This window comes from Tenacibaculum sp. 47A_GOM-205m, assembly GCF_000518405.1.
Lineage (GTDB): Bacteria > Bacteroidota > Bacteroidia > Flavobacteriales > Flavobacteriaceae > Polaribacter > Polaribacter lutimaris.
On sequence record NZ_JADN01000007.1, the window covers coordinates 57672 to 115342 of the forward strand.

The 57671-nt window shown below is 32.4% G+C and carries 57 protein-coding genes and 1 riboswitch (2 of these 58 cut by a window edge); of the genes, 28 read left to right on the top strand and 29 right to left on the bottom strand.

Going from position 1 to position 57671, the window contains the following annotated elements; translation table 11 throughout:
* The 6 genes from N534_RS0107230 to ilvA all read left to right on the top strand — a co-directional run.
* A protein-coding gene (locus tag N534_RS0107230; RefSeq protein ID WP_028891845.1) for a branched-chain amino acid transaminase crosses the window boundary here: on the top strand, positions 1 to 620 show its 3' portion. The gene continues 268 nt to the left of window position 1, outside the view; only the last 620 of its 888 coding nucleotides appear in the window; its start codon lies beyond the left edge, outside the window; the stop codon is at positions 618 to 620.
* 1 nt (position 621) lies between these two features.
* Positions 622 to 2298 carry a dihydroxy-acid dehydratase gene (gene ilvD, locus N534_RS0107235; protein WP_028891846.1) on the top strand — a complete coding sequence of 559 codons (1677 nt, stop codon included), beginning with the start codon at positions 622 to 624 and terminating at the stop codon, positions 2296 to 2298.
* Between the two features lie 165 nt (positions 2299 to 2463).
* A complete protein-coding gene (ilvB, locus tag N534_RS0107240; RefSeq protein ID WP_028891847.1) occupies positions 2464 to 4197 on the top strand; it encodes a biosynthetic-type acetolactate synthase large subunit in 1734 nt (577 codons plus the stop codon).
* A 6-nt stretch (positions 4198 to 4203) separates the two neighbouring features.
* Positions 4204 to 4731 (top strand): acetolactate synthase small subunit, encoded by a 528-nt coding sequence (ilvN, locus tag N534_RS0107245; RefSeq protein WP_028891848.1) that lies wholly within the window; start codon positions 4204 to 4206, stop codon positions 4729 to 4731.
* Between the two features lie 19 nt (positions 4732 to 4750).
* The gene (gene ilvC, locus N534_RS0107250; RefSeq protein WP_028891849.1) at positions 4751 to 6253 is read left to right on the top strand and encodes a ketol-acid reductoisomerase; all 1503 of its coding nucleotides are present in this window, start codon (positions 4751 to 4753) and stop codon (positions 6251 to 6253) included.
* Between the two features lie 4 nt (positions 6254 to 6257).
* Positions 6258 to 7523, top strand: coding sequence for a threonine ammonia-lyase IlvA (gene ilvA, locus N534_RS0107255; RefSeq protein ID WP_028891850.1), 1266 nt, complete (start codon positions 6258 to 6260; stop codon positions 7521 to 7523).
* Between the two features lie 142 nt (positions 7524 to 7665).
* On the opposite strand, the gene N534_RS0107260 is transcribed toward ilvA, so the two are convergent.
* Positions 7666 to 8031, bottom strand: coding sequence for a YchJ family protein (locus tag N534_RS0107260; RefSeq protein WP_028891851.1), 366 nt, complete (start codon positions 8029 to 8031; stop codon positions 7666 to 7668).
* Positions 8032 to 8044: 13 nt separating this feature from the next.
* A complete protein-coding gene (locus N534_RS0107265; RefSeq protein WP_028891852.1) occupies positions 8045 to 8404 on the bottom strand; it encodes a hypothetical protein in 360 nt (119 codons plus the stop codon).
* Positions 8405 to 8517: 113 nt separating this feature from the next.
* On the opposite strand from N534_RS0107265, the gene N534_RS0107270 reads away from it, so the two are divergent.
* Together N534_RS0107270 and N534_RS0107275 are read left to right on the top strand one after the other, a co-directional pair.
* On the top strand, positions 8518 to 9420 hold the full coding sequence (locus N534_RS0107270) for a DnaJ C-terminal domain-containing protein (RefSeq protein ID WP_028891853.1): 903 nt from the start codon (positions 8518 to 8520) through the stop codon (positions 9418 to 9420).
* Between the two features lie 2 nt (positions 9421 to 9422).
* A complete protein-coding gene (locus N534_RS0107275) occupies positions 9423 to 9713 on the top strand; it encodes a chaperone modulator CbpM (RefSeq protein ID WP_028891854.1) in 291 nt (96 codons plus the stop codon).
* A gap of 81 nt (positions 9714 to 9794) precedes the next feature.
* On the opposite strand, the gene N534_RS0107280 is transcribed toward N534_RS0107275, so the two are convergent.
* From N534_RS0107280 to N534_RS0107325, 10 genes are all read right to left on the bottom strand, one after another.
* Positions 9795 to 10646, bottom strand: a complete 852-nt coding sequence (locus N534_RS0107280; RefSeq protein ID WP_028891855.1) for a hypothetical protein — start codon at positions 10644 to 10646, stop codon at positions 9795 to 9797.
* A 104-nt stretch (positions 10647 to 10750) separates the two neighbouring features.
* Complete coding sequence (locus tag N534_RS0107285; protein ID WP_197017702.1) at positions 10751 to 11806, bottom strand: DKNYY domain-containing protein; 1056 nt, start codon at positions 11804 to 11806, stop codon at positions 10751 to 10753.
* A 413-nt stretch (positions 11807 to 12219) separates the two neighbouring features.
* Positions 12220 to 12903 (bottom strand): hypothetical protein, encoded by a 684-nt coding sequence (locus N534_RS15310; RefSeq protein ID WP_051435870.1) that lies wholly within the window; start codon positions 12901 to 12903, stop codon positions 12220 to 12222.
* A 162-nt stretch (positions 12904 to 13065) separates the two neighbouring features.
* Positions 13066 to 13887 (bottom strand): hypothetical protein, encoded by an 822-nt coding sequence (locus N534_RS0107295; RefSeq protein WP_028891857.1) that lies wholly within the window; start codon positions 13885 to 13887, stop codon positions 13066 to 13068.
* 139 nt (positions 13888 to 14026) lie between these two features.
* Entirely contained in the window at positions 14027 to 14773 is a 747-nt protein-coding gene (locus N534_RS14560; protein WP_051435871.1) for a YqjF family protein, read from the bottom strand.
* A 151-nt stretch (positions 14774 to 14924) separates the two neighbouring features.
* Positions 14925 to 15614, bottom strand: a complete 690-nt coding sequence (locus N534_RS0107305; RefSeq protein ID WP_028891858.1) for a hypothetical protein — start codon at positions 15612 to 15614, stop codon at positions 14925 to 14927.
* Positions 15615 to 15810: 196 nt separating this feature from the next.
* Positions 15811 to 16608 carry an RNA methyltransferase gene (locus N534_RS0107310; RefSeq protein ID WP_028891859.1) on the bottom strand — a complete coding sequence of 266 codons (798 nt, stop codon included), beginning with the start codon at positions 16606 to 16608 and terminating at the stop codon, positions 15811 to 15813.
* 341 nt (positions 16609 to 16949) lie between these two features.
* Positions 16950 to 18248: an amidohydrolase family protein gene (locus tag N534_RS0107315; protein ID WP_028891860.1), complete on the bottom strand. Its 1299-nt coding sequence runs from the start codon at positions 18246 to 18248 to the stop codon at positions 16950 to 16952.
* A gap of 19 nt (positions 18249 to 18267) precedes the next feature.
* Positions 18268 to 21210, bottom strand: coding sequence for an amidohydrolase family protein (locus N534_RS0107320; RefSeq protein ID WP_028891861.1), 2943 nt, complete (start codon positions 21208 to 21210; stop codon positions 18268 to 18270).
* A gap of 76 nt (positions 21211 to 21286) precedes the next feature.
* The gene (locus tag N534_RS0107325) at positions 21287 to 22336 is read right to left on the bottom strand and encodes an oxidoreductase (RefSeq protein ID WP_028891862.1); all 1050 of its coding nucleotides are present in this window, start codon (positions 22334 to 22336) and stop codon (positions 21287 to 21289) included.
* A gap of 152 nt (positions 22337 to 22488) precedes the next feature.
* Here N534_RS0107325 and N534_RS0107330 point away from each other — a divergent pair, with 152 nt between their 5' ends.
* Positions 22489 to 23442, top strand: a complete 954-nt coding sequence (locus N534_RS0107330) for a patatin family protein (RefSeq protein WP_028891863.1) — start codon at positions 22489 to 22491, stop codon at positions 23440 to 23442.
* Between the two features lie 2 nt (positions 23443 to 23444).
* Positions 23445 to 24341 carry a DUF72 domain-containing protein gene (locus tag N534_RS0107335; RefSeq protein ID WP_028891864.1) on the top strand — a complete coding sequence of 299 codons (897 nt, stop codon included), beginning with the start codon at positions 23445 to 23447 and terminating at the stop codon, positions 24339 to 24341.
* Here the strand turns inward: N534_RS0107335 and N534_RS0107340 are convergent.
* Positions 24338 to 25789 carry a S41 family peptidase gene (locus N534_RS0107340; protein WP_038005740.1) on the bottom strand — a complete coding sequence of 484 codons (1452 nt, stop codon included), beginning with the start codon at positions 25787 to 25789 and terminating at the stop codon, positions 24338 to 24340. The genes N534_RS0107335 and N534_RS0107340 overlap by 4 nt on opposite strands.
* A 157-nt stretch (positions 25790 to 25946) precedes the next feature.
* On the opposite strand from N534_RS0107340, the gene N534_RS0107345 reads away from it, so the two are divergent.
* The 7 genes from N534_RS0107345 (at position 25947) to N534_RS0107375 (ending at position 32824) form a co-directional block, all read left to right on the top strand.
* Entirely contained in the window at positions 25947 to 26456 is a 510-nt protein-coding gene (locus N534_RS0107345; RefSeq protein ID WP_028891866.1) for an RNA polymerase sigma factor, read from the top strand.
* Complete coding sequence (locus N534_RS0107350; protein ID WP_028891867.1) at positions 26443 to 26913, top strand: DUF3290 family protein; 471 nt, start codon at positions 26443 to 26445, stop codon at positions 26911 to 26913. The genes N534_RS0107345 and N534_RS0107350 overlap by 14 nt, the downstream gene beginning before the upstream one ends.
* A 40-nt stretch (positions 26914 to 26953) precedes the next feature.
* A complete protein-coding gene (locus N534_RS14565; protein WP_038005742.1) occupies positions 26954 to 27469 on the top strand; it encodes a DUF4252 domain-containing protein in 516 nt (171 codons plus the stop codon).
* Between the two features lie 58 nt (positions 27470 to 27527).
* Positions 27528 to 28088 carry a DUF4252 domain-containing protein gene (locus N534_RS14570; protein WP_081728301.1) on the top strand — a complete coding sequence of 187 codons (561 nt, stop codon included), beginning with the start codon at positions 27528 to 27530 and terminating at the stop codon, positions 28086 to 28088.
* A 116-nt stretch (positions 28089 to 28204) separates the two neighbouring features.
* A complete protein-coding gene (locus N534_RS0107365; RefSeq protein ID WP_028891868.1) occupies positions 28205 to 30652 on the top strand; it encodes a M1 family metallopeptidase in 2448 nt (815 codons plus the stop codon).
* Positions 30653 to 30759: 107 nt separating this feature from the next.
* Positions 30760 to 31959, top strand: a complete 1200-nt coding sequence (locus N534_RS0107370) for a hypothetical protein (RefSeq protein WP_369791959.1) — start codon at positions 30760 to 30762, stop codon at positions 31957 to 31959.
* Between the two features lie 256 nt (positions 31960 to 32215).
* Positions 32216 to 32824 carry an alpha-ketoglutarate-dependent dioxygenase AlkB gene (locus tag N534_RS0107375; RefSeq protein WP_028891870.1) on the top strand — a complete coding sequence of 203 codons (609 nt, stop codon included), beginning with the start codon at positions 32216 to 32218 and terminating at the stop codon, positions 32822 to 32824.
* 96 nt (positions 32825 to 32920) lie between these two features.
* Here the strand turns inward: N534_RS0107375 and N534_RS0107380 are convergent, their stop codons facing one another.
* From N534_RS0107380 to N534_RS0107405, 6 genes are all read right to left on the bottom strand, one after another.
* Entirely contained in the window at positions 32921 to 33364 is a 444-nt protein-coding gene (locus N534_RS0107380; protein ID WP_028891871.1) for a hypothetical protein, read from the bottom strand.
* Between the two features lie 157 nt (positions 33365 to 33521).
* A complete protein-coding gene (locus tag N534_RS0107385) occupies positions 33522 to 34634 on the bottom strand; it encodes an ABC transporter substrate-binding protein (protein ID WP_028891872.1) in 1113 nt (370 codons plus the stop codon).
* A gap of 12 nt (positions 34635 to 34646) precedes the next feature.
* Positions 34647 to 35174, bottom strand: a complete 528-nt coding sequence (cobC, locus tag N534_RS0107390; protein WP_028891873.1) for an alpha-ribazole phosphatase family protein — start codon at positions 35172 to 35174, stop codon at positions 34647 to 34649.
* Positions 35159 to 35929, bottom strand: a complete 771-nt coding sequence (locus N534_RS0107395; protein ID WP_156025574.1) for an adenosylcobinamide-GDP ribazoletransferase — start codon at positions 35927 to 35929, stop codon at positions 35159 to 35161. The genes cobC and N534_RS0107395 overlap by 16 nt, the downstream gene beginning before the upstream one ends.
* A gap of 2 nt (positions 35930 to 35931) precedes the next feature.
* Entirely contained in the window at positions 35932 to 36969 is a 1038-nt protein-coding gene (cobT, locus tag N534_RS0107400) for a nicotinate-nucleotide--dimethylbenzimidazole phosphoribosyltransferase (RefSeq protein ID WP_028891875.1), read from the bottom strand.
* A gap of 3 nt (positions 36970 to 36972) precedes the next feature.
* Positions 36973 to 37476, bottom strand: a complete 504-nt coding sequence (locus tag N534_RS0107405) for a bifunctional adenosylcobinamide kinase/adenosylcobinamide-phosphate guanylyltransferase (protein ID WP_028891876.1) — start codon at positions 37474 to 37476, stop codon at positions 36973 to 36975.
* 101 nt (positions 37477 to 37577) lie between these two features.
* Here N534_RS0107405 and N534_RS0107410 point away from each other — a divergent pair, with 101 nt between their 5' ends.
* The 3 genes from N534_RS0107410 (at position 37578) to N534_RS0107420 (ending at position 41696) form a co-directional block, all read left to right on the top strand.
* Positions 37578 to 38516, top strand: coding sequence for an ABC transporter substrate-binding protein (locus N534_RS0107410; protein WP_028891877.1), 939 nt, complete (start codon positions 37578 to 37580; stop codon positions 38514 to 38516).
* Between the two features lie 9 nt (positions 38517 to 38525).
* Positions 38526 to 38720, top strand: a riboswitch (cobalamin riboswitch).
* Between the two features lie 30 nt (positions 38721 to 38750).
* On the top strand, positions 38751 to 40622 hold the full coding sequence (locus N534_RS0107415; RefSeq protein WP_028891878.1) for a TonB-dependent receptor domain-containing protein: 1872 nt from the start codon (positions 38751 to 38753) through the stop codon (positions 40620 to 40622).
* 3 nt (positions 40623 to 40625) lie between these two features.
* On the top strand, positions 40626 to 41696 hold the full coding sequence (locus tag N534_RS0107420; protein WP_028891879.1) for a YncE family protein: 1071 nt from the start codon (positions 40626 to 40628) through the stop codon (positions 41694 to 41696).
* A 64-nt stretch (positions 41697 to 41760) separates the two neighbouring features.
* On the opposite strand, the gene N534_RS0107425 is transcribed toward N534_RS0107420, so the two are convergent.
* The gene (locus tag N534_RS0107425) at positions 41761 to 42174 is read right to left on the bottom strand and encodes a thiol-disulfide oxidoreductase DCC family protein (protein WP_028891880.1); all 414 of its coding nucleotides are present in this window, start codon (positions 42172 to 42174) and stop codon (positions 41761 to 41763) included.
* 147 nt (positions 42175 to 42321) lie between these two features.
* Here N534_RS0107425 and N534_RS0107430 point away from each other — a divergent pair, with 147 nt between their 5' ends.
* From N534_RS0107430 to N534_RS0107445, 4 genes are read left to right on the top strand one after another with little or no spacing between them, the layout of a single operon-like run.
* Positions 42322 to 43032 (top strand): ABC transporter ATP-binding protein, encoded by a 711-nt coding sequence (locus N534_RS0107430; protein WP_028891881.1) that lies wholly within the window; start codon positions 42322 to 42324, stop codon positions 43030 to 43032.
* A gap of 1 nt (position 43033) precedes the next feature.
* Positions 43034 to 44263 carry an ABC transporter permease gene (locus N534_RS0107435; RefSeq protein WP_028891882.1) on the top strand — a complete coding sequence of 410 codons (1230 nt, stop codon included), beginning with the start codon at positions 43034 to 43036 and terminating at the stop codon, positions 44261 to 44263.
* Positions 44264 to 44265: 2 nt separating this feature from the next.
* A complete protein-coding gene (locus tag N534_RS0107440) occupies positions 44266 to 45510 on the top strand; it encodes an ABC transporter permease (protein WP_028891883.1) in 1245 nt (414 codons plus the stop codon).
* Between the two features lie 22 nt (positions 45511 to 45532).
* Entirely contained in the window at positions 45533 to 46642 is a 1110-nt protein-coding gene (locus N534_RS0107445; protein ID WP_028891884.1) for an efflux RND transporter periplasmic adaptor subunit, read from the top strand.
* A 256-nt stretch (positions 46643 to 46898) separates the two neighbouring features.
* On the opposite strand, the gene gcvT is transcribed toward N534_RS0107445, so the two are convergent.
* Positions 46899 to 47981, bottom strand: a complete 1083-nt coding sequence (gcvT, locus tag N534_RS0107450) for a glycine cleavage system aminomethyltransferase GcvT (RefSeq protein WP_028891885.1) — start codon at positions 47979 to 47981, stop codon at positions 46899 to 46901.
* 220 nt (positions 47982 to 48201) lie between these two features.
* Here gcvT and N534_RS0107455 point away from each other — a divergent pair, with 220 nt between their 5' ends.
* The 4 genes from N534_RS0107455 (at position 48202) to priA (ending at position 52237) form a co-directional block, all read left to right on the top strand.
* On the top strand, positions 48202 to 48747 hold the full coding sequence (locus N534_RS0107455) for a TlpA disulfide reductase family protein (protein ID WP_028891886.1): 546 nt from the start codon (positions 48202 to 48204) through the stop codon (positions 48745 to 48747).
* Positions 48748 to 48765: 18 nt separating this feature from the next.
* Entirely contained in the window at positions 48766 to 48987 is a 222-nt protein-coding gene (locus N534_RS0107460; RefSeq protein ID WP_028891887.1) for a VF530 family DNA-binding protein, read from the top strand.
* Between the two features lie 107 nt (positions 48988 to 49094).
* A complete protein-coding gene (locus tag N534_RS0107465) occupies positions 49095 to 49793 on the top strand; it encodes a hypothetical protein (protein ID WP_028891888.1) in 699 nt (232 codons plus the stop codon).
* On the top strand, positions 49793 to 52237 hold the full coding sequence (gene priA / locus N534_RS0107470) for a primosomal protein N' (RefSeq protein ID WP_028891889.1): 2445 nt from the start codon (positions 49793 to 49795) through the stop codon (positions 52235 to 52237). Before N534_RS0107465 ends, priA begins: the two co-directional genes overlap by 1 nt.
* A gap of 88 nt (positions 52238 to 52325) precedes the next feature.
* Here the strand turns inward: priA and N534_RS15505 are convergent, their stop codons facing one another.
* The 8 genes from N534_RS15505 to def all read right to left on the bottom strand — a co-directional run.
* A complete protein-coding gene (locus tag N534_RS15505; RefSeq protein WP_156025576.1) occupies positions 52326 to 52706 on the bottom strand; it encodes an HAD hydrolase family protein in 381 nt (126 codons plus the stop codon).
* Positions 52707 to 52719: 13 nt separating this feature from the next.
* Positions 52720 to 53235 carry a hypothetical protein gene (locus N534_RS0107480; RefSeq protein ID WP_028891891.1) on the bottom strand — a complete coding sequence of 172 codons (516 nt, stop codon included), beginning with the start codon at positions 53233 to 53235 and terminating at the stop codon, positions 52720 to 52722.
* Positions 53236 to 53337: 102 nt separating this feature from the next.
* On the bottom strand, positions 53338 to 53931 hold the full coding sequence (locus tag N534_RS0107485) for a hypothetical protein (protein WP_028891892.1): 594 nt from the start codon (positions 53929 to 53931) through the stop codon (positions 53338 to 53340).
* 11 nt (positions 53932 to 53942) lie between these two features.
* The gene (locus N534_RS0107490) at positions 53943 to 54575 is read right to left on the bottom strand and encodes a hypothetical protein (RefSeq protein ID WP_028891893.1); all 633 of its coding nucleotides are present in this window, start codon (positions 54573 to 54575) and stop codon (positions 53943 to 53945) included.
* Between the two features lie 31 nt (positions 54576 to 54606).
* Positions 54607 to 55335 (bottom strand): (S)-benzoin forming benzil reductase, encoded by a 729-nt coding sequence (locus tag N534_RS0107495; protein ID WP_028891894.1) that lies wholly within the window; start codon positions 55333 to 55335, stop codon positions 54607 to 54609.
* A gap of 706 nt (positions 55336 to 56041) precedes the next feature.
* Positions 56042 to 56821 (bottom strand): nucleoside triphosphate pyrophosphohydrolase, encoded by a 780-nt coding sequence (gene mazG / locus N534_RS0107500; protein ID WP_028891895.1) that lies wholly within the window; start codon positions 56819 to 56821, stop codon positions 56042 to 56044.
* A gap of 3 nt (positions 56822 to 56824) precedes the next feature.
* Positions 56825 to 57250, bottom strand: a complete 426-nt coding sequence (locus N534_RS0107505) for a DUF5606 domain-containing protein (RefSeq protein WP_028891896.1) — start codon at positions 57248 to 57250, stop codon at positions 56825 to 56827.
* A 22-nt stretch (positions 57251 to 57272) separates the two neighbouring features.
* Positions 57273 to 57671 carry the 3' portion of a peptide deformylase gene (gene def / locus N534_RS0107510; RefSeq protein WP_028891897.1) on the bottom strand. It continues 186 nt past the right edge of the window, so 399 of the gene's 585 nt are visible here — the last part of the coding sequence; its start codon lies off the right edge, out of view; the stop codon is at positions 57273 to 57275.

Below are 57671 nucleotides of genomic sequence, written 5' to 3' on the forward strand. Positions count from 1 at the left end.
ATGGTTTGAAAGATGCATACATCCGTCCGTTAGTCACTACTGGAGCCGATATGAGTTTGTTAACTTCTAAAGAAACAAACCTAATTATCCAGTGTTGGGAATGGGGGAAATATATGGGTGATAAATTACTACGTGTAAAAACGTCTTCATTCCAACGCCCGAATCCGAAATCATGTTTTGTAGAGGCTAAAGTAACAGGACACTACACAAATTCAATATTATCAACCAACGAAGCAAAAAATAATGGGTATGATGAAGCATTATTATTAGACATGAACGGTAATGTAGCAGAGTGCTCAGGAGCCAATGTTTTTATGCAAAAAGATGGAAAGCTATACACTCCACCAAGAGGTCATATCATGGCTGGAATTACACGTGCTACGGTTATCGATTTGTGTAAGGAAGAAGGAATACCTGTTGAAGAAAAGCACTTTACACTAGAAGAATTAAAACAGGCAGATGCTTGCTTTTTTACAGGAACAGCAGCCGAAGTAGTAGGATTACAATCGTTAGACGATTATCAATTTCCACTAGCGTGGGAAAAATCACACGGACATAAACTAATGAAATTATACAAAGACGAAGTATTAGGCTTACGTCAAAAAAGAAAAGCAAGCTAACATGGAACTAAACAAATTTAGTAAACAAGTAACGCAAGATGATACGCAACCGGCAGCACAAGCCATGTTGCATGCCATAGGATTGTCTAAATCAGACTTAGAAAAACCGTTGGTTGGAATTGCAAGTACAGGGTACGAAGGAAATCCGTGTAATATGCACTTAAACGATTTGGCAAAATTGGTAAAAGAAGGAACCGAAAATGCCGATTTAGTAGGGTTGATATTTAATACCATTGGTGTTTCTGATGGAATTTCTATGGGAACACCAGGGATGCGCTATTCACTACCATCACGTGATGTAATTGCCGACTCTATGGAAACCGTAGTGCAAGCAATGTCGTATGACGGACTGGTAACCGTGGTAGGATGTGATAAAAACATGCCAGGAGCATTAATGGCAATGTTACGACTCAACCGTCCTTCGGTATTGGTCTATGGAGGAACTATCGCATCAGGTTGTCATGAAGGAAAAAAATTAGATGTAGTATCAGCTTTTGAAGCATGGGGAGAGAAAGTTGCAGGAACGATTACTAAAAAAGAATATCAAAGTGTAATTGAAAAAGCATGCCCAGGAGCAGGAGCTTGCGGAGGAATGTACACTGCAAATACCATGGCATCAGCGATTGAAGCGTTGGGAATGAGTTTACCGTACAATTCATCCAATCCTGCAATTAGTGATAACAAAGAGCAAGAATGTGTAAAAGCAGGTGAAGCACTACGTGTATTACTTGAAAAAGATATCAAACCATCAGACATTGTTACTAAAAAAGCTTTAGAAAATGCTGTACGATTGGTAACAGTTATGGGAGGTTCTACTAATGCAGTACTACACTTTTTAGCCATAGCTAAAGCTGCAGGAGTGAAGTTTACCTTAGAAGATTTTCAACGTATTTCTGATGAAACTCCATTTTTAGCCGATTTAAAACCTAGTGGAAAATATCTAATGGAAGATGTACACAGAGTAGGTGGAACACCTGCAGTTTTAAAATATCTACTAGAAAAAGGTTTGTTGCATGGAGAGTGCTTAACAGTAACAGGTAAAACATTAGCCGAAAATTTAGCTGCGGTTCCTAGTTTAACAGAGGGACAAGATGTAATTAAACCTACAGAACAGCCTATCAAAGCTACTGGACATTTACGAATGCTCTACGGAAATTTAGCTAAAGAAGGTTCGGTAGCAAAAATAACAGGAAAAGAAGGATTGTATTTTTCTGGAAAGGCAAAAGTTTTTGAAGGAGAATACGAGGCTAATGATGGAATACGAGACGGAAAAGTTGAAAAAGGGGATGTAGTTGTAATTCGTTACGAAGGCCCAAAAGGAGGTCCTGGAATGCCAGAAATGCTAAAACCAACTGCTGCTATTATGGGAGCAGGATTAGGTAAAGAGGTTGCTCTAATTACAGATGGTCGTTTTTCAGGAGGAACTCACGGATTTGTAGTAGGGCATATTACACCAGAAGCACAAGAAGGTGGGGTAATCGCTTTGGTAAAAGATGGAGATACCATAACCATCAATGCAGAAACCAATACAATAAACTTAGCTGTTTCTGAAGAAGAATTAGCAAAGAGAAAACAAGAATGGACAGCTCCACCTTTAAAAGTAAAAAGAGGAGTACTATATAAATATGCAAGAACAGTAGCATCAGCATCCAACGGATGTGTAACCGACGAATTTTAATCGCAGGGCGATAGCCAGAGGATTAATTTCCAGAGGCTTGCCTAAAAGTGTTTGATTTTTAGAAAAAAACATGAGAATTAAGATTCAATGCTAGACCTAGTAGTGTTAAAAATTTAATAAAATAACTAAGCATATAGCTAAAAGCTAAAGCATAAAGCTGAGTTTATGGAAACAAAAACGAAACAACAAACAGAACAAGAAACAACACAAAAAGTAACCATTACAGGTGCAGAAGCTGTAATCAAATGTTTATTAGCTGAAGGAGTCGACTTGTTATACGGATATCCTGGTGGTGCTATTATGCCAGTTTATGATGAGTTGTATAAATATCAAGATAAATTGCATCATGTATTAACACGTCACGAGCAAGGAGCCACACATGCAGCACAAGGATATGCAAGAGCTACAGGTAAAGTTGGTGTAGCCATGGCAACTTCGGGTCCGGGAGCAACGAATTTAATTACAGGTATTGCTGATGCGCAAATAGATTCTACTCCAATGGTATGTATTACAGGGCAAGTAGGAGCACACTTATTAGGCTCTGACGCGTTTCAAGAAACCGATATTGTAGGTATTTCTACTCCTGTTACCAAATGGAATTATCAGATAACGAAAGCAAGTGAAATTCCTGAAGTAATGGCGAAAGCATTTTACATTGCTCGCTCAGGACGACCAGGACCTGTGTTGGTTGATATCACAAAAAATGCACAGTTTGAAGAATTTGATTTTGAATATAAAAAATGCACTTCAGTGCGAAGTTATCAGCCTGTTCCAAATATGGATATGCAAAGTGTTGAAGCAGCAGTTGAGTTAATTAATAATGCAGAAAGACCGTTTGTCGTTTGGGGACAAGGTGTAATTCTAGGTGAAGCAGAACAGGAATTTAAAGCGTTTATAGAAAAAGCAGGAATACCATCAGCAAGTACTTTGTTAGGCTTATCAGCTTTACCAACTAAGCACCCGTTACATGTTGGTATGGTAGGAATGCATGGTAATTATAGTCCGAATAAACTCACCAATGAATGTGATGTGTTAATTGCCATCGGAATGCGTTTTGATGATCGTGTTACAGGTGATTTAAATCGTTATGCGAAGCAAGCAAAAGTTATTCACTTTGAAATAGACCCTGCGGAAGTTGATAAAAATGTAAAGACAGATATAGCTGTTTTAGGAAATGTAAAACAAACTTTAGCAGCAGCGCTTCCTCTTTTAGAAGAAAATTCACACAAAGAGTGGTTGCAAGAGTTTAGAAATTTAGATGCGGTAGAATTTGATAATGTCATAAAAAACGACCTGTTTCCAACCAAAGATGGTTTAACAATGGGAGAGGTTATCAAGCAAATTAATGAAGCATCAAAAGGGAAGGCTATCGTAGTTACCGATGTAGGGCAACATCAAATGATAGCGAGTCGCTATGCAGAATTTAACCAAACTAAAAGTAATATTACTTCAGGCGGATTAGGAACCATGGGATTTGCTTTACCTGCAGCTATTGGTGCTAAAATGGGAATGCCAGAGCGTGAAGTAGTAGCAGTAATAGGTGATGGTGGTTATCAAATGACCATACAAGAGCTAGGAACTATTTTACAAACCAAAGCAGCAGTTAAAATTGTGGTGCTAAACAATGAGTTTTTAGGCATGGTACGTCAATGGCAACAGTTATTTTTTGATAAACGATATGCTTCAACTGTAATGACCAACCCTGATTTTGTAGCAATAGCTAAAGGGTACCATATGGCAGCGAATAGAGTTACAAAACGAGAAGATTTAGCAACAGCTGTTCAAGAAATGATACAATCTAAAGAAGCTTACTTCTTAGAGGTTTGTGTAGAAAAAGAAGACAACGTATTTCCTATGATTCCAACAGGGGCATCGGTATCAGAAGTTCGATTAAAATAAGAAAATATGAATACAAAAAACACCTATACAATCTCAATATACACAGAAAATAATATTGGATTATTGAATAGAATATCAGCAATATTTCAACGAAGACATATTAACATAGAAAGTATTAATAGTTCTTCATCAGAAATAAAAAGTGTTTCTAGAATTACACTTTTAGTAAAGATTACTGAAGAACAAATGAAAAAAATTATCGGGCAGATAGAAAAGCAAGTGGAAGTAATTAAAGCTTTTTACCATACTGATGAAGAAACGGTGTATCAAGAATCGTGTTTGTTTAAACTAAGTACAGACTTATTGACCGATAACAACGATATCCAAACAATTATCAATCAAAGTAAATCAAGAGTCATTAATGTGAACAAAAACTTTTTTGTCCTTGAAAAATCAGGAAGTAAAGAAGAGGTAGAAGAACTCTATCACATTTTAGACAAACATGGTATTAAGCAATTTGTTCGTTCAGGAAGAATTGCCATTACGAAAGAAGAAATGCCAGTATCAAAACTATTACAATTAATAACAGCATAAACAAACAACACAAATAAAAATGAAAAATTATTTCAACCAATTATCATTAAGAGAGCAATTAGAACAATTAGGAAAATGTAGATTTATGAATGCTGATGAGTTTTCAGACGGAACAGCAGCATTAGAAGGTAAAAAAGTGGTAATTGTAGGATGTGGAGCACAAGGATTGAATCAAGGATTAAATATGCGCGATTCTGGTTTAGATATTTCATACGCATTACGAGAAGCAGCAATTAAAGAACAACGTCAATCGTATAAAAATGCAACTGAACACGGTTTTACAGTAGGAACGTATGAAGAGCTAATTCCAACTGCCGATTTGGTATGTAATTTAACACCCGATAAACAACATACTCAAGTAGTAAATGCAGTAATGCCATTAATGAAATCAGGAGCAACCTTATCATACTCTCACGGATTTAATATTGTTGAAGAAGGTATGCAAGTACGTAAGGATTTAACAGTAATTATGGTAGCACCTAAGTGTCCTGGAACAGAAGTAAGAGAAGAATACAAACGCGGATTCGGAGTTCCTACTTTAATTGCAGTACATCCAGAAAATGACCCAGAAAATAAAGGATTAGCACAAGCAAAAGCTTATGCATTTGCTACTGGAGGCCATAAAGCTGGTGTTTTGGAGTCGTCATTTGTTGCTGAGGTGAAATCAGATTTAATGGGAGAGCAAACCATTTTATGTGGGGTACTACAAACAGGATCTATCTTATCATTCAATAAAATGATTGAAGAAGGAGTAGAGCCATCGTACGCTTCTAAATTAATTCAATACGGATGGGAAACTATCACAGAAGCATTAAAACATGGAGGAATTACCAATATGATGGATCGTTTATCGAATCCTGCAAAAATTAAAGCCTACCAACTTTCCGAAGAATTAAAAGAGGTGTTAGAGCCTTTGTTTAATAAACACATGGATGATATCATGTCAGGACATTTTTCAAAAACAATGATGGAAGATTGGGCAAATGACGATGTGAATTTATTAACATGGCGTGCAGCGACAGGAGAAACTCAGTTTGAAAAAACAGCGGCAACTTCCGAAGAAATTTCAGAACAAGAATATTTTGATAAAGGAACATTGTTAGTAGCTTTTGTAAAAGCTGGAGTTGAGTTGGCGTTTGAAACGATGGTGAAATCGGGAATTATTTCTGCATCGGCTTATTACGAATCACTACATGAGTTACCACTAATTGCAAATACGGTAGCACGTAAAAAGTTATTTGAAATGAACAGGATAATTTCGGATACAGCTGAATATGGATGCTATTTATTTGATCATGCAGCAAAACCATTATTAACCGATTTTATGAAGTCGGTAAGTACTGATGTTACTGGAAAAGAGTACAGCACTTCTAATGAAGTAGATAACCTTGAATTAATTAAAGTAAACAAAGCAATTCGTAATCATCCTATTGAAGAAGTAGGTGCAGAATTGCGAGAGGCAATGACTGCAATGAAAGTAATCAAAACAAGAGTCAATCAAGAAGAACCCGTTTTAGCATAATACTATGGAAGTTCAAAAAGAAACTTATTTTCCAAAACTAGAAGCAATACAACAAGCTGCTGCGACTTTACAAGAAGTCGTAGCAGTTACTCCGTTGCAAGAAAACTTTAACTTATCACAACAATTCAAAGCTAATATCTTTTTGAAGAGAGAAGATTTGCAGCAAGTTCGTTCGTATAAAATTAGAGGGGCTTATAATAAAATTAGTTCTTTAACCGAAGAGGAACTGGAAAATGGAATTGTATGTGCAAGTGCTGGAAACCATGCACAAGGAGTAGCTTTGGCGTGTAGAAAAAAAGAAATTTACGGTACTATTTATATGCCTGTGCCAACTCCAAAACAAAAGGTAGAACAGGTAAAAATGTTTGGAGGTGATTTTGTTGATATTCGATTGATTGGAGATACGTTTGATGATGCTTATAAAGCAGCAAAACTCTTGTCTGATAGTTTGCAAAAAACGTTTGTGCATCCATTTGATGATGAAAAAATTATTGAAGGACAAGCAACGGTAGGTCTTGAGGTTTTGGAACAATCAGAACAACCAATCGACTATGTTTTTGTGCCAGTTGGAGGTGGTGGATTGGCTTCTGGTTTGTCGAGTGTTTTTAAGTTATTGTCTCCCAAAACAAAGATTATAGGAGTAGAGCCAGCAGGAGCACCTTCTATGAAAAAATCGTTAGAGGAAAATAACAATATTAAGCTTGATAGCATTGATAAGTTTGTAGATGGAGCAGCAGTACAGCAAGTAGGAGCGTTAACCTACAAAATTTGTCGAGAGAACTTATCAGATATGATTACTGTTCCTGAAGGGAAAGTGTGTCAAACGATATTAGAAATGTATAATAAAGAAGCGATAGTAGTTGAACCTGCAGGAGCTTTGACTATAAGTGCACTTGATTTTTACCAAGAAGAATTGAAAGGTAAAAATGTAGTATGCGTTATTAGTGGAAGTAACAACGATATTACTCGTACCGCAGAAATTAAAGAACGCGCATTGTTATATGGTAAATTGAAGCACTATTTCATTGTTCGTTTTCCACAACGTGCAGGAGCTTTAAAAGAATTTGTAGCTGAGGTATTGGGTGAAAATGATGATATTACTTTTTTTGAGTATTCTAAGAAAACTGATAAAGAAAACGGACCTGCTGTTGTAGGTATAGAATTAGAAAAGAAAGAAGATCTACAACCGTTAATTCGTAGAATGAAAGAGCGAAATTTTTATGGTGAATATTTAAATGATAAACCTAATTTATTTGAGTTCTTAGTGTAATATTAATGAGGCTGTCTAAAAAAATAGCGTTATTGCGAATGAAATGAAGCTATCTTATGTGAAATCCAAAATAGGATTAACAGATTATTTCAAAATTAAAATTTCTCGTAATGAAAGTAGAAACAATGTTTATTAGACAGTCTTATTTTTGACCAAGATACACCCAATGGTCATTCTCTTTACAAAAAAGAGAGTTTTCATGAATTACGTCAATACTTCCATTTTCCATAAAAAAAGCCTTGAATTCAACTGTAGTTTCTGTTGTGTGTAGCACCTCTAGTTTTATCCAGTTAACAGATTTTGTCCATGCTAAAATTTCTTTCTTTTCTCTTTTAGAAGGTCTGGTGCTACTATGGTGACTTTTTTGTAGGTAGTCAATTTTGGCTAGTACAAAAGCACTGTATCTTGAAAGCATTAAAGCTTCAGCTGAGGTAACTGAATGAATGTTTTGATGTGCTTTTTGGCAGCAATCACTGTATTTTTTATTTGGGTTGCAAGGGCATTGCATAGGTAGTTCTCTTTTAGTTAATTAATTGAGGTTGTTCCTGTATTCTAAAACAACGTTCTTCTCCAAGAAATAATGGATTTCCATGTTTTTCAGACCAAAATCCATCTAAAATATTTTTAGAAAGACAAGAATACACAACTACACCTTTATAAATAGTATTATCATAACTAGTATAGTTAAAGTTAATAGCTAAAATATTGTTCATAAAGAACCCTGTTCCAAATTGTTCTTGTTCATTATTAATAAGCCATTTGGCAATAATTCTGTTATTTTCATCAAGAGTTAAAGAAAGTGTTCCTTTATAAGTATTAGTACTTTCATCTTGATTGCTACCTATAATGTTATAGTTTCCTACTAAATCTTCAATCACCATTTAATCATCAATAAAAGCGCAAAAATACAAATAAAATCAGCCAAAGATTTTAATTGGCATCACATGATAATATTTCGTATATTTTGAAGTGTTTTATACTAGCTATCAATACTATGGATTTTATAGACTACTACAAAGTTTTAGGAATAGATAAAACAGCAACTGCTGCTGATATAAAAAAAGCGTATCGGAAACTAGCTAGAAAATATCATCCAGATACGAATCCGAATGATGAAGAAGCAAAGAAAAAGTTTCAGCAAATAAATGAGGCTAATGAAGTGTTGAGTAACCCTGAAAATCGAAAAAAATATGATGAGTACGGTGAACATTGGCAACATGCAGATGCTTATGAAGAAGCTAAGAAACAACGAGGATATCAAAGTGGGTTTGGTGGAGGAGGTGCTTATCAGCAATATTCATCATCTGGCTTTGAAGGAACCGATTTTTCTGACTTTTTTAATGCTGCTTTTGGAGGAGGAAGAAGATCAGGTAGACAAACAGCTCAATTTAGAGGACAGGATTTTAATGCAACTTTACAATTGAATTTAAAAGATGTGTATACTTCACAAAAACAAGTACTGACTGTAAATGGCAAAAAGATACGAATTACGATTCCTGCTGGTGTGGAGAATGGTCAGACAATTAAAATAAAAGGTCATGGGGGAGAAGGGCTCAATGGAGGTCCGAAAGGAGATTTGTACATCACTTTTGATATTATTCCAGATATAAACTTTAAAAGAGATGGAGCTAATTTGTATACAGAGCAAACAATCGACTTATATACAGCAGTACTAGGAGGAGAGGTTGTAATTGACACTTTTGTAGATAAGGTGAAACTTAAAGTTAAATCAGGAACTCAAAATGGAACTAAGGTTCGGTTGAAAGGAAAAGGTTTTCCTAAGTATAAAAAAGAAGATCAGTTTGGTGATTTATATGTTACTTATAAAGTATCCATACCAACCAGATTAACAGAAGAAGAACGTGATTTGTTTACTAAACTTTCTAAATTGAAATAGATATGAGTGATAAAGAGTTAATAAGTGTACAGAAAGTTATTATTCATCATAATTTAGATGAACATTTTATAGAAAGTATTGAATCTTTTCAACTGATTGAATTTGTGGTAAAAGGATCTGATAGGTATTTATATACCGAACAACTGCCTACTTTAGAAAAAATAATCAGATTGTACTACGATTTAGAAGTAAACATGGAAGGTATCGATGTTATCAATAATATGCTTGATAGAATGGATCACATGCATAAAACCATTCAACAATTAGAGAATAAGCTTAAATTGTATGAGTAAATAATTACATTACTCTTTAAAAATTTAGAGAGTAATGTAATTATCAAACAGTTTGAAATGATGTTTAATTTTGGTGTTTGGTTATTTATGTTTACGACCAAACGGAGCTCTTTTAATTAAATATTTAATAGTACTGTGATATTTATCTAAACCAGACATAAAAGGTTTACGAGAAACAGAATAAATATTAGAACCTTCATCATTATAGATATCCATCGTAATTTTAGAATCATATGTATCTGAAGTAGTTGAATTTCCAGAGCTAATTGCTGTTCCTTTTCTCTTATCTCTATCTTTTTTAGATTTATAGGAAGTTACTGTTGAACCAGAGGTTCTTGTACCTGTGTTTTCTATATCGTAAGAACCAAAAACGATGTGTTCAACACCTAATAATATAGCCAATTCATCTGGTGACATAACTTCAAGTTGATCAACTGAAATATTATTTTTGGCTAAAGTTGTGTTTACAATTCTTGGGTCTACAATTTCAATCATAGGAGATTCTCCTTTTATTGTGTTAGAGCAGTCGGTTTGAATCTGTCTACCAATAGCTTCCTTATCTATAGAAGGCATATTGGTTATAATTTTAAAGGGCAATACTGCCATTTTTCCTTTTCTATTTGTAAGGCTTGAGGTGTTTTTTGATAGCTCTGAAGTATTTTTATCAATCTTTTTTTCAGAGATTAACTGAGTTCGTCCACTAGAAAAAATAATTTTATTGACTTTAGCTCGCTTGATTTTATATTCTAAAGTTTCACCAGTAAAAGTGAATGTTATTTCATCATCATTAATAGCTGTTACTTTTCCTTTTCTTTCTTTTCCATCCATCATAACTAGGGTATCAGAACCATTTTGAGCATTTGCCGAAAAAGAAAAAATAAACATTAAAAAAGACAATACAACAAGAGAGGTAGAGTTTATTAGATTTTTCATATTTTTTTAATTTTAGTTGAAATAAAAATACAAAAAAATCTAATAATCAGTTTTTTATGTTGTTTTTGTAGAGGAAGACCTTACTATTTCAATATTAATGAAGGTTAGTTCCCTTCTACAATTTTGTCACCTCGGTAGGTATGATTTTTATCTTTATATAACAAAGAATGCTTTTCATTTGAAGGACCAAAAGTAGCTACATCAGCTTCTTTTAATAGTTTTCCGTAAACGTATACATGGTTTTTATCTTTTGAATAATAAGAAGTCTCAAAAATGCTAAAGGTATTAGGGTCAGCTTTTTCAATAACGTCACTGTGATAGAATACATGATTTTTATCTTTAGAATACGGAAATTGAATGATTTTAAAAGAAGAGAAATCAACATTTTTAATTTTAACACCATCGTATATAACAGTATTATCAAAAAGTAAGAATTTGTCTTCTAAAATGGTTAAATCATCAATGTTTTGATAAGGAATTGATGTTAGAGAATCTACTTTTTTACCATTTTTATATTCTTGAAAGTCGTAAATACTATTTTTATCTGCTATGTATCTATCATTAATTTTTTTGCTTGTGGTAGGATCTATTGTTGTGGCTCCTAACAATTCGTAGTTTTTTAATAAATATACCTGATTTTGATCCTTAGCAAAGTTTTTATTTAAAACTTTAAAGGAATCATAATCTACATTTATAGGAGCGTAATTGTAAAAATAATGTTTATCATCCTTAGCCCAATCTTGATCAATTTTTTGAAATGTTTTAGGATTAGCTTTTGCTACCTTCCACAAATATTTTTTCTCTTGATTTGTTTCATTAATATCTTGTGGCATATAGTTTATAGCAATGTATACATGGTTTTTGTCAAAACAGGTGTAATCATCCTCATGTACATAAAAAGTAGCGGTATCTATCTCATTATCTATAATATTACTTTTAAAGTATACATGATTTTTATCTTTTCCAAAGTCTCTTCCTAAAACTCTAAAGCTTTTAACATCGGCATTTAATTTAGTATTACCTAGCTCAAACCAATTTCCCATAGGAGAATAACGAATGTCATTTTTTGACTTTGAGTAGTAATAAGAGTCTGAAACAGATTTGTCAACAGGCCCCGCGAAAGGACTACAAGCCTGAGAAATAACAGTTATAAAAAACAAAAATACTTTTGTAAGTGGGGAATGTTTAGTTCGGGCAATTTTCTTTATCATAAAATTAAAAATAAGTATAATTAGAGAGATTGATATGTAGGGATGTTGTGTAATTAAGTTCATTAAGCAATTTATATTTTTAATAGGTGTTCCTTGTTTAAAGTGAGGATAAAAGGAAATAGTAGCAATTCTTTATTTTTTCTTATTTAGCGTAAGCTAAAATAATATAAAATAAAAAACCGTACAATTGGTACGGTTAAATAAGATGTATTATTGGTTTTGATATGTAACGGTTCGGCTATGAGTTGTTGCGTGGTTTAGCACTTAACTTTGCAAGTATACACCAAACTGAAAATCCGCGAGGATTTTTAGAAGTAGGCGAGAACAAGCAATTATTTATAGCCATTGTTGTAAGGCGTTTTTTATTCAGTTTTATAATCTATTTTTACTTCGTTTCCTCGGAAAAACGATTCATTCTCCTTTTTTACAAAATTCAAATTCGGTTCGTGAGTTATTTCCAAGTTGTTATTGTCAATCCATTTAGCAGAAACTTTTTTACCTTCTCCATTAAAGTACATTATTCCTGCTCCACCACCAGAATTCCATTCCATTATTCCACTTGTATGGATATATTTTCCGTTCGTAAATTCTTCGTTGACTTTAAATTCTTTTGTTCCGTCAATAGTTGAAATTCGGACGAGTTCGTTTGTTGTAAATTCAAATTTCGGGCGAACTCTTCTTTTCGCTTTTGGTTTTTCAGTCGAGATTAATTTCAGAAAATTTTGTAATTCCGTTTTTCTTTCCTGAATCGTCTTTTCATCTGCGCCAAGTTCTTTCCATAATTTCAAGTCAGTTCCACTATCAATTATTTCTTTTATCTGCTTTAAAATTTTGGGTTCAAGAGACTTTGTTTCCCATTGAGCCAAAGCAAGTCCGAATAATGAATTATTGCGGTTGTCCGAATCTGAAAAATAGTCAGCAAATTCCGTTTTTATTTCGTTTGAAACCCAAACTTGACTTCCTCCATTATTATACTTCTCGAAAAAGTTCGAGTAAATATCTAATGTGGTGTTATTTCCTTTTATTTCAGTATTCCAAACTCCCATTCAGTTTCGATTTTCAAATGACTTACAACTTGTGTGTATATGGTTTGTTGCGTGTTTTAAGCACCTAATTTAGCAAATACAATCCGAATAGAAAATCCGCGAGGATTTTTGTAAGTAGGCTAGAACTAGCAATAAATTATATACGGTTTTAGGGTACGTTTTTTATTCTCTATATTTTATTTTTCTCGTTTTAATCATTTTTGTTTTTTTCTTTTTCAACTTTCCACTTTCAGTTTGAATATGGCTATATCTTTTTTTTGAAATCCAATTTCCATTTTTGTCATATTTATATTCAATTGTGTAACAAACATTGTCATTGTCGTTCCAATTTCTTATGTAAAATATTAAATCTCCTTTTTCATTATATTTATTCGAAGTCTTTTGTTTTTTCTCTCCAGAATGACTTATAGCTCTATTATTAGAGTTAATCAGCTCATTTTTATTGTTATATTGATTAACGACGACAACGTTATTTTCTAAATCGTAATTTGCAGTTTCATAACCAATTAAACTACCATTTCCATTAAAATTCTCAAGCCTAATTAAGTTTTTTTCTTTGTCAAAAAAGTATTGAGCGATATTCGAAATTTGTTTTTGAGAATTATAATCTATCTGAACAAAATTGCCAATTGAATCATATTTATATTCAGTGTGTTTTGTTTGATATCCAATTATGTTTATCCATCTTTTGTTATCAAGTCTAACTCTCCTTTGTAAACTGTCGTATTTATAGATATTTAGCCAAATCAATTTGTTTTTATCATCGAACCTTTTTAGGCTTGTCAATTGCATTGATTCATTGAAATTCTTATGCTCAATTTCCGTTTGAATTCCGTCCGAATTATAAAAACTTGTTTTTTCAACTATCTGAGCAAATTTGGCATTCTTGTCGTATTTTGTAGCATTTGTGTTATAACTTGCGATTGACTGTGAAAATGTTAATTGTGATAAAAAAAATATGGTAGATAATATTATAATTCTCATTAATGATGTTTGTTTTTCGTAAATGTACCCTAACGGTTTAGGCTATGGTTTCGTTACGGAATGATTCGGCAGAATTATTCCGCCGTAAACCGAACATTGCAAACACGCAGGAATTTCCGTTGAGGAAATTCAGCCGCAATTAATTATACACCTTGTTGTAGCCAGTTTTTTTATTTTTTATTTTTCCCCAGGCCAAAACTTTTACTCCTTTCGAGTAATGAATTCTACTTGGTTTTCCTTTTATTAATTTTTCAAACCTCGGATAATTCAATTCCAGTTTTTGTATGTCAATTTCGTTAATCGGCCATTCCAAATGATGGATTTCAAATTCGTTTACAGAGTCTTTTGTATCTTGGAAAAGCGCATATCTTTCCGTTAACCATTTGTCCAATTCCGTTTTTTTAGTCAGTTCTTTTCCAATTGCAAACTCAATGTCAAGTTGGTCGTTAAATTCAGAGTTTTGGGATTGATATTTTTTGTCAGTTCTTTTAATTTCCGAAAATCTATACGGAAGTTCAGAAATGCCTTTTGCGACTTTACAAGACAAGCTTTTTCCTCCTTCAATACTCAAGAAGTAAACACCAGTTTTATTTTTTGACTTAACATATGTCCGAATATTTATTTCATCAAAATCCGATATTGGCGAGAATGAAGGCAAGTTTTTCGGTCTTATTTTTTCCATTGTAAACGCAACAACTGAAATCCAAGGTTTTCCCTCAAAAAGGTCGATTTCTAATTCTTGTGGAACGAATTTTTCCAATTCAGTCAATTCGACTTGATAATGAAGAAATATTGCATTATTCCACTCTTGGTAAAAATTCCAACTGTCAGTCGGAATTTTCCAAGGTCTATGTTTTGTAGTATTTAATATTTCTCGGATTGTCATTTCTCAAATTGGCTACAACGGTCTAGTATATGAAAAGTAGGCGATTTCGAAGCACGAAGCTTTCGGTTAAGCACAATGTTTGATACGAACCAAAAGCCTTGATTTTATTACTATTTCGCCTATTTTTTATATACATTGTTACCTGCTGGCTTTATTTTCTTTTTTCATTTAATTTTTCTTCAATCTTGTCATGAAGATTTATCTTTATCCACTCGTTCATTATTTCTTTATTTTCTCCTTCAGAAGCGTGCCAAGGACTTTCTTCATTAAACAAAAGTTTATCTGATTTCAAGTCGTAAAGTGAATGGTATAAATTTCCACGTTCAAATACTAAATAGTCGTTTTCGATAAACAATCTAATATTATCCATATTCTTAGGTCCTTCGTCATAGTTCCAAAATATTTTTGTCAACGAAGAATCGGATTTCAGCTTGTCACGACTTAGTTTGTCATCATTTTTCCAATCACTTTTATTCCATTTTACAATATCCCATTCAACGTCATCAAACCCTGCGATTGTAAAATATAGAACAAAAACATTGTCGCCATATTCAAGGTGTTGCTGATACAAATAATCTTTAAATAGAGATTGGTAGACTTTCATTTTGGCTTCCATATATTTCATTGAGCCATCTTTATTCAATCTTCCCGTTTCCTTGTCCAAGTATTTATCCGCTATAGTGGTCGAGTCAATTAATACTTTTTGTTCTATTAATTCTTTGAGTTCAAGTTCAGTTATTTGGTCAAAATAAAATTCAACACTTCTGTATTCGAGTTCTTGAGCTTGGCTTTGACAGCTAATTGTCAAGATTAATAAAATTCCAATTAATATTTTTCTCATTTTCGTTTTTCAGCTTGCAGGTAACTCGTTATAAGAGAACAAAAACTACTTTTATCCGGAGTATTTAAGGTGATAAACGGAAATTTTTTAGCAATTTTTGTTCTTTTTTATTAGCGCTAGCCAATATAAAACAAAATAAAAAACCGTACAAAAATGTACGGTTAAAATAAATGTTTTTCAGTATTGATAAGTAAGTTTACTGTATAAAATTACGTTGTCGTTTCGCCTCAAAAGTTAAGATGGCTGCAGCAACCGATACATTCATAGAATCTATTTCTCCTTGCATAGGAATATTGATATTCTGAGTAGCTTCGTCTCGCCAAACTTGCGTTAATCCTGTAGCTTCGGTACCTACTACCAAAGCGGTAGCCTTAGTGTAGTCGTTTTTATGGTATTCGTTTGAGTTTTGTAGGGTAGCACTGTAAATATGAATATTATGCTCCTTTAAGTACGCTATAATGTCTTCAGAAGTACCTGTAGCTATCTGATTGGTAAATACACAACCTACACTAGAGCGTATAATATTAGGGTTGAATAAATCCGTTTTAGGGTTGGCAATAAAAACAGCATCTACATTCGCAGCATCAGCAGTACGTAACATAGCACCAATGTTTCCTGGCTTTTCAATACCTTCCATAACCAAAACGAGTGGAGTAGTGGTGTTGAATTCAATAGCTTCTAAATCGAAGTTTTTAGTTTTTACCACAGCAATAATTCCCTCGGTAGTATCGCGATAGGCAAGTTTTTGATATACTTCTTTCGTAATTTCGATGCAATTAGCAGCTTGATTTTTTATTTCGGTCAGGTTTTCTTCTGAGAAAAGTTCAGCTACAAAGAGTACAGTGTCAATTTCATATCCACCTTTGAGCACTAACGAAATTTCGCGTTGCCCTTCTACTAAAAAAAGTCCTTTCTTCTTACGTTCTCTAGCTTTTTCTTGAAGCTTTAAAAGCTCTTTTATATAGGCGTTTTGTGTACTACTAATCTGTTTCATCTTTGCAAAAGTACGAATATAGACTTAATCAATTACCTAGAGATAAATACATGAGTGTAGAAAAGAAATGATTTAAAGTCAAGTAACAAGAATTTAAATATTTGGCTATCGTTCTACGATAAAAAAAGCTCGGATAACCGAGCTTTTTAAAATATTTCTATGTCATTTCGAACATAAGTGAAATGGAAGGAGAAACTTGAATGAGATTTCACTTATGTTCGAAATGACTAGATGAATTGTTACCTAGATTCCTTCGTCAAACTTCCTCGGAATGACGTTAAGATTGTTGTCATAGCGAGGAATGTTAATGACGTGGCTATCTCTTAGTTTAGAATGACGTTCTATTGATTTTTATATTTATCAGAATAACGTTTCCATAATTTGGTTTGGTGCGATTCTAAACTGATTTTTCTACCTTGAATAAAAGCTTCGTTTAAAATATTTGTACGCATATCTAAGGCATCACCTTCAGAAATAAACAAGGTAGCATCTTTACCAACTTCTAAAGTACCTACTTTATCATCAATACCTAAAATTTTGGCATTATTACCTGTAATTAACTGCACAGCTTTTTCTTTATCTAACCCGTAAGCAGCATAAGTACCTGCATAAAAAGGAAGGTTACGAGTACTCATACGTTCCATTTCTCCTTCCATACCTAAACCAACTAAAATACCTGCATCAGCTAATATTTTAGCTGCTCGATAAGGTCTGTCATAATCAGTATCTTCACCATTAGGCAAACGGTGAGCGCGTTCTAAAATAACAGGAATGTTATTAGCGTTTAATAAATCGGCTACTTTTTCAGCTTCTTGTCCGCGTACAATAACGATGTTTTTAATACCTAATTCTTTACAAGTGTTTACCGCATCGGTAATTCCTTTTTTACCCGATACGTGTACAAACATTTTTTGAGAACCGTTTAAAACACCTTGTAAAGACTCATAAGGTAAGTTTTTAGTCGACTTATTACTAGCTAAATAACTTTTTGCGTTGGCAAAAAAGTCTTTAAACTCTTCAATGTTTTTTTGATAGTCTTTATTTGGTTTTAAACCAGGATCTTCTCCCATCCACCAACGACCACTGCTAAAAGCATTAGGCCAGTTCATATGAATTCCGTCATCAGTTTTGATAGTAGCATCTTCCCAATTCCAAGCATCTAATTGAACAACAGAAGAGGTACCAGAGATAACTCCACCACGAGGAGCTACCTGTGCCATTAGTACTCCGTTAGGACGCATAGTTTCCACCACCTTACTTTCGGTGTTGTAGGCTATAATGCTACGAATGTGAGGTAACATAGTACCAACTTCGTCAACATCTCTTGTAGCACGAACAGCGTCAATTTCTGCTAGACCTAAAGAGGTGTTTGCTGCAATAAATCCTGGATATACATGTTTTCCTCTAGCGTTTATAACAGTACCCATGCGGGCAATTTTCATTTTAGCGCTTCCTACAAATTCAATTTTTCCGTTAGAGAACATAATTAAAGAGTTTTCAATTACTTCTCCGTTACCTAAATGTGCCGTAGCACCTTCAATAGAATAATCTTGAGTTTGTTTTGGTGCTGGTGTTTGTTGGGCTAGCATGTTTCCTAAGAATAAGAAACATACCAAACTATATATTAATTTAATTTTCATGTTTTGTATTTTTAAGTTCTTACTCTGTATCACAATGAAATAATTTTTGAGTTTTTTTCTTTGGTGCTTGTGTTTTACCACCTTTTAGCTTCTCTTGTAACATCATATTGATCAATTTAGCACGCTCTGCTTTGATAGCTTTACGTTTTTCTATATCTTTTTCAATATCGAAGTATATTGCTCCATCAATAATTGTTTTCTCTGCTTTTGAGTAAACAGATAAAGGATTACCGCTCCATAAAACTACATCGGCATCTTTACCTACTTTAATACTTCCTGTACGATCGTTTAAGTGTAATAGTTTCGCCGGATTGATAGTTACTGTAGCCCAAGCTTCTTGCTCGCTCATTCCACCATATTTTATCAATTTAGCTGCTTCTTGGTTTAATCTACGAGACATTTCAGCATCATCTGAATTAATGGCAACAGTAACTCCTTGGTTGTGCATAATTGCCGCGTTGTAAGGAATAGCGTCGTTTACTTCATATTTGTATGCCCACCAGTCAGAGAAAGTAGAACCACCAACTCCGTGTTCTTTCATTTTATCAGCAAGTTTATATCCTTCTAAAATATGAGTGAACGTGTTGATGTTAAAGTTGAACTGCTCTGCCACTTTCATCAACATATTAATTTCAGATTGTACGTAAGAGTGACATGAAATAAAGCGTTCTTTATTGATGATTTCTGCTAAGGTTTCTAACTCAAGATCTTTACGATATGGTTGTCCGCTTTTCTTTTTAGCATCATATTCTTTAGCTCTTTGAAAATAGTCAATGTAAACTTGCTCAACTCCCATACGAGTTTGTGGGAAACGAATGGTGTTTGAATCTCCCCAGTTAGATTGTTTTACGTTTTCACCTAAAGCAAACTTGATAAACTTAGGTGTGTTGTTGTATAATAATCCGTCAGCGTTTTCTCCCCATTTAAGTTTAATGATAGCAGAGCGCCCACCAATAGGGTTAGCAGAACCATGTAAAATTTGAATAGAGGTAACACCACCAGCAATGTTTCTGTAAATATTAATATCGTTAGGGTTAATAACATCTTCAATAGTTACTTCAGCAGAAGAGTTATGACCAGATTCGTTAATTGCTGAAGCAGCAATATGTGAGTGTTCGTCAATAATACCAGCGGTAAGATATTTACCTGTTCCATCAATTACTTTTGCACCTCTACTAGATAAATTTGTGCCTATTTTGAAAATTTTTCCGTCTTTAATAAGCACATCAGTATTGTTCAATACTTCGTTGTTTTCAGAAGTCCAAACAGTAGCATTTTTAATTAAAATAGTTTCTTTTTGAGGTTTAGCAGCATTACCATAACCTATATTTGGAAAAGAAACAGCAAAAACTTCAGGTGTTTTATCATCTTTTTTCTTGTCTTTCTTTTTCTTATCTATTTTAGATGTATATGTAGCCGCCCATTGACTTTCGTTTCCGTTATTATCAATAGCGGTACCTTTAATTTGCTTGTTGTCTAATTGACCTGTTAAACGTGTAAAGTTATCACCTTCTCTTAAAGTAATGTTTACCCAATCATTAGCAAATGAAAAATTTGAATTGATTTTCTCATCCCCTTTTTTAATTTCTGCAGCTTGTTTTACTCCTGAACCTGTAATAGCCATGGTATATGTTGAACCATTAACATTTAAGGTGTAGTTTCCAGTAATATCTTTAATGTCCATCGGATTGATAACATTCTTAGCTCCTTGAACCCAATTTTCAAATAAGGTTGTTTTTGAATCAAAAATATCTCCAGAAGTAATTAAAAAGTTAGCATAACTACCCGCTTTTAAGTTACCTATTTTATTGTTTTTTAAAATAGTTGCAGGAATTGTTGTTAAAGCTTCTAAAGCGGTAGTTTTATCCAATCCGCGAGCAATAGCTTTTTGTAGGTTGGTGCTAAAATCTTTTACATTTTTTAAATCATGTGTAGTTAAGGCAAAAGGAATTTTATTATTAGCAAATACAGCAGGATTTGAAGGCTCTTGATTCCATGCACGCATATCACTCAACGCAATTTTATCCGTTAAAAACGGATTAGATACATCATAAGCTTTTCTGAAATTGATAGGAAGGATATAAGTAGCATTTGTAGCTTTTATATCGTTAATTCTTTCGTACTCATTTCCACCACCTAAGATGGTGTATTGAATACCAAATTCGTCACCAATTTTATCAGCTCTTAAGTTATCTAAATAACCACCTGCATTAAAAATTTGAGGTAAGTTTTTGTTATTGTTTAAAGCTTCTAAAGCTAAATCAGTGTTTTTAGCATTTCCGTTAGCATACCAATCAGCATCTAAATAAGTTTGGCGTAATAAAGCCATGGCTCCCATACGAGAAGTAGGGTAACTTTGACGTGATTTTACACTTTTAGAAAATGATAAGTAGTTTCCAGACTTTTTATCTAAAATTCGATATGCATCAGTGTTATTAGGATTTAAGGCAACTAACATTCCGTTTCCTTGCATAATTCCATCTTCTAAGTGCGTATTAACAGCACCAAAACCAGCCGCTAATAATTCTTTAGCTTTTTTATCATCAAACTTGAATTCAGAAGTTGGATTTATATCAGGACGAATATGATCGTTCCAATAATATCCTTTTCTAGCGGCATCATATTGAGGCCTTTGTCCGCGACCACCTTGTCTTTTGGGCTTTTCAATACCAAAAGTAGCATAAACATCTACAAAAGAAGGGTAAATAGATTTCCCTTCAAGATCGATAGTTTGCGCCTCGGTAGGAATAGAAACTGATTTACCTACAGAAACAACTTTTCCGTCTTTAACAAGTAATGTTCCCTTTTTTATTGTTTGATTAGGGGTAACATAAATGGTAGCATTGGTAAATGCATATACATTGTTTTTGGAAGACTTTACACCAGTATTGGTAGGAAAGTAATCTTGTGCAAAAGAACTACTAATACACAAGGATAAGAGTAAGAATAGTATTTTTTTCATTGAATATTGAGTTGATTAGTTCATAAAAGTATGTAGTAAAAAAGGAATAAAGTTCCTTTTAACAAAACATTAAGAATTAGTTAAGAATTAACTTTCCAATTTTTTCGTGTCCTGATAACCAAGCAGTATTACTGTCTACAAATTGAATAGCATAATATCCGTCTTTACTAACATCCTTCCAAGTATGCCCACCATCATTAGAAAATGAAACTCCAGTTTTTCCAACGGCAAAAATTTCTTTTCCGTTGGTGTTAGGCACATATTGTACACAGCTTTTATAATTAGGGTTGGTATTGTTAGCTACGAGTGTCCATGTTTTACCTCCATCAGTAGTAATAGCTTTATTAGCGTTATTGTCTTCTGGCTTTGAATAGTTTCCTCCAACGGCAATTCCATGGTTTTCATCATAAAAATCAATAGAGTAAATTCCTTGTGGTCCGTCACCCTGTACAATTGGTGTATCAAAAATCTCCCAAGTGCTTCCAAAGTCGGTAGATTTTAAAATACGTGCTTTGGCTCCTCCAGAACCTATCCATACAGTATTGTTTACAATAGCAATATTGGTATTACTAGCAGCAAAGAAGGCTTCTCCTTCTTCAAAAGTAGGTAGTTGAGAGCAAGGTAGTTTTGTCCAAGTGTTTCCTCCGTCTGAGGTAAGAATAACAGACGGACAATCTTCTGTAGGGTCACCAACGGCAATACCATGCTTTCCATCAGCAAAGAACTTCATGCAGTCGTAAAATACTTTTTCATTTTTTTCAATATAAACTAATTGAAGTTCCTCTTGATTTTTTTTATATAGTAGAGCTGGATTTGCTACTGATAAAGCAAAAATAGCATTGTTATTTTGGGTAATACTCCTAAAATGTGGGATGATAGAATCGTTGTATTTCAGTTTTTGAGTGCTCCAAGTTTTACCTCCATCTATAGTAGTTGTAATATCTCCTATAGAACCCGCATAGGTTAATGTATTTGCATTAATGGCTAATATAGCTCTGATACTAGTGCTGTCTTGTTTGATTTTTGTAATCGTAACAGAGTTAATAGTTCTTGGAGTGTATTGTTTTTCTGTTTTACAAGAAAATAGACTAAAAATGACTAAAAAAAGAATAACAAATCGTTTCATATGTTTGTTTTAGTTGTTTTTGGTGATTGTAGCTAACCTCTACTATTTAAAATAATCATTAAACATATACAGGAAAGATTATTTTAAAAATGTTGGTTGCATATTTTTGATATTTTTACAGAACTAAAAATAGATAAATCAAACTTAATTCAATGAAAAAAGCCTTGGTAATTTCAGGAGGGGGAAGTAAAGGAGCGTTTGCAGGTGGAGTTGCACAATACTTAATGAAGCATAAAAATAAAGATTACGATATACTTTTAGGAACTTCTACAGGTAGTTTAATGGTATCGCATTTGGCCTTAGGTATGGTTGACGAGCTGAAAGAGGTATATACTTCGGTAGATCAAAAAGCTATTTTTAGTAACAGTCCGTTTAGAGTAAAATCAGTCCATGGTGAAAAGGTGGTGTCAATACGACATAGAAATACTTTTTGGAACTTTTTAAATGGAAGTAAAACCTTTGGTGAGAGTAAAAATTTACGTAAGCTTATAAAAAATAGCATAACCAAAGAAATGTATGATGAGATTAGAAGATTGAATAAAGAAGTGGTAGTAACAGTTTCTAATTTAACAGCAAATCAAATTGAATACAAGTCTATTTTAGAGTGTGAATATGAAGATTTTTGCGATTGGATTTGGGGCTCGTGTAACTATGTGCCATTTATGAGTTTGTTAGAAAAAGATTATTGTCAGTATGCTGATGGTGGATTTGGAAGTTTAATACCTATTCGTGAAGCTATAGCAAGAGGAGCTACAGAGGTTGATGCAATTATTTTAGCTACCGAAGTAACACAAATGAATAGATTGCCAGCAAAGAACCCTTTTTCATTGATGATGGATACGTTTGATTTTATGTTAGAAAATGTAGAACGACATAATATTACTATTGGAAAGTTATCAGCAAAACAACATAATGTAAAGTTGAATTTATATTATACACCAACTGTTTTAACTACAAATTCTTTAGTTTTTGATAAAGAGAAGATGAAACAATGGTGGAAGTCAGGATATAATTATGCTAAAAAGCTAAATGATGATAGAATGACAGAATTTAGACCAGAAATGGTGGATAACCAAGAAATTGAAGAAGGAATAGAAAACAATTAAGTATGAAGTTTGGAAAGGTTGAACATCCTGAATTAATAGATTTTACTTTACCAAAAACACATCCTAAAACAATAGAGTTGTTAAGTTCTTATGAAAAGAGTAATAATAAACCAAGTGTTTTTGTAGGTTGTGCTAAGTGGAACAAAGCCGATTTAAAAGGGTTTTATCCGAAAGGAACGAAAGATGAATTAGAATACTATTCGAAGCAATTTAATTCTATCGAGTTGAATGCTACTTTTTATCGTCAGTTTTCAGCAGAACAGTTTGCTAAATGGAGAACAAAGACTCCAAAAGGGTTTAAGTTTTTTCCAAAGTTAGGGCAAGAGATAAGCCATTGGAAACGACTAGAAGGTGTTCAAGATGCTGTGAATATCTATTTAGATAATGCTTCAAATTTAGAAGAGAAGTTAGGTACTATTTTTTTACAATTACATTCTAATTTTGGTCCTAAAAACTTTGATAAATTACAAAATTTTGCTGTGAGTTGGCCTAATGAAATTCCGCTAGCTATAGAAGTTCGTCACCCTGATTGGTTTGAAGACAGAGAAGTGTTTGATGAATTTACTCAATTGTTAGAAGAAAATAGTATAGCTAATGTATTGGTGGATACAGCAGGTAGGAGAGATATGGTACATATGCGATTGACCAATAATGAGGCCTTTATACGTTATGTAGGTGCGAACCATCCAACGGATTATACACGTTTAGACGAATGGGTAGAGAGATTAAAGGAGTGGAATGATTTAGGATTACAGAATATTAACTTTTTTATCCATCAAAATTTGGAGGTAGAATCTCCTTTGTTGGCAGCCTATTTTATAAAAAAGCTAAACAAGGAGTTAGGAGTTGACTTAAAAATTCCTAATGAAGAGAATAACCAACAAATGACGCTACTTTAATAGGTATTAGGTAGTATTTGTTCTATAAAAACACCGTTATCAGCTTCCCTTTGAAAAGAAATAGAGTTACTTATGTATTCAAAATTATTTTGATTACAAGTTGGTGCTGGTCCAGCATCTCCCGAAGAAATATAGTTTAAAACTCTATTTAGAATAGGGTCTGTACTACTACCTAAAACTCCTAAGTTTAAAGCATCTTCATGGTCGCACAATGCTACACTTGGCGTAATTCCGTTAGCATATGTTTCATCATCTTTATTAAAAAATGAAAGAACGGCAGGTTGCAAGGCAAATGTATGATTTTCACTTTTATTGAATGAATTGTAATCAATCGAGTTATAAAGAGTTATAAATCCTAAGTTATTACCTGTTGTGTCATTTCCAATAACATGAACATCAATATAAGGTTTTAGGCTGTTTATAAGCAGTTCTATCGCTGATGATCCTGTAAAATTTTCTCCATTCAAAATTATATACACGGCATTTAAATTAAGACTGTTAATTGTAGTTTCAGTATTTAATCTATCAGTAAATTTTGTGAGTAACGAATCTGGTTGATTAACTTCAAACCAAGGTTGCGCTTTAGCATTCCACTCTTCTTTAATAAAAACGTCATTGTTAAATTGCCCAGTAATCATTGATGCTATTTTAGTAATGTTTTTGACAAAACTTCCTCCTCCAATATTGTATCTTAGATCCAATATTAATTGATTTGCAGATTGATTTTTAAAGTTTAAAAACGTTTCGTTTAAATCCTGTAAATAATTGGTAGAAAAATCATTGTTATACATTAAATAAGCAATATTATCACCGTCATTCATAATAACATCTTCCATAAAAACAGGAGGATAGTCATAATTTTGTTTTTCTAGAGCTACCGTTTTTCCATTAGGAGTTACGTTGTCGCCATCATAATCAGCCATGTTTAACGTAAAAATGTTTTCTTCATCTAACAAAAGAGACTCATAGTTGTCTCTTGTTAATTGCGTATCGTTTACTGCGTAGAAAAACTCACCTCTTGTCAAATCTTTACTCGAAGCATTTGAGTTTGGTAATATGTGGGTTACATAGCCTATAACATTGTCAGAACTTCCAGGCTCGGAAATAATTCCAAACTCCATACCATTAACAACACTGCTTCTCAGCTCGGGTTCGGTAATTGTATTGTAGTCTTCTATAAGTCTAGAATAATTGTCATCTGGTGTAAGTAAACTATTAAACAAAACATTTGGGTCATCAAAACTAGTCAAATAACTATATAACTCTTCATCATTATTGAATCTTCGATCACTCAAGTCAGGAATTTGGTCTTGCCATAGGTAATACGCATTCAAACCTTTCCAAACAAAATTTTGAACTTCTATATTTTTTGGGGCATCGTCTTTTTCACTACATGAAACAAGTATTATTGAAAATAAGACGATAAGGGATGCTTTAAGTAATTTCATAAGAGTATATTAGTTCTAACAACAACGCAATTTACTGAATAATATTATTTTTTTTATTATTGATGTAACAAACTTGAAACTGTATCGTCGTAGTTATGTAAGCCTGATAAATAAGAAGTGTTTATTTAAAAGGATTACACAATTAATCAACTAAACAATGAACCAAACAGACTTTTTAAAAGTTGTATTACCATTTAAAGACAAAGTCTTTCGTTTAGCGAAAAGATTGTTGGTTTCTACAGAAGAAGCTGAAGACGCTACGCAAGAATTGTATTTTAAATTGTGGAGGAATCGGGAAAAACTGTCCGACTACAAAAATGTAGAGGCATTTGCGATGACGATGACGAAAAATTATTGTTACGATCGATTAAAATCGAAGCAAGCAAGTAATTTAACGTTGGTGCATAGCAATTATAAAGAAAAAGAAACATCGTTAGAAAAGAAAGTAGAACATAACGATAGTGTAAACCAAGTACACCAGCTCATTGAAAAATTACCTGAACAACAAAAAATAATCATTCAGTTACGTGATATTGAACAGTACGATTTTGATGAAATATGTAAAATGGTAGATATGAAACCTACCGCTGTAAGGGTAGCATTATCAAGAGCAAGAAAAACAATAAGAGAAGAACTCATTAAAAAACATAACTATGGAGTTAGCTAACATAGAGAAGTTATTAGAAAAATATCTAGACGCAGAAACAACTTTGCAAGAAGAAAAAATGTTACAAGAGTATTTTACCTCAAAGAATGTGGCACCTCATTTGCAAGAGTACAGTATGATGTTTGGTTATTTTAAACAAAGTAAAGATGAAACCTTTACCCAAACCATTCAGTTAAAACCTGAGAAAACTAAGAAGAACTGGAAATGGTTGTCGGTAGCAGCGTCAGTAATCTTACTATTTAGCGTATTTATAGGAAACGAAGAATACCAAAAGCATCAACAACGTAAACAGTTTGCGCAAATTAAAGAAGCGTTACAACTAGTTTCAGTCAATTTAAACAAAGGAAATGAAGCCATATATGCCGTTTCAAACAACCTAAAAAAAGGGAGTGATGCGATTGAACATTTAGAAACCTATGAAGAAACAGTAAATAAAGTAATAAACACTGTAAATTAATTAAGAAAGTAAAACCAAGTACTTATAAACAAAAGAAATCATGAAAAAAGTAATAGTATTATTAGCATTAGCATTTGTATCTAACTTAAGTTTCGGACAATCAATTTTTGATAAGTTAGAAGATTTAGATGAAGTTTCATCAGTTGTTGTAAACAAAGATGCTTTTGAAATTTTATCAAAATTTAAAGTAGAGTCTGAAGATAATGAAGCAATGGAAGTTTTTAAGATGATTCAAGACTTACAAGAGTTAAAAGTATTTTCTACAGAAAATGCTGCAGTCGCTGCTCAAATGGAGAATATGGTAAAATCAGCCGTAGGAAAGAGCAATTTAATTGAGTTAATGCGAGTAAAAGACAAAGACTCTCGTGTAAAGATTTATGTTAAGGCAACAAAAAACAAAGATTTTGTAAGTGAAGTGTTGATGTTTGTAAAAGACAAAGATTCTAAAAACGGAACACCAGAGTCTGTAATTGTCTCTTTAACAGGAAATATAGATATTAATAAAATGTCTAAACTAGCAGAAACGTTTTCTAAAGACGGAAAAAAAGATAAATAACAAACAAACAGAGCAGCGTTAATCCGTTAACGCTGCTTTTAATCAAAAACTAACAACAATGAAAAAACTATTTATATATTCAATGTTACTAGTAGCGTTTGTAACAGTTTCTTGTAAAACAGAATCTTTACAAAGCTATTTGGTAGAAAGCCAAGAAAAAGAAGGTTTTATGACATTTGACTTACCGGCAAGTGCACTTCAATTAAGCATGGATAAAGTTTCAGAAGAAGATAAGAAAGCCTACGAAAGCATAAAAAAAATAAATATTACTGGTGTTCCTTACAAAAACTTAGATGAGGCTAGTTATGAAGCTGAAAAGGAAAAGTTAAAATCTATTTTAAAAAAATCAAACTATAAAGAGTTGATGAAATTTAAAAAAGACGGAGCCAATGCAGCAATTTATTATTTAGGTGAAGCAGATGCTATCGATGAAATAGTCGCTTTTGGTTACGGTAAAGAAATGGGAGTAGGAATTGCTCGTGTTCTAGGAGAAAACATGAATGTAGGAAAGATTATGGAAATGATGCAAAAAGCTAATTTCGATGGAGGAAATGTTGACCTAAAACAATTTAAAATGATTTTAGGTGATAGTGATATAGTCTCAGAAAAAGCTGAATAATCGTTATTTTAAAATACAAAAAAAGCCATCAGAAACCTGATGGCTTTTTCTTTTTAACGGGGCATTAACAAGCCTCCCAATAGAATTTCATATTTTTGAACTCTAAACAAAAAAATATGAAGTTTCAAAAACTCCTTGTTGTCGTAGTTACCCTTTTTACAGTAGCACTATACTCTCAGTCAGATAAAGCATATAGAGCTGAAAGAGACAAAGTTCATAGTTTAATTCATACGAAGTTAAAAGTAGATTTTAATTTTCAAGAGCAAGAAATGAATGGAGAAGAATGGGTAACTCTAAAACCACATTTTTACGAAACGGATAAAGTTACTTTAGATGCCAAAGCAATGGTAATTCATAAAGTAACAATGAATAATCAACCATTAGATTTTAATTATGATGATTTTGAGTTGGTTATTAATTTACCACGTAAATACAATAGAAAAGAAGAGTTTACACTGTATATTAAATACACTGCACGTCCTGAAAGAGTAAAGCAAAAAGGAAGTGCTGCAATTACTTCAGCCAAAGGACTGTATTTTATCAATCCAAAAGGATTGGATAAAAATAAGCCAACTCAAATTTGGACGCAAGGTGAAACCGAAGCGAGCAGTTGTTGGTTCCCAACAATTGATGCGCCAAATCAAAAGACATCACAAGAAATTTATATGACAGTTCCGCAAAAGTATGTAACGCTTTCTAACGGGAAATTAGAAAAGCAAACTACCAATGCTAATGGAACTCGTACTGATTATTGGAACTTTACTCAAAAACATGCTCCATATTTATTTTTTATGGGAGTAGGAGAGTATGAGATTATCAAAGACAAATACAAAGACATTCCAGTTGATTATTATGTAGAAAAAGAATATGCTCCGTATGCAAAAGATATTTTTGGAAATACACCTGAAATGTTGGCTTTCTTCTCTAAAATAACAGGAATAGAATATCCATGGAATAAGTATGCACAAATTGTTGGTCGCGATTACGTTAGTGGAGCAATGGAAAATACCACAGCAGTAATTCACGGGGAAAGAGCCTACCAAACACCAGGACAGTTAATTGACGAAAATGTACAAGAAAATACAATAGCTCATGAAGCTTTTCATCATTGGTTTGGTGATTTAGTAACTACTGAAAGCTGGAGTAACTTAACCGTAAACGAGAGTTTTGCGAATTATAGCGAGTATTTATGGTTAGAGCATAAGTACGGAAAAGATGAAGCAGATGCACATTTGTTTGAAGACAGCGAAGCCTACAAACAAGGACAAAATTATGACAAGCATTTAGTTCGTTTTTATTACGATGATAAAGAAGATATGTTTGATGCGGTGAGTTACAACAAAGGAGGGGCAATTTTACACATGTTACGTAATTATGTAGGTGATGATGCTTTTTACACGACATTAAACACTTATTTAACCGATTATAAATACGGTACAGCAGAAGCACACCAATTGCGTTTAGCTTTTGAAAAAGTTACCGGAAAAGACCTAAACTGGTTTTTCAATCAGTGGTATTTTAACAGTGGTCATCCAAAATTATCTATTTCGTATGATTATAATAAGCTACGTAAAACAGTAACTATAAATATCATGCAAATTCAAATGAATGAGTTTAAATTCCCATTTGCGATAGATGTTTTTGAAGGAGGTAAACGTACACGTCATAATGTTTTTGTGGATGCTAGAGATGCTTCGTTTACTTTCCCTTTTATCAAACAACCAGATTTAATTCAAGTAAATGCTGATGGTGTATTACTGTGTGATATCAGCGAGAATAAAGTATTGAGTGATTATATCTATCAATTAAAACATGCTCAAAACTACGCTCATAAAAGAGAAGCTTTGTTAGAAGTAGTAAAACATCAAGATGATAAAAATGCGTTTAATGCAGTTGCTGGAGCGATGAATGACGATTTTTATAAAATCAGAATTTTAGCGTTGGAAAACATTAATCTAATCAATAAATATTCTAAAAAGAATGTGATTGATAAAATTATGAGAATGGCTAATAGCGACCCTAAAACATTAGTACAAGCTGCTGCTATTGAAACTTTAGGAAAGTTAACAGATCCTGCATTAAAATCAGTGTTTGATAAAGGTTTACAAAGTAAATCATACTCGGTATTAGGTAAATCATTGGTAGCAATGTATTATATCGATAAGCAATTAGCAATTCAAAAATCAAAAACGTTACCGTTAGAAGTAAAAAAGATTGTAGCTACACCGTTAACACGTATTTATTTAGAAGAAAATGACGATACAGAGTTAAGCTTTATTGCAGGGAATGTTATGGCAGGAATGTTCTTAAGTCCAAATAAGAAAATTCAATCGTTATATAAAGAAGCGTTTGATAAAATTGGAAAAAGTAATAATACAGAAGCCATTCAAAATTTAACGGATGATATTGTAGCAAAAGGACTTCAATACAAGCAATATAATTTTGATAAAGTAGGAATCAATTTGTTACGTCAATTAGTAGAAATGCAAAAGGCTAACAATCCTTCAAACATTGATAATAACTTACGAGTTATACAAATTGCAACCGCAAAATTGTTAGAGTAAACAAAATTAAACTCTTAGCACATATTATATAAAATCATAAAGTTTAAGTTAAAAAGAATACTTAGTTTTGGCACAGAAATTGAATTTTCTAGCGAAACTTAAACTTTATGATTAAAAAAACTACCCTACTATCTATTTTTTCAGTGCTAGTATTAGCGTCTTGCAGTAGTGTTAAAACTACCGAAAAGGCGATTAATTCTGGTAATTATGAAAAAGCCATTTCTTTATCTATAGAAAATTTAGCAAAGAATAAAACGAAGGAGAAAAACCAGCCGTATGTGTTGATGCTTCAAGAAGCTTTTGCTAAAGCAACTCAAAGAGATTTAGACCGTATTTCGTTTTTAGAAAAAGAGCAAAATCCGTCGAATTTAGAATCTATTTATAGTTTATACCAACGATTAAACAATCGTCAGGAAAGAATAAAACCATTATTACCCTTACGAATTTTATCTTCTGGAAGAGATGCTAAATTTAAAATGGAAAATTATGCTGATAGAATTATTGAAGCTAAAGAAAACTATGCCGATTATTTATACGAAAATGGAGTAGCATTGTTGAATGACGGAAAGCGTAATAAAATTAATTACCGACGTGCTTTTGATGAACTAAGACATTTAGATAAAATCAACCCGAATTATAAAGACACAAGAGCGTTAATTGAAGAAGCTCATGAGTTGGGAACAGATTTTGTACATGTATCGGTAAGAAATAAAACCAATCAGATAATTCCGAAAAGATTAGAAAGAGATTTATTGGCGATTGATACTTACGGATTGAATGATTTATGGACCGTATACCATGCAAATAAAGACAGGAAAATTCGTTATGATTTTGATTTGGAATTAGATTTTAGAAATATTGAAATTTCTCCTGAGCAAGTTCGCGAAAAAGAAATCATTAAAGAGAAAAGAATAAAAGATGGTTACAAGTACTTGTTAGATAACAACGGTAATTATGTAAAAGATAGCTTAGGAAATAAAATAAAGGTAGATAAATACAAAATAATTCGTTGTAAGTTATATCAATTTACGCAGTTTAAAAGCAGTAGAGTTAGTGGAGTTGTAAAGTATATTGATAACAGAACGAATCAATTATTAGAAAAGTTTCCTATTCAAAGTGAGTTTGTATTTGAACACGTATATGCCGATTATGACGGAGATAAAAGGGCGTTAGAAAGTTCGTTTTTAGATTTGTTGAATGAAAGAGTAGTGAGTTTTCCATCAAACGAACAAATGGTATACGATACTGGTACCGACTTAAAACAAAAACTCAAACATATTATCACACGAAATAAGTTTAGAAATTAAAGTACTAAAGCTCCTGTAGATTACAGGAGATTTTTATTATATTTGAGTTATGGAAAAGGATTTAAACACAATAACTTTTGAATACCAAAAGCCAAATAAAACTAGCTTGTTTTTTAAATTATTAAGTGTGGTTTTGATTATAGTCTTTTTATTTAATCCTTTATCTGAGTTTGTTGATGTTTTCAGAAAAAGTTTGCCTCATGGTTGGTGTTGTCAACCTAATTTATGTAATCTAAGTACTTACCATTTTTTATAAATGGATTTATTCTCACAATTTGATGATGTTCCTAAAAACTTACTTCCAAAAGATGGAACAGTAAATTACTACGGTATTGTTCTACCAAAAGTGGAAGCAGATCATTATTACGAGGCTTTATTAAACTCTATTGAATGGCGTAACGACGAAGCTATTATTTTTGGTAAACGCATGGTAACCAAACGAAAAGTAGCTTGGTATGCAGAACAGCCTTTTGAATATTCGTATTCGAACATTACCAAAACAGCCTTACCGTTTACGAAAGAATTGTTAGCATTAAAAGAATTGGTAGAGAAGAAAACCAAGGAAACCTATAACTCTTGTTTATTGAATTTATACCACGATGGATCTGAAGGAATGGCGTGGCATAGTGACGGAGAAAAAGATTTAAAAAAGAACGGAGCCATAGCTTCGTTAAGCTTTGGAGCAGAAAGACGTTTTGGTTTTAAACACAAACAAACCAAAGAAACGGTGTATAAAGTATTAGAACACGGTTCGTTATTGGTAATGAAAGATGAAACCCAAACTCATTGGCTTCACCGGTTACCACCTACAAAAAAAGTCCACCGACCACGCGTAAATTTAACGTTTAGAACGATTGTGAGGTAGGTCAGCTTATTAGACAAGTATGTATAAATGTAGGCGATTATAGGGTAATTCACTTTTAAGTTTCATAAAAATTGAAGTAAATGACTATTTTTGAATTTAAGATTTTAACGATAATGCGATTAGAAGAACTAAGAAAGCTCCTAGAAAAGTTAATAGTTGACTTTTGAAAAGGAATTTATTCATGTTCTCCAAACATGTGCACTCAGCTTCTATTTTCTTAAATTCTGGATTTTCACTAGGCTGCTCAAATCTCTTTACAATTCTAGATATTTTATACTTTAGTCGATAGTTTTTTGATTCATTTATAGCAATCCAAATCCCAATTGAGATAGGTATTATATATCCAATTGCAGAGATTTTAAGAAGGATATTAACAAAAAAGCTAAGTTGCTTGTCTGAAAAAATAAGTGATGAAATGAATCCAGTCAAAGCAGTTGATATAAAAATGAATAAGTTTCGCACATACGATAATTGTTTAACATGCAAGCTTTGCCAAGATTTGATATCATATGATTCAATTAATTCGTCTTTTTTCCTCATAGTTGTCTATAATGTTACTAAGGATATGATTTTGTTTTAATGAATTATACCCAAATAATAACGAAGTTAATATTTTTAAAGACTAAAAATCAATATAAACTTAATTCTTTTTTAGTCAATTCAAAATTCGTAATTCTCCAATCATAATTCAAAAAACTTACTCAACTTCCTTATAAAAAGTCAATTTATATTCTGGTAACAAATTAGGATGCGTAATCTTTATTAAGTCTTTTAATACTAAATCTGGTCGTACAGGAGAGAGTTCAAAGTAAATTAAACCACCTGTTTCTCCTTTGTTGTGCCCGATAGAAAATATTTTATTATTGGTAAAGGCATCAAACTCTTTGTAGTGAATATTAGCGGTAGTTAACTGTTCTTTGGTAGCATACAAGCCACAGTTAAACCAAAAATCGGCATGTTGTCCTTTTTCCAATACGCTTTCAAAACTTAAAGGTAAACTACCCGTTCCTTTGGTGTCTTTCCATAAGTAATTTAAGTTGGCGTCGTTGTAAAACGTCGCAATAAAACTTTCACCCGCAGGAACATTCCAAACATCTTTAAACATGCTTCCAGATAAAATAGTAGGCTGTTTAGCGCTGTTTTTAGCAATTTCTTTAGCTTTTAGGTATTCCTTTTCTATGTTGTTGAAAATACTGTCTGCTTCCTTTTCTTTTCCGTATAAAGCCCCGAAAAATTTAATCCATTCAGCTCTTCCTAAAGGAGTTTCTTCTAGCCAATCTCCATTAAAAATTACAGGAATCCCTGTTTTTTTGATGTTTTGGTATAGTTTAGTATTTGGATGTAGGGCAAAACCAACAACTAATTCAGGTTCAATATCAATCAACTTTTCAGTATTCATGTCTTGTTCCAAGCCTAATTCAACAATCTTACCTTCTTTAATTCTATTTCTTGTTCTTTTAGAAGAAATATATTTGGTGTGTGGAAAACCAACAACGGTGTTTTCAGTATTCAAAAGTTCTAGCATCGGAATATGAGTAGTACTGGTAACTACTATTTTTTCAACAGGAACTTTAATTTCTTTTTTAGAAAGGTTGGTTTTATTAGTAAGTGTGTAAGAAAAATATTCGTGTGAGCTTTGAAAAGCTTTTTTTATCACTAATTTTTTTTCTCCGTTTTCTGAAATGATATCAAAGCCTTTGGCATATTTTACAGTGCTTTGTGAGGTTTTCTTTTCAGTAGTTTTTTTAGTTTCTTGCTTACACTGTATAAACAGGAATAATAAAGAAAAAATAAGTAAATAACGTTTCATAGTAATAAGTTTTTATAAGTGGAAAGTAAGGGTATCCCCGTAGTTTAGTTTAAGTTCAAATGATTTTTCCAACGGAATATTGTTAGTATACGCCCAAAGACTTCTCATTACACCAGCATGAGTTATAAGCACTACTTTTTGAAGGTTTTTGGCTTTTAATTCGGTTAAAAAATCGGTGGTTCTGTTGTGTAAATCGATATAAGATTCTCCGTTTTTAGCAGGAGTTTTTACAAAGTCTTTCATCCAAATATCGAGTTCCATTTTATCAATATTGTTCCATTTTTGTAGCTCCCAATCACCAAAATCAAGTTCTTTCAGTCGATCGTCAAAAATTATTGTAGATGAAAGTTTTTCAGCTAAAAGTTTACAACGTTGTAAGGGACTGCTGTAATATGTTACATCGATATCGTTAACAGGAACTTTTTTTAGAATAGTACTCACTTCCTCTTCAAAAGTTGTGGTAACGTCAATATCAGCTTGACCATAGCATATACCTTTGGCGATATTTGGAGTTGTATGTCGTACTAAAATAACTTCCATAAAGCGAGTAGACTTAGATAAAAAACAATTTCAGATACTTGTTGCAAAGCACCCGCACAATCTCCTGTTTGACCTCCAATCCATTTTTTAAAGAAATGCCCCATATACAAATAGATAAGTAGTAATGGGAGCAACACCAAAAATATCATTGGCTTTTGAAAGAAAAATAAGGGAACTATTCCAAAAATAGCTGATATAAGTAGCGATTTACCACTCATTTGTTTGGTTGTTGGCTTTATTTTAGAGCTGTCAATATCTCTTACATATTCATGTGTATACAATAATACAGTTGCAATAAATCGGCTAATACTGTGCCCTGAGATAATTACTAAAATTAAATTAACGGATAGGCTTTGTAAATGATATAGAGCTAAAAACTTTATAGCTAGGATAAAGACCAAACCACTAACTCCAAAAGTTCCAAGTCTGGAATCTTTCATGATGGTTAAAATCTTTTCTTTGGTCCATCCACCACCAAAACCATCGCATACATCGGCAAATCCATCTTCATGAAAAGCCCCTGTAATCCAAATAGAACTAATCATGCTTATTAAAATAGCAATATCTGTAGAAAAAATATAAGCGGAAGCGAAATAGGCGAGTGCAGCAATGCTTCCAACTACAATTCCTACTAAAGAAAAATAACGACTGCTCTTATTGAGTATTTCAGGTGAGTGATTTACCCATTTAGGACACGGAATTCGTGTGAAAAATAGTACAGCAGTTAAAAAATAATGGATTTGTCTTTTTATCATAACTAGGCCTCGCTAACATTGGCACTTTTAAAAGTAGCCATTTCGTTTAAAAAGTTTACACTTGATTGAATAATAGGAAATGCAACTGCACAACCTGTACCTTCGCCTAAACGTAAACCTAAATTTAAAAGCGGTTCAGCATTTAAAAATTCTAACATTTTTTGATGACCTTGCTCTCCTGAATTATGACAGAAAATACAATAGTCTAGAATATTAGAATCCATTGCATGAGCTGCTAATAGGGCAGAAGTAACAATAAAACCATCAATAAGTAAGGTCATTTTTAAAGAAGCGGCTTCTAACATAGCACCACACATCATTACAATTTCAAATCCGCCAAAAGCAGTTAGGGCTTCCGTAGGTGTTGAAATAGAATCGGCATGTAACTTATAAACCTCACGTAATGTGTCGATTTTTGTTTGTAGTCCTTTATCATCAACTCCAGTACCTCTACCAACACATTTTTCAATAGGTGTATTAGTAAAATAACTCATTAATAAAGCTCCAGATGAAGTGTTACCAATTCCCATTTCGCCAAAACCGACAATATTGGAACCTTCACTATATACTTTTCTTACCAATTTTCTTCCTTTTTCCAAAGCTTCTTGACAGTGTTCTAGCGTCATGGCTTTAGTAGTACTATAATCTTGAGTTCCTTTAGCTACTTTAGCATCGGTGAGTTGAGGATGTGCTTCAAAATCAGTATTTACACCAGCATCTACAATGTTTAAAAGAATATTATTTTGTTTACAAAATACATTGATGGCAGCACCTCCTTGTAAAAAGTTAAATACCATCTGTTGCGTAACCTCTTGTGGGTATGGACTCACTTTTCCTGTAGTTGCAATTCCATGATCTCCTGCAAAAACCATAATAGTTGGTTTGGACAGTACAGGGTTAGTTGTATTTTGAATTAAACCAATTTGTAAGGCAATTTTTTCTAAACCGCCTAAAGCACCAATAGGTTTGGTTTTAAAGTTAATTTCTTCTTGAAGCTCGTTTTGTAATTCTTTTGATAAGGGAGTTATAGTTGTTGTCATGTGTTATTTTAAAGTTAAAGGAAGTCCAGATACCATAAAAGTAGCTTTGTCAGCCAATTTTGCTATGTGTTGATTCGTCCAACCTTGTAGTTGTGTAAATTTTCTTCCAGATTCAGAATTAGCGTGTAATCCCATACCAATTTCATTAGAAATGATGATAATATTGGCGTCAATTTCAACCAATTTGTTTATTTCTTCTTTGGCGATTTCTAGTGCTTTTTCAATATCATATTTTGTATCTACAAAGAAGTTTGTTAGCCACAGCGTTACACAATCGATAACCACAGTTTGTTTTTCAGAAATTACTTTACTTAACCATTTTTCTTCTTCAACAGTGGTCCAACGTTCATCTCTATCAGAAATATGCCTGTCAACTCGTTGTTGAAAATCTTCATCCCAAATACGAGAAGTTGCTAGGTAAATAGGGGTTTCAGATAAAGATTCTGCTAGTTTTTGAGCATAGCTACTTTTACCTGAGCGTTCACCTCCTGAGATATAATATATCATGAAATCGCATTTTATTTTGACACAAAGATTGGAAAGATTTTTAATAAAAAACAAATTAAAATAGAGAACTGTTTATTTTTGCTGAACTAAAACTACGAATTATGACAGTATCTTCTTTTATGCCAGCAGTAACTCAGATGATTTATGATATGGGGTTACAAGATTATTTAAACGGAATTACTTTTGAGTGTCCTGAAGTGGCTTTAAAAGAAAAAGAAGTGGCTGTTCGATATAAGTTGGAAGGAAAAGTGCTAACGAGTAAAGAAATAACGGCTATTTTTTCAAAAACAAAGGCGGAAGGAAAAACCTTGTATTATGTAGATGAGCCTGTTTTAGAAAGTATAGCACCCGATATTGTTTTTACACAAGATGTGTGTGATGTTTGCCAAATAGATACGGAGTCTGTGGCAAAATCAGCTTATAAATTACCTAAGGTTCCCGAGTTAATTTCTATAACACCAAACTCTTTAGAAGACGTTTTTGATAATGCATTAACCATTGCAAAAGCTATGAAGCAAGAAGCAATAGGAGAGGCGTATGTGAAGGGATTAAAAAAACGTATATATGACATTGTAGATGTGCAACGTGAGCATAAAATACAGTCTAAAAGTGTAATGCTGTTAGAGTGGATTGATCCGTTGTTTAATTGCGGACATTGGATTCCTCATCAAATAGGATATGCTGGTGGAATCGATTTATTGTCACATCCATCAGGAGATAGCATCGTTATTTCTTGGGATAAAATTGTAAAGTATGATCCAGAGGTGTTAATTATTGCTCCTTGTGGATATGGAATCGATAGAACACTAGAAGACATGAAGTTTTTAGAAGAAAGAGAAGAATGGAAGTCTTTGAGAGCTGTAAAAAACAAACAAGTATACATTGCTGACTTTGCTATGTTTACGCAATCTTCTGCGGGTACTTTAGTAGAAGGAGTCGAGTGTTTAGCAAAAATGATTCATCCAGATTATTATACACTACCAGAGAACTTAAAAACAAAATTCGCAAAATATCATGATTTGATGGTTGCTAATTTGTAAGAATACTATACATTTGCCGTGATTTTTGGTTTTTCTTTAATCATCTATTAAAGAGAATTAAAAGGGAATTCGGTGCAAAACCGAAGCTGTTCCCGCAACTGTAAGCTATTAAGCTTGTAACAATTACTCAAACCACTGTTTTTTAATGGGAAGGTATGTTACAAGACGCAAGCCAGGAGACCTGCCAATTATTATAATTTAATTAAAGCTTTCGGGATAAAAGTTTGGTAGAATATGGCTAAAAAAGTAATTACATTTTTTTCTTTTTTTTATGTGGTTGTTCTGGTAGGGCAAAACGATACAATTTCTTATCGATTGGATGAAGTAATCATCAATGCTACAAAAAAATTAAAAGAAAACTCCATAGGTCAGCATGTGGTAAGTCTTTCAGATTCTGTGTTAACACGAAATATTGAATCTTTTACTGATTTAATAAGATATAATTCATCAATTTATTTAAAGGAGTACGGAAAAGGAGGAACAAGTTCTGTAAGCTTTAGAGGCACAAGTGCTTCCAATACAGCTGTTGTATGGAATGGAATCAACATTAACTCTATAAACAATGGGCAAACAGGTTTTAATTCTTTAACAGTAAGTCTAAATGATGCTATTGATGTAAGAAAAGGAGGAGGGAGTATTGAATACGGTTCAGGTGCAATAGGAGGAACTGTACATTTAAATGATGTTTTAAATTACACGGAAGGATTTAATGTAAAAAATCAATTTGTAATTACAGGGGGAAGTTATAATACATTTAATTCATTTTTTAAATCAAAAATATCCAATTCAAAATATAGCATAGCTATAGGAGTTTCTAGAAATTCTTCAGAAAATGATTTTAAATTGTTTGATACAGAGTATAGGAATACTAATGGAGCTTATGAAAACTATGGAATTAACTTAGGTTTTGGGTATAAGTTCAATAATCAATCTGAATTAAAGTTTTATAGTACAAGCTTTTCTGGTGAGCGTCATTTCTCAGGAACATTACCTAATCCAACATCTGCAAGAGAAAAATATATAGACTCTAACCAAAGAAACTTATTGGTGTATGGTTTTGAAAAGGGTAGAATAGGACATGAAGTCAAGTTAGCATATTTAACACAGAAGTATCAATATTTCTCTAATAAGTTTTCTGATAATTTTAATTATGGAAAATCGAGAAGAGTAATAGCGTCGTACAACCTGAATTATAAACTTCCTAGAATTAAAGCAAAGATTTCGTCTTTTTCAGAGTATGAATCTGCTTTTGGTAGTACAGATGTAATTAAAGAGAAAAATAGAAAACAATTTTCTCAGTACCTTGTTTATACACAAGATATACATAAAAATGTTTCCTTTAATGTTAAGTTAAGAAAGGATTTTAATTCAGATTATAAGGTTCCGTTTGTTTATGCTGCAGGGATAAAAGCAACTCCTATTTCAAAATGGTATGTAAGAGTCAACGGATCTAAAAATTATAGAGTACCAACATATAATGACTTGTTTTGGCCAGGACAAGGAAATGAAAATTTGATTCCAGAAACATCTATTCAAAGTGAGGTAGGATTAGGGTACTCAAATAAAGGTTTAATCATTGATGTAGGGGCTTATTTGATTAATACAGACGATAAGATAGTCTGGACACCTTCTGGTGATTCAAGCAGACCTGGTGTTTGGGTTCCCATCAATTTAAATGAAACCCAGAATAAAGGTATAGAGGCTAGTTTAAGTTATAAAATTGATTTAGGAGAATATAAATTTAATGCAAGTTCTAATTATTCTTATGCTTTAGCCAAAGATAGTGAGACAGATAAGTATTTAACTTTTGTGCCTAAACATTTATTAAATAGTAATTTATCGGTAAACTATAAAAAAGCCAACCTTTTCGTTCAGTCACTTTTTAATGGAGAAGTGTATACTACAGAAGACAATTCTGATGATTTTATTGTTCCTAGTTTTTTTATAGTTAATGTGGGAGCAGAATATAAATTATATCAGAAGAAACAAAATGAGCTATTATTAGGAGTCAAAATAAATAATCTATTAGGAGAAAAATATATGGTTATGCCAAGGAGACCCATGCCACAAAGAAATTTTAACATAAATATCAATTATAAATTTTAACAAATGAAAATAACTAAATTATTAGGATTATTATTCTTAGGAGGTATCCTTTTTACATCATGTAGCGATGATTCAAGTTCAAGTTTACCTAAAGGAGATTATGAAAATGGAATTTTGATAAGTGGAGAAGGTACTACAGCTGTTTCAGGATCTGTTTCTTTTGTATCTAATGATTTATCAATTGTAGAAAATACAATTTATAAAAAAGTAAATAATGCTGAGTTTGGAGAGTATGTTCAGTCTATTGCATTTGATAATGATAGAGCTTATATCGTTGCAGATAACCAAAACACTGTAACAGTAGTAGATAGATATACTTTTGATAAAGCAGGAGTTATTACAACAGGTTTATCAAAACCAAGGTATATGACCGTAGTAGGAAATAAAGGTTATGTAACTAACTGGGGAGCTACAGATAATGATAATGATGATTTTGTTGCAATTGTAGACTTAAACTCTTTAGAAGTAGAAGGAAAAGTAGACGTAGCTTTAGGACCAGAAAGAATTATTGCTAAAAATGGAAAATTATATGTTTCTCATTTAGGAGCATTCGGAACAAATAATAAAGTAGTTGTAATTGATATTGCTACAAAGTCAGTAGTAAAAGAAATAACAGTTAAAGATAACCCAGATGAGTTATATGTAGATAGTTCAGGTAAGTTAGTAGTTTTATCTCAAGGAAAAACTATTTATGATGAGAATTGGAATGTAGTAGGACATACATTAGCAGCTATTTCTTTTATAAATACAGCTAGTAACGAGGTTGATTCAGAATTAGTTTTCAATGAAGGAGAGCACCCTTCTCAAATGGTTTTAGATGGTAATAATGTTTATTATAGTTTAGGAAATAACATTTATAAAACGGATGTAAATGCTACTACTTTACCAACATCTGAATTATTAACTACAGATGCAGGATACCTTTATGGTTTAGGTGTAAGAAACAACGAAGTTTTTGTATTAGATGCTAGCTTTTCGGGTAATAGTAAATTAGATATTTACGATTTATCAGCAAAAACTAAAAAAGATACTAAAGAAGTTGCCTTAGGAGCTTCAAAAATTTATTTTAATTAAGTCGTCCCCAGAAAATAGGGAAATATTGCTATGAGTGAGCTCACCAATTTGGTGAGCTTATTTTTTATAAAAACTTTTCTTGTATTTCTTTAGAAGGTATCATACAGGCCTCCTTTTTTCCAAACCACTTGTAACGATTTTTAGCAATGTAATCGTATACAATATTTCTAAGCCTTTCAGGAAGAACCCAAAAAACTTGGGTTAACTTCCAAATTCCGCCAAAATCATTCATAATTTTTAAAGCAGCAGAAGATTTTATATAGTAAGCAACAGAAGGTTCATATAAAATAATAGAATCTATTTTTGAGGTATCAACACCTAAATATTTAGTAATTTCCTTTCCTATGTCAGATTGAAGAGAGGTGAAAACAAACTGATTTTTAGTGTCATGTTTTATAACTTTTAGCACACTATCGTTGCAAAAATTACAGATGCCATCAAATAAAATTACTTTTTTATTACTAGGTAAATTATTCATATTTAATTTTTTATAAAAAATTAAGTGCTAATTTGTAACATTATTCAAAAGTAAGCGTCTTGTAAGAAAGTAAATAGTGTTTTAACAATAATTTAGATGTAATTATGTAAATCAGTATGTACTTTTATTTAAAAATTAACTAAAACTATGATTCGAATAGAAAATCTTCACAAATCTTATCCTATAGGAAAAGACTCTCTTCATGTTTTAAAGGGTTTGAATTTACATATTAAAGAAGGAGAATTTGTGTCTATTATGGGATCTTCAGGTTCTGGTAAGTCTACCTTATTAAATATCGTAGGGTTGTTAGATACACATGATGAAGGAAAATACTACTTAAACGGACAGTTAATTGAAAACCTAAATGAAAAGAAGGCAGCAGTATTGCGTAATAAGTTTTTAGGTTTTGTTTTTCAGTCGTTTAACCTAATTTCTTATAAAACAGCTTTAGAAAACGTTGCGTTACCATTGTATTATAAAGGTATAGGAAGAAAAGAACGTTTAGAAATAGCTATGGAATATCTTGAAAAGGTTGGTTTAAAAGACTGGGCTAATCATTTACCAAATGAACTTTCAGGAGGACAAAAACAACGTGTAGCTATAGCAAGAGCATTGGCAACAAAACCTAAAGTAGTTTTAGCTGATGAGCCGACAGGAGCATTAGATTCTACAACAACCGATTCTGTAATGGATTTGTTAACAGAGATTAACAATGAAGGTATGACGGTTTTTGTAATTACACACGAGGAAGAAGTAGCTGCGCAAACTAATCGAGTTGTTCGTTTAAAAGATGGAGTTATCATTAGTGATGAATTAACAGAAATGGCAACCAAAGTAGAAAACTCTAAAGCGGTATAATATGTTTGATATAGATCGTTGGAGGGAAATATTTCAAAGTATTAGCAAAAACAAACTTCGTTCTGTTTTATCAGGGTTTACTGTCGCTTTTGCCATTTTACTTTTTACCTTATTATTTGGAATTGTATCAGGGTTACAGAATCAGTTTAAAACTGCTTTTGCTGATGATGCAACCAATGCAATGTTTGTAAGAGTATGGAAAACCTCAAAACCTTATAAAGGCTTACAAACAGGAAGAAGAATACAGCTAAAGAATAAAGATTTTGATTATGTTAAAGAGGAGTATGAAGATAAAATCCAACATTTAACAGCACGAATATTTAAGAGTGTAAATATTACGTATAAAAACAATCAAAATAGCTACCAATTACGAGCAGTGCATCCAGATCATCAGTTTTTAGAAAAAACAATTATTGATGAAGGAAGATATATTAACGAGTTAGATTTAAAAAATAACGCAAAAGTTATCGTGATAGGTCGTCTTGTTAAACAAGACTTATTTGGAGAAAAACCTGCGTTGGGAAAAAGAGTAAATGTTGATGGAATTTCATATAAAGTAATCGGTATTTTTTCTGATGAAGGTGGTGATAACGAAGAGCGTTTAACCTATATGCCAGTTACGACTGCTCAAAAATTATATGGTAACAATGATTATATCAGCCAAATAAATATAGGATATAACCCTAACCTTAGTGTAGGACAGGCTATAGCTTTTGGAAACCGTTTAGAAAGGGATTTAAGGGAGAAATTAGATATTCATCCCGATGATCAAAGTGCTTTATCGGTAAGAAATATGGCAGAAGCAACAAAGGCAACAAGGATGATTACAGGAGTTTTATTTATACTAGTAATTTTTATTGGCTCTGGAACTTTAATTGCAGGAATTATTGGAATTAGTAATATTATGATTTTTGCAATAAAGGAACGTACCAAAGAGTTTGGAATTCGTAAAGCACTAGGAGCACAACCTTCTTCGATTATAGGAATGGTAGTTCAAGAGTCTGTTTTAATAACCACTATATCAGGGTATTTAGGCTTGAGCTTAGCTACCTTTATACTAAATTCAATAGGTGATAGTCTTGAAAAGTACTTTATTAAAGATCCAAGTGTAAGTCCAGGAATTGTAATAGGAGCTACGGTTATTTTAATTTTATCAGGGTTATTAGCAGGGTATTTACCTGCGAAAAGGGCAGCACAAATTAAACCAATTGTAGCATTAAGAGCAGATTAATTATGAAGTTTTTATTTGATTCAGACACTTGGCAAGAAATTTACGGAAGTATTCGTAAAAATAAAATTAGAACAATAATTACTATTGTAGGAGTGTTTTGGGGGATTTTATTATTAGTAGGTTTGCTGGGAGCTGCTAGAGGTTTAGAGAATGGGTTTAAAAAACTTTTTGGAGATTTTGCAACCAACAGTGTTTTTGTATGGACGCAGAGAACCGATATACCTTTTAAGGGTTTTCAAAAAGGTAGAAGATTTAACCTAACATTTAAAGATATAGAGGTTCTTGAAAAAGAATATGCTAAAGAAATAAAGTTATTAGCTCCTAGAAATCAAACAAACGGAACTATTGTTAAAGGTTTTAAAACAGGTAGTTTTCAGGTCAGTGGAGATTATCCAGTTTTAGATCTTGTACAAAAGAAAGATTTAATTTATGGACGTTTTCTTAATCAAAATGATATAAAAAACAACTCCAAAGTTTGTGTAATATCTGAAGATATGTACAAACAGCTGTTTGATAAAAAGGAAATGCCTATTGGGCAGTATGTTAAAATTAGCAACGTAAACTACAAGGTTGTAGGAGTGTATAAACCTTCAAACACTATTGATATTGATGGAGATACTGCCTATATACCGTTTACCACTTTTCAAAAAGTATATAATACGTCCAATAAAGTAGATTGGATGATGATTACGGCTAATGAAGGAGTAGATATCAAACAAATGGAGAAAGATATCTTATTAACACTAAAAAGTTTACATAAAGTACATCCAGAAGATAAAAGAGCTTTTGGTAGTGTGAATTTAGGAGATCAGATAGATAAATTAATGGGCTTTTTAACAGGAATGCAGTTTTTAACTTGGTTTGTTGGTATTGCAACTTTAATAGCAGGAGTTTTTGCTATTGGAAACATCTTGTTAATTACTGTAAAAGAACGTACTAAAGAAATTGGAATTAGACGAGCTTTAGGTGCAACTCCTAGAAGTATAAGAAGGCAAGTTGTATTAGAATCTGTTTTTTTAACAACTATTGCTGGTATGATAGGTATTGTTATAGGAGGTTTTTTATTGATGTATATAGATTACAAATGGGGAAGTGGACCTGATTCTGCCCTAGTAAATCCGACCGTAAATATACCTATAATAATGTTGGCATTTTTCATATTAGTTGTTTTAGGAACACTAATAGGATTAATACCAGCATACATGGCAACAGTAGTAAAACCAATTGAAGCATTAAGAGAAGAATAAAAAAAGAAATAATCAATTAATCATGAGCAAAAGAGCAAAAATTATTTTAGGAATCGTAGCACTATTATTTGTAGTCATCCTAATTTGGTTAGGAAAGAAAAATCAAAAAAGTGTGGTTACTTACGAAACGGAAAAACCATTTAAAACAACTATTGTAAAAAAGGCAGTAGCCACAGGTAAGGTTGTTCCTTTAGAAGAAGTTGAAATAAAACCACAAATTGCAGGAATTATAGATAAAATTGTGGTTGAAGAGGGAGCAATTGTAAAAGCAGGAGATTTATTAGCTACAGTACGAGTAGTGCCTAATGAGCAATCGTTACAGAGTGCTAAAGGACGAATTAGTTCTGTGCAAATTCAATTAAACAATGCCAAAACTCAATATGATAGAAATAAAAGCTTATTTGATAAAGGAGTAATTTCTAGTCAAGAGTTTGAAGCTTCTCAATTGTCATATAACCAAGCAAAAAATGACTTGAGAAATGCTCAAAACGATTACCAAATCATAAAAAAAGGATCAGTAGGTTCGGCAGGAGCTAATACAAACATTAGAGCAACAACCTCGGGTATGGTGGTAGAAATTCCAGTTAAGAAAGGATACCAAGTTATTCAGTCTAACAATTTTAACGAAGGAACTACCATTGCTACGATTGCAGATATGGAGAAGATGATTTTTGAAGGACAAGTTGATGAATCAGAAGTAGGAAAGTTGGTAAAAGGTTCTAACATCGAAGTTTCATTAGGAGCTATTGAAAATAAAAAGTTTCCTGCAGTATTAAATTTTATTGCACCTAAAGGAACAGAAGAAAACGGAGCGGTACAATTTAAAATTAAGGCAGATGTAAGTCTTGATGATAATTATTTTGTGAGAGCAGGATATAGTGCCAATGCAGATATTGTTTTAGAAAAGAAAGACAGTGTGTTATCTATTAAAGAATCGTTATTGCGTTTTGACAAGAAAACTGAAGAGCCATATGTAGAGGTGAAAAAAGGGGAAGATGAGTTTGAAAAGCGTGAGTTAAAATTAGGAGTTTCTGATGGCGTAAACATTCAGGTATTAGAAGGGGTAACTGCTGATGACGAAATCAAAATCTGGAACAAGGCATCAAAAGATGACGAAAAGAAAAACAACTAAGCGTTTAGATAAATAAGTAAAAAAGCAGTTCTTTTAAAGAGCTGCTTTTTTCTTTTAAGCTATCGTATACTACACTAGTAACTTAAAAAAGTACGTTTGAGGTACTGTAAATAAAAAGAACACAGGTTTTAAGTAAATTCGGGGTGCTTACTAGTAAGTAAGTACTTAATTTGATTTAAGGGGAAAGTCAAATTATTTTATTTAGGGGTAAAAAAAAGCAGCTCATTTGAGCTGCTTTTTTATTGGAGTTTATATTTTATCCTTTGTAAAAAGGCAATTTAACCACCTTTGCAGAAAGTTGTTTTTTACGTACTTGAATAAATATATCGCTATCAATTTTTGAGTTTTCAATAGTAACGTATCCTAAACCAATTCCTTTTCCTAAAGAAGGACTCATAGTTCCTGAAGTAACACGACCAATGTTGTTTCCGTCAGCATCAACAATCTCGTAATCATGACGAGGTACACCGCGTTCTGTTAATTCAAAAGCAACTAATTTACGAGTAACACCCGCTTCTTTTTGTGCTTTTAAAGCTTCAGCATTTACAAAATCTTTGGTAAACTTAGTAATCCAACCTAAACCAGCTTCTAAAGGAGAAGTAGTATCGTCAATATCGTTACCATATAAACAATATCCCATTTCTAAACGTAAAGTATCACGAGCAGCTAACCCGATAGGTTTAATTCCCCAATCTTTACCAGCTTCAAAAACTTTATTCCAAAGTTGCTCAACATCTTCATTCTTTACATATACCTCAAATCCACCAGAACCCGTATAACCTGTAGCAGAAACTACAACGTTCGGAATTCCAGCAAAATCAGTAATTTCAAAAGTATAGAATTTAATATTTGTTAAATCTACTGAAGTTAACGATTGCATTGCCTCAGCAGCTTTTGGACCTTGAATGGCTAATAACGACCAATCTTCAGAACGGTTTTCCATTTCAACATTTAAATCGTTGTGTTGCGAAATCCAGTTCCAATCCTTTTCAATATTAGAAGCATTTACTACTAACATATACTCATTTTCAGCAATCATGTAAATAATTAAATCATCTACAATACCACCATCGTTATTTGGCATACAGCTATATTGAGCTTTTCCTGGAGTTAATTTAGAAGCATCGTTAGATGAAACTTTTTGAATTAAAGCTAATGCATTTTCTCCTTTTAAGAAGAACTCTCCCATATGGCTCACATCAAAAACACCTACACCGTTTCTAACAGTTTCGTGTTCAATATTTACTCCTTCGTATTGCACAGGCATATTGTATCCCGCAAAAGGAACCATTTTTGCTCCTAAAGCTTCATGTACATGTGATAAAGCTGTATTTTTCATTCTTAAGTATGTTTGTTTAAAAAGTGTTGCTAAAGTATTGAAAAATTAGCAAACAAAAGGGACGGATGTGTTTAATATTATAGAACAGTATTACCCAAATGTTTGTTAATATTTTCTTGATCTTCCTTAAGAGTGGTAGATTTGAGAAAAAAATTAAAGAAAAGTAATTGTTGTAATGTGTTAGTATTTAAAACGACAATTCTACCTAAAAAATAATTTGATGAAATTTAATAGAAAAACAATTTCCAACATCATATTTGTAATCTTAATAGGATTACTGTTATATCCACCAACCAAAGTATATTTTATTCGATTAATTTCTTTTGCACCGTCAACTATAACTGAGGATAAAAGAGTAGAATTAACAGATTATAATTGGAATTTAAAAGGATTAAATACAGAGAGTGTTGATTTTAACTCGTTAAAAGAAAAAGTAGTATTTGTAAATTTTTGGGCAACTTGGTGCCCGCCTTGTGTTGCAGAAATGCCAAGTATTCAAAAATTATACGATGATTACAAAGATAAGGTTGAATTTGTATTTGTAAGTAATGAAGATTGGACAACTATTGATACTTTTTATAAAGATAAAGGTTACGATTTACCAACGTATAATATTTTATCAAAAGTACCTGACCAATTAGTGAGCAATTCAATTCCTGCGACGTTTGTTATTGATAAAAATGGAGTTATAGTTGTAGATAAAAAAGGACCAGCAGATTGGAATAGTCATAAAATAAGGAGTTTGTTAGATGAGTTGCTACAATAGATTATTTACCTTTGTAGCATGAGTCAAAAACAGCCAAATAATCCGCTTCACGGAATAAAATTAGCCACCATGTTAGAAGAATTATACTTAGAGTATGGTTGGGAGGAAATGGGAGATATGTTGAATATAAATGCTTTTAAAAAGAATCCGACCTATAAATCCAGTCTAAAGTTTTTAAGAACAACACCTTGGGCAAGAGCCAAAGTAGAAAAGCTGTACTTAGAAATGATAAGTGGTTAATTGTTAACCTGTTTTTTACTTACCTTATTTTTCCATTCTATTGAAGTCATAAATATAGAAGCTTTGGTGTTTACAATGTACACATTTTTGTGTAGTTTTGATATTAGATGAAGAAAACCACTTTTTACATACTTCCTGTTTTATTTCTGCTAATTATTTCTTGTTCCAAAACAGTTAAGGAACAAGCTTTAACCATAAAAGATGTTTTTCCTACACAGAAAAATACAGATTCTACAATAGTTTTTGATTTAGATACAGTAAAAAGTTTCAATTCGTTAACTGCTGTTTTTTGTAAGAATTATGATAATAAAAAGATTAAATATTTTATAAAGACAAAAAAGAATGAAGTTCCTTTTTCAATAAGAAGTATTATTGCTTGTGGTCATGCAGTTTGTGGATTAATAAAATTTAAAAATGTATTGTTTATAGATTATTATACTGATAGTATTTTTTTTCACAATCGAATAAAGTATAATTTTAACACGGTTGATGTTGAAAAAATGTTAAAAAGGCAATTTTTTAATAAAGGAAATGACCCTGAATTTTCTGATACTCCATATACTAACTTGATATATTTAGAATTTTTAAGTGATTTAAATAATTTTAAGCCCAGTTTAAAAAACAAATTAGATACTATTTCTAAATCATATTATAAGTTTATTGTAGGTTTTAATAGAGAAAATATAGATTCCCTAAAGAAATTATATCCTTTAAAAATAAAACTAAATCAGGCTATTCCACTTGTGGATGAAAATGGATATGATATAAAATATAATCCAGCAGGTCCCATAGAAATAGTAGAATAATGCCATATTTCATCGACGTCATATTACCCATTCCGTTGCAAAAAACGTTTACCTATACGGTAACCGAGGCAGAAGCTTCTTTTTTAAAAAAAGGAATGCGTGTAGCGGTTTCCTTCGGAAAAAGTAAAATTTATACCGCATTGGTGTTTAACATTCATCAAACGGCACCCGAATTATATGAAGCCAAAGACATTCATCAAATATTAGATGATACGCCTATTATAACAGAACAGCAACTAAAACATTGGCAGTGGATTTCAAGCTATTATATGTGTTCGTTAGGTGATGTATACAGAGCAGCCTTACCTTCAGCATTTTTGCTAGAAAGTGAAACCATCATCTATAAAAATGAAAACTTTGAAGAAGAAGCAATACTAACCGATGAAGAGTTTTTAATTTTTGAAGCCTTACAACATCATTCACAGTTAACCATTCATCAAGTTGCTGATATTTTAGGAAAGAAAACCGTACTTCCTATCATTAACGGATTGATAGAGAAGAGCGCGATTTACATTAAAGAAGAAATTTACGAAACCTACAAACCTAAACTGGTTAAGTATGTTCGATTACATAATAATTATGCTTCAAATGAAGGCTTACAAACACTTTTTGAGGAGCTTTCAAGAGCTAAAAAGCAACGAGAAGCTGTACTGACGTATTTTCAGTTAGCAGTGGCTAAAAAGCCGATAAAAGCAAAAGATTTAGAAGAACAGTCGGGAGCTTCTTCCGCAGTTTTAAAAGCCTTAGTAGAGAAAGATATTTTTGAGTTTTATCATATTCAAACCGATCGAATTAACTACCAAGGAGAAACGAATCAGATAAAAGAGTTGAATGAGTTTCAACAAGAAGCTTTCAATCAAATAAAAACTTCTTTTGAAACACAACAGGTAAGTTTATTACATGGGGTTACAGGTTCTGGTAAAACAGAAATTTATGTAAAACTAATTAAAGAAGTGATTGCTGAAGGAAAACAGGTATTGTTTTTACTACCAGAAATAGCCTTAACAACTCAAATTATTACCCGTTTACAAAACTATTTTGGAAACTTTATTTCTGTATTCCATTCAAAATACTCGATGAATGAACGGGTAGAGGTGTGGAACAACGTGTTAGAAAATAAACCGAAAGCGCAGGTTATTTTAGGAGCGCGTTCTTCGTTGTTTTTACCGTTTTCAAACTTAGGGTTGATTGTAGTGGATGAAGAGCACGAAACGTCGTACAAGCAATTTGAACCGTCACCACGTTACAATGCGCGTGATGCTTCGGTAGTATTAGGTAATTTACATCAAGCAAAAGTATTGTTAGGTTCTGCAACACCATCAATAGAGAGTTATTTTAATGCTGAGCAAAACAAATACGGATTTATAGAATTAACGCGTCGTTTCGGAAACATTCAGTTGCCTAAAATCGAGCTGATAGACATTAAAGAAAAGCACCGAAAAAAGGAAATGAATGGTCATTTTTCGGATCGTTTATTAAAAATGATTACGGAAGCGTTGGAGGAAAAAGAACAGGTTATTTTATTTCAAAACCGACGTGGATTTTCGCCTGTGGTAGAGTGTACTACTTGTGGTGTTTCTCCTCAATGTCCGAATTGCGATGTGAGTTTAACCTATCATAAATTCCGCAAAGAGTTAAAATGTCATTATTGCCATTACCAACGTGCAATGCCGAATAGTTGTGGTGCTTGTGGAAGTGCTACCTTAGACACCAAAGGTTTCGGAACGGAGCAAATTGAACTCGAGTTAAAAGAGCTATTTCCGAATCATAACATTGGGCGAATGGACTTGGATACCACGCGCGGCAAATATGGTTATCAAAAGATTATTGGGGCTTTTGAAGCGCAAGAAATTGATATTTTGGTAGGAACGCAAATGCTTTCTAAAGGATTGGATTTTGAAAATGTATCGCTGGTAGGAATCTTAAATGCGGATTCAATGCTCAACTTCCCTGATTTTAGAGCCCACGAACGTGCTTTTCAATTGATGGTACAAGTATCGGGTAGGGCGGGACGTACCAAAAAGCAAGGAAATGTGGCGATACAAACTTATAATCCGTATCATCAGATTTTACAGCAGGTATCGACCAATAATTATACAGAAATGTATAAAGAGCAATTGCAAGATCGTTGGCAGTTTCATTATCCGCCTTACTATCGCTTGATAAAAATTACCTTAAAGCACAAAGATTACACGCGTGTGGATAACGGTATCAACTGGTTGGCAAAAGCGTTACAAAATGTGTTTCATGAAAATGTATTAGGACCTACAGCACCTGCGGTTTCTCGTATTCGAAACCAGTACATTAAAAATTTAGTAATCAAAATTCCACCAAAACAATCCTTAGGAAAAACCAAAGAGCAGTTACAAAAAATTAAAAACACCTTTGAAGCAGTCAAAGATTTTAGACCGATCCGCTTTATTATTGATGTGGATGCTTATTAGGAGTTTTGATAACTCGTTTGAGAATATGAATCCGTTTTAATGATTTATATTCAATGTTAACAAATTTAATTTAATGGTAAATTGTTTTTTATTTATAGTAATCTAAAATTTCATTTAAATCAATTATCTTTTTAATTCCTTTTCTGTAAACTTCAATGTGTAAGTCATTTTGTTTTTTTACAACAGAGTCTTTTTCTTCAATTTGTGAGTAAGTTTGCTCAAATAAGACAAGTTTTTCACCATTGTCAAAAATTACTAAGGCATTATTATGATTGTTTTTATCTCTAGTCTTTTTTGTTATAATTCCTGCAAAACTTTGTTCTTTTAGCATTGTTTTTATTTTCTCATAACTTTTTTCTTTTGTGTTTACAAATAGCTCATTATAAGCCATTGTAGAAAATAGAACTACTTGAAAAATAATAATCAGTATGAATAAAATCTTTTTTAGTTGTTTATTGGAGAGTTCCATTTAGAAGTCAATATTAATTATATGTTTCATGGAAAAATACTTTTTCTTTAAGTGTAGTAATTATAGTTTTGGTAAATTGAGTCTCTTCCTTTTTTTTCAAATATAAAAAACTTCTACCCCAGCCATTGTCTAAATTCAAAACTCCATATTCGGGATTAAAAAATATAGGACCATTTCCATCATAAATATGTTTAGTCAGTATATAGAGATCAAAGCCAAATTTTGAAAGATTTCTATCTGAAAAATGCCCTTTCTTAATTAACTTAAATTCAGTTCCAGAAAAGAATAATTGATTAGTTTTCTTAATAAATTTAAAATCCATATTCTTTTCACTATCAATTAGGTTTTTGTACTTGTATATCGTTAAACTGTCATTATTCTTTATTGTTAATTCATATTTCATTTTAGTTTCTAAAGAGTCAATATTAAAAACGTAAAGAAATCTTTCTTCAATGTGTTTTTCATTTTCATAATTCTGACAGTTTAAAAAGTTAATTAGGATACTTAGGATAAGTAAATTCTTTTTCATTTTTATTCAATTTAAGTACTGAGATTAACTGTTATTGGAAATTCTGAATATCCACAATATCCTCATTTTTAAGTTTGTTTTGGGTGTCTATGTTAAGAATTGCTATTGATAGCCGATAACATCTTTTCTTACAGTCTTTCTCCATTTTCTTCCAAATGTTAAATCTAAAGTTTTAAAAATTCTTGTATTGTAATCAATTAAACATTCAGGTAGTCTTGCTTCACAACCAAAATCATAATATTCAACACCATATTTTCTTTTAAATCTCTTGTCTTTTTTAGTAGTAGCTATGGGGGCAATTCCACTCATTAAATAAAGCTTAGCTTTCCCAGCTTTCCAATCTGATGAGGCTTTCTCTTTATTCAGTCTACATTTAGCATTAACAACTATATGTTTAGGTCTTTTATAGTTTAGCCATTTAGATTTAAAGACAAATTCTTGAACATCATAATCTCCTGCAACTATAACTAAATGATATTCAGATTTTTTGTTTTTGGTAATAAATTTAAAATAGCCTAAGCTATCTGCTTCAATAAAATCAGTACTACCTTTTTCAGAGATAACTATTTTTCCTACTGGTTTTTTGCGAGTGATAGAAGAAACAATTTTCCCTCTTATTGTATCGTTGGATTGTGAATGTCCAATAGTTATAAACGCTAGAAGACAAATTGTTAGCAATTTTATTTTCTTTTTCATGATTTCATTTTTTAAGAAATTCCTCCAGAATAGCGTTCGACTATTTTCCATTTTCCATTTATCTTTTCTATTTTGATATTGTCGTTCCAAGCACATAAATCTCCACAAAAGAAGGTGTAATGTAAATAACCAACAGTGTAATTCCAATTAAATATAATTCTTGAAACGCCCAAGTAACCATATTCATTTTTTTTTGGGTTAAAGTCTTTTATGTTTTGAGGATTAATGTATTCAAAGGCAATTTTTTCATTCGAGAAATTGTAATCTAAGTTTCGCTCTTTTATCTTTCCTTTTTTCAGGTCGTAATATAAACGCTCTTCTTTCTCAAATTTTTCTAATTCATTTTCAAATCTCTTTTTATTTCCCTCTATTTTTTCTTTAGAATAACTAATTCCGTTTGCTCCAGTATCATATCCAGTAGGTTTAACAGAGTATGCTGTATTTGTATCTAATTTAGAAAAAATATAAAGTTTTAATTGTTTATTATCCCAATTATTAAGTTTTACCATTTCATCGAATTTTATCATTTCAAGGATAAGATCGTTAATAGCTATATTCTCTTTCTCAATATATTTTTCGCTTTCATAATTCTGACAGCTTAAAAAGTTAATTAGGATAGTTAGGATAAGTAAACTCTTTTTCATTTTTATTCAATTTAAGTATTGAGATTAACTGTTATTGGAAATTCCGAATATCCACAATATCTCCATTTTTAAGTTTGTTTTGGATGTCTATAGTAAAAATGGTTTCAGCAACGTACTCAGGAGTGTACAACTGATCGTTTTCTTTTAAATCGATAAAACGTTGTACGTTTTTAAAATCTTTTTCATTGGTACTTCTAATATCAGTTTGCATGTTGGTATCTACTACACCAGGATAAATAGCATTGCATTTCACCCCATGTTCAAGCTCATTTTGTTCCGCAGCAATAGTTTTGGTCATCATGTCAATCGCAGCTTTAGATGTACAGTAAATACTCCAACCTTCATACGGTTTTACGGCTGCACCTGAAGAAATACTAATAATCTGTTTTTTACAGGTTAACTGTTGTGTGGCTTTGATAAACAAACTGGATAAAATGAGTGGAGTAGTGGTGTTTAAATGAATACTTTTGGCAATATCTTCCGAAGGAATGTTTTCTAAATTAGAGATAACCCCTAATCGTCCTGCATTGTTAATTAATGTAACGGACGAAATAGGAAGGTCTTTAATTTCGCCTAACAACATTGTAAACGTATCGTGAGTTACTTTGGTATCCGATAAATCCACAGGTACTTGTGTAACGTTTTGTAAATCCGTAATACTTCTCGATAACGAGTATACTTTGTAATTTTCTTGTGCGTATTTTTCGGCTAAGGCTCTACCGATTCCTTTACTTCCTCCGGTGATGATGATAATGTTCATAGAGTAAAAATACAAAATTTGTCATTTCGAAGAAGGTACGACTGAGAAATCTCAAGGTTGAGTGTTTGTATTTCTAAAAATTATTTGGAACTTCCTTTGGTGAGATTCCTCTCTCTCGTTCGGAATGACAGATAACGTCATAGCGAGTAGTGGTAACAACGTGGCTAACTTTTAATCGAGAAAAAGATTGCTTCATTTTAGTCTGTCTTGGTGACAGCCGAAAGATTCACAATGACGGTTACATGTTGTCATTTCGAAGGAGATACGACTGAGAAATCTTACAATCGAGTTTTAGTAATTCTAAAAAATATTTGTAACTTCATTGAGTGAGATTCCTCTCTCGCGTTCGGAATGACAAGGAACGTCATAGCGAGTAGTGGTAACGACGTGGCTAACTTTTAATTGATACAAAGATTGCTTCATTTTAGTCTGTCTTGAGCGACAGCTGAAAGATTCACAATGACGGTTGGGTTGTTAGTTGTCATTTCGAAGGAGGTACGACTGAGAAATCTTACAATCGAGTTTTAGTAATTTTAAAAAATATTTGGAACTTCCTTGGGAGAGATTCCTCTCTCGCGTTCGGAATGACAAGGAACGTCATAGCGAGGAGTGATAACGACGTGGCTAACTTTTAATCGAGAAAAAGATTGCTTCATTTTAGTCTGTCTTGAGCGACAGCCGAAAGATTCGCAATGACGGTAGTCGATTATTTGAAAAATTCTTTCGAATTTTCCCAATGCACATCCATTTCAGCGAGGGTCATGTCAGAAAGTTGCTTGCCTTCTTTTTTGGCAGCTTCTTCTAAAAACTGAAAGCGATTGATGAATTTTTTATTGGTTTTTTCTAAGGCATTTTCAGGATTAACTCCAATAAAACGAGCGTAGTTAATCATGGAGAATAAAACGTCTCCAAACTCTTTTTCTATTTTCTCTTGATTGTTGTTTTTGATTTCTTCGTTTAGCTCAGAAAGCTCTTCTTGAACTTTTTCCCACACTTGATGGGGTTCTTCCCAATCAAAACCAACACCAGCAACTTTATCTTGAATACGATTGGCTTTTACCACTGCAGGTAAACTTTTAGGAACGCCTTCTAAAACCGATTTATTCCCCTCTTTTAGCTTGAGCTTTTCCCAGTTTTTCTTAACGTCTTCTTCATTTTCAACAACTACATCACCATAAATATGCGGATGACGGTCGATGAGTTTATCTGAAATTGAATTGGCTACGTCAGCAATATCGAAAGCTTGTTTTTCGCTTCCTATTTTAGCATAAAAGACGATGTGCAAAAGCACATCGCCTAATTCTTTTTTTATTTCTTCTAAATCGTTGTCTAAAATAGCATCTGCTAACTCGTAGGTTTCTTCAATAGTTAAATGACGTAGACTTTGTAAGGTTTGTTTTTTATCCCACGGACACTTCTCACGAAGATCGTCCATGATGTCTAACAAACGATTAAAGGCGGCTAACTGTTGCTTACGAGTATTCACGATTTAGGCTTCTTCTGCAGTTGTTTCTTCAGTAGCTTCAACTAAGGAACTAAAATCAAAATTAGCTTTTGCTAATGTGTTGTACCACTGAATTACTTTTTTAATATTTGAAGCATATACACGCTCTTGATCAAAATCTGGTAAAACCTCACCAAAGAAATCAGTTAATTTAGCTGCACTTTCTTTGTGAGAAATCGCTTCTTTACCTTCTGCTTTTTCAGCAATGTTCTTAAAAACACGTGCTAAAGGCACTTCTTCTTCATATGTGTAAATAGCGATGTTTTCTAATAAACTTACATTGTGAGTCGCTGTAATAGGAAAACGTTTACCATCTACAATTGATTTTACGATAACCCCAGTTTTAGTTTGTGATAAAATTTCATATAAACCTGGTTTACCAGTAACAGCTATAATTTTGTTAAATTCCATGTCTTACTGTTTTAGTATATTATTATTTCTTAGCATTTGGAAAACGCATGCGATAACCTGCATTAACCTTTCCTTTTGAAATATTCTCTAATTTCTTTTTAATTAATCTCTTTTTTAAAGAAGAAAGTTTATCTGTAAACAAAACTCCTTCAATATGATCGTATTCATGTTGAAAAACACGTGCAGGTAATCCGCTTAACGTTTCTGTGTGCTTTTCAAAGTTTTCATCTTGGTATTCAATAGTAATAGTTTCTTGACGAAAAACATCCTCATTAATGGTAGGAATACTTAAACACCCTTCGTTAAAAGCCCATTCATCACCTTCTTCTTTAATAATTTTAGCATTGATGAACACACGGTTAAAGTCTTTAAAGTAGTTTTTCTCTTCTTCACTTAAATCTTCATCTTCAGCAAAAGGAGA

Bases quoted from the DNA above. Each gene is read 5' to 3' on its own strand.
- N534_RS14565 (WP_038005742.1), top strand. From the start codon at position 26,954: ATGAAAAAAGTAATAGTATTATTAGCATTAGCATTTGTATCTAACTTA.
- N534_RS0107275 (WP_028891854.1), top strand. From the start codon at position 9,423: ATGAGTGATAAAGAGTTAATAAGTGTACAGAAAGTTATTATTCATCAT.
- N534_RS0107490 (WP_028891893.1), bottom strand. From the start codon at position 54,575: ATGAAAAAGAGTTTACTTATCCTAACTATCCTAATTAACTTTTTAAGC.
- N534_RS0107380 (WP_028891871.1), bottom strand. From the start codon at position 33,364: ATGAGGAAAAAAGACGAATTAATTGAATCATATGATATCAAATCTTGG.
- N534_RS14560 (WP_051435871.1), bottom strand. From the start codon at position 14,773: ATGACAATCCGAGAAATATTAAATACTACAAAACATAGACCTTGGAAA.
- N534_RS0107455 (WP_028891886.1), top strand. From the start codon at position 48,202: ATGAAATTTAATAGAAAAACAATTTCCAACATCATATTTGTAATCTTA.
- N534_RS0107345 (WP_028891866.1), top strand. From the start codon at position 25,947: ATGAACCAAACAGACTTTTTAAAAGTTGTATTACCATTTAAAGACAAA.
- N534_RS0107310 (WP_028891859.1), bottom strand. From the start codon at position 16,608: ATGAAACAGATTAGTAGTACACAAAACGCCTATATAAAAGAGCTTTTA.
- N534_RS0107495 (WP_028891894.1), bottom strand. From the start codon at position 55,335: ATGAACATTATCATCATCACCGGAGGAAGTAAAGGAATCGGTAGAGCC.
- N534_RS0107325 (WP_028891862.1), bottom strand. From the start codon at position 22,336: ATGAAACGATTTGTTATTCTTTTTTTAGTCATTTTTAGTCTATTTTCT.
- N534_RS0107350 (WP_028891867.1), top strand. From the start codon at position 26,443: ATGGAGTTAGCTAACATAGAGAAGTTATTAGAAAAATATCTAGACGCA.
- N534_RS0107485 (WP_028891892.1), bottom strand. From the start codon at position 53,931: ATGAAAAAGAAAATAAAATTGCTAACAATTTGTCTTCTAGCGTTTATA.
- N534_RS15505 (WP_156025576.1), bottom strand. From the start codon at position 52,706: ATGGAACTCTCCAATAAACAACTAAAAAAGATTTTATTCATACTGATT.
- N534_RS0107420 (WP_028891879.1), top strand. From the start codon at position 40,626: ATGAAAATAACTAAATTATTAGGATTATTATTCTTAGGAGGTATCCTT.
- priA (WP_028891889.1), top strand. From the start codon at position 49,793: ATGCCATATTTCATCGACGTCATATTACCCATTCCGTTGCAAAAAACG.
- N534_RS0107480 (WP_028891891.1), bottom strand. From the start codon at position 53,235: ATGAAAAAGAATTTACTTATCCTAAGTATCCTAATTAACTTTTTAAAC.
- N534_RS0107330 (WP_028891863.1), top strand. From the start codon at position 22,489: ATGAAAAAAGCCTTGGTAATTTCAGGAGGGGGAAGTAAAGGAGCGTTT.
- N534_RS0107335 (WP_028891864.1), top strand. From the start codon at position 23,445: ATGAAGTTTGGAAAGGTTGAACATCCTGAATTAATAGATTTTACTTTA.
- ilvD (WP_028891846.1), top strand. From the start codon at position 622: ATGGAACTAAACAAATTTAGTAAACAAGTAACGCAAGATGATACGCAA.
- N534_RS0107440 (WP_028891883.1), top strand. From the start codon at position 44,266: ATGAAGTTTTTATTTGATTCAGACACTTGGCAAGAAATTTACGGAAGT.
- ilvN (WP_028891848.1), top strand. From the start codon at position 4,204: ATGAATACAAAAAACACCTATACAATCTCAATATACACAGAAAATAAT.
- N534_RS0107445 (WP_028891884.1), top strand. From the start codon at position 45,533: ATGAGCAAAAGAGCAAAAATTATTTTAGGAATCGTAGCACTATTATTT.
- N534_RS0107460 (WP_028891887.1), top strand. From the start codon at position 48,766: ATGAGTCAAAAACAGCCAAATAATCCGCTTCACGGAATAAAATTAGCC.
- N534_RS0107265 (WP_028891852.1), bottom strand. From the start codon at position 8,404: ATGGTGATTGAAGATTTAGTAGGAAACTATAACATTATAGGTAGCAAT.
- N534_RS0107430 (WP_028891881.1), top strand. From the start codon at position 42,322: ATGATTCGAATAGAAAATCTTCACAAATCTTATCCTATAGGAAAAGAC.
- N534_RS0107425 (WP_028891880.1), bottom strand. From the start codon at position 42,174: ATGAATAATTTACCTAGTAATAAAAAAGTAATTTTATTTGATGGCATC.
- N534_RS0107465 (WP_028891888.1), top strand. From the start codon at position 49,095: ATGAAGAAAACCACTTTTTACATACTTCCTGTTTTATTTCTGCTAATT.
- N534_RS0107365 (WP_028891868.1), top strand. From the start codon at position 28,205: ATGAAGTTTCAAAAACTCCTTGTTGTCGTAGTTACCCTTTTTACAGTA.
- N534_RS0107340 (WP_038005740.1), bottom strand. From the start codon at position 25,789: ATGAAATTACTTAAAGCATCCCTTATCGTCTTATTTTCAATAATACTT.
- cobC (WP_028891873.1), bottom strand. From the start codon at position 35,174: ATGGAAGTTATTTTAGTACGACATACAACTCCAAATATCGCCAAAGGT.
- N534_RS0107415 (WP_028891878.1), top strand. From the start codon at position 38,751: ATGGCTAAAAAAGTAATTACATTTTTTTCTTTTTTTTATGTGGTTGTT.
- N534_RS0107410 (WP_028891877.1), top strand. From the start codon at position 37,578: ATGACAGTATCTTCTTTTATGCCAGCAGTAACTCAGATGATTTATGAT.
- N534_RS15310 (WP_051435870.1), bottom strand. From the start codon at position 12,903: ATGGGAGTTTGGAATACTGAAATAAAAGGAAATAACACCACATTAGAT.
- N534_RS0107405 (WP_028891876.1), bottom strand. From the start codon at position 37,476: ATGATATATTATATCTCAGGAGGTGAACGCTCAGGTAAAAGTAGCTAT.
- cobT (WP_028891875.1), bottom strand. From the start codon at position 36,969: ATGACAACAACTATAACTCCCTTATCAAAAGAATTACAAAACGAGCTT.
- ilvB (WP_028891847.1), top strand. From the start codon at position 2,464: ATGGAAACAAAAACGAAACAACAAACAGAACAAGAAACAACACAAAAA.
- N534_RS0107320 (WP_028891861.1), bottom strand. From the start codon at position 21,210: ATGAAAAAAATACTATTCTTACTCTTATCCTTGTGTATTAGTAGTTCT.
- ilvC (WP_028891849.1), top strand. From the start codon at position 4,751: ATGAAAAATTATTTCAACCAATTATCATTAAGAGAGCAATTAGAACAA.
- N534_RS0107375 (WP_028891870.1), top strand. From the start codon at position 32,216: ATGGATTTATTCTCACAATTTGATGATGTTCCTAAAAACTTACTTCCA.
- N534_RS0107270 (WP_028891853.1), top strand. From the start codon at position 8,518: ATGGATTTTATAGACTACTACAAAGTTTTAGGAATAGATAAAACAGCA.
- N534_RS0107305 (WP_028891858.1), bottom strand. From the start codon at position 15,614: ATGAGAAAAATATTAATTGGAATTTTATTAATCTTGACAATTAGCTGT.
- N534_RS0107435 (WP_028891882.1), top strand. From the start codon at position 43,034: ATGTTTGATATAGATCGTTGGAGGGAAATATTTCAAAGTATTAGCAAA.
- N534_RS0107280 (WP_028891855.1), bottom strand. From the start codon at position 10,646: ATGAAAAATCTAATAAACTCTACCTCTCTTGTTGTATTGTCTTTTTTA.
- gcvT (WP_028891885.1), bottom strand. From the start codon at position 47,981: ATGAAAAATACAGCTTTATCACATGTACATGAAGCTTTAGGAGCAAAA.
- N534_RS0107395 (WP_156025574.1), bottom strand. From the start codon at position 35,929: ATGATAAAAAGACAAATCCATTATTTTTTAACTGCTGTACTATTTTTC.
- N534_RS0107295 (WP_028891857.1), bottom strand. From the start codon at position 13,887: ATGAGAATTATAATATTATCTACCATATTTTTTTTATCACAATTAACA.
- N534_RS14570 (WP_081728301.1), top strand. From the start codon at position 27,528: ATGAAAAAACTATTTATATATTCAATGTTACTAGTAGCGTTTGTAACA.
- N534_RS0107385 (WP_028891872.1), bottom strand. From the start codon at position 34,634: ATGAAACGTTATTTACTTATTTTTTCTTTATTATTCCTGTTTATACAG.
- ilvA (WP_028891850.1), top strand. From the start codon at position 6,258: ATGGAAGTTCAAAAAGAAACTTATTTTCCAAAACTAGAAGCAATACAA.
- N534_RS0107505 (WP_028891896.1), bottom strand. From the start codon at position 57,250: ATGGAATTTAACAAAATTATAGCTGTTACTGGTAAACCAGGTTTATAT.
- N534_RS0107315 (WP_028891860.1), bottom strand. From the start codon at position 18,248: ATGAAAATTAAATTAATATATAGTTTGGTATGTTTCTTATTCTTAGGA.
- N534_RS0107370 (WP_369791959.1), top strand. From the start codon at position 30,760: ATGATTAAAAAAACTACCCTACTATCTATTTTTTCAGTGCTAGTATTA.
- N534_RS0107260 (WP_028891851.1), bottom strand. From the start codon at position 8,031: ATGCAATGCCCTTGCAACCCAAATAAAAAATACAGTGATTGCTGCCAA.